The organism is Variovorax sp. GW821-FHT10D07, assembly GCF_059415325.1.
This window is the reverse complement of record NZ_JBWKMZ010000001.1, coordinates 1-57,671: the sequence shown is the minus strand read 5'-3', so window position 1 is coordinate 57,671 and position 57,671 is coordinate 1. Positions and strand designations below refer to the sequence as shown.

At 69.4% G+C, this 57,671-nt stretch carries 48 protein-coding genes (1 of these 48 running past the window's edge); 22 read left to right on the top strand and 26 right to left on the bottom strand.

The features are described 5' to 3' along the window. Positions 1-91: the 5' portion of an ankyrin repeat domain-containing protein gene (locus AC07PU_RS00240; RefSeq protein ID WP_495314210.1), read on the bottom strand. The gene continues 542 nt to the left of window position 1, outside the view; the window shows 91 of its 633 coding nt (coding positions 1-91); its start codon is at positions 89-91; its stop codon lies beyond the left edge, outside the window. A gap of 111 nt (positions 92-202) precedes the next feature. Here AC07PU_RS00240 and AC07PU_RS00235 point away from each other — a divergent pair, with 111 nt between their 5' ends. Next, entirely contained in the window at positions 203-1,861 is a 1,659-nt protein-coding gene (locus AC07PU_RS00235) for an AAA family ATPase (protein WP_208508615.1), read from the top strand. Beyond that, the gene (locus tag AC07PU_RS00230) at positions 1,858-2,574 is read left to right on the top strand and encodes an alpha/beta hydrolase (protein WP_495314207.1); all 717 of its coding nucleotides are present in this window, start codon (positions 1,858-1,860) and stop codon (positions 2,572-2,574) included. The genes AC07PU_RS00235 and AC07PU_RS00230 overlap by 4 nt, the downstream gene beginning before the upstream one ends. Before the next feature lie 27 nt (positions 2,575-2,601). Here the strand turns inward: AC07PU_RS00230 and AC07PU_RS00225 are convergent, their stop codons facing one another. The 4 genes from AC07PU_RS00225 to AC07PU_RS00210 form a co-directional block, all read right to left on the bottom strand. Further along, the gene (locus AC07PU_RS00225; RefSeq protein WP_256222710.1) at positions 2,602-2,853 is read right to left on the bottom strand and encodes a type II toxin-antitoxin system RelE/ParE family toxin; all 252 of its coding nucleotides are present in this window, start codon (positions 2,851-2,853) and stop codon (positions 2,602-2,604) included. Positions 2,854-2,894: 41 nt separating this feature from the next. Continuing rightward, positions 2,895-3,179, bottom strand: a complete 285-nt coding sequence (locus AC07PU_RS00220) for a ribbon-helix-helix domain-containing protein (protein WP_218159399.1) — start codon at positions 3,177-3,179, stop codon at positions 2,895-2,897. Between the two features lie 107 nt (positions 3,180-3,286). Then, on the bottom strand, positions 3,287-4,330 hold the full coding sequence (locus tag AC07PU_RS00215) for an RNA methyltransferase (protein ID WP_495314205.1): 1,044 nt from the start codon (positions 4,328-4,330) through the stop codon (positions 3,287-3,289). 73 nt (positions 4,331-4,403) lie between these two features. Then, positions 4,404-6,932, bottom strand: coding sequence for an excinuclease ABC subunit UvrA (locus AC07PU_RS00210; RefSeq protein ID WP_495314203.1), 2,529 nt, complete (start codon positions 6,930-6,932; stop codon positions 4,404-4,406). Positions 6,933-7,047: 115 nt separating this feature from the next. On the opposite strand from AC07PU_RS00210, the gene AC07PU_RS00205 reads away from it, so the two are divergent. Then, entirely contained in the window at positions 7,048-8,337 is a 1,290-nt protein-coding gene (locus AC07PU_RS00205; RefSeq protein ID WP_495314202.1) for a phospholipase D-like domain-containing protein, read from the top strand. Between the two features lie 10 nt (positions 8,338-8,347). Here the strand turns inward: AC07PU_RS00205 and AC07PU_RS00200 are convergent, their stop codons facing one another. The 5 genes from AC07PU_RS00200 to AC07PU_RS00180 all read right to left on the bottom strand — a co-directional run bounded on the left by AC07PU_RS00200 (position 8,348) and on the right by AC07PU_RS00180 (position 14,201). Beyond that, on the bottom strand, positions 8,348-9,676 hold the full coding sequence (locus tag AC07PU_RS00200; RefSeq protein ID WP_495314200.1) for an aminotransferase class III-fold pyridoxal phosphate-dependent enzyme: 1,329 nt from the start codon (positions 9,674-9,676) through the stop codon (positions 8,348-8,350). Continuing rightward, positions 9,676-10,587, bottom strand: a complete 912-nt coding sequence (locus AC07PU_RS00195) for an alpha/beta fold hydrolase (protein ID WP_495314199.1) — start codon at positions 10,585-10,587, stop codon at positions 9,676-9,678. The genes AC07PU_RS00200 and AC07PU_RS00195 overlap by 1 nt, the downstream gene beginning before the upstream one ends. A gap of 140 nt (positions 10,588-10,727) precedes the next feature. Next, positions 10,728-11,696 carry a LysR family transcriptional regulator gene (locus AC07PU_RS00190; RefSeq protein ID WP_495314197.1) on the bottom strand — a complete coding sequence of 323 codons (969 nt, stop codon included), beginning with the start codon at positions 11,694-11,696 and terminating at the stop codon, positions 10,728-10,730. A 32-nt stretch (positions 11,697-11,728) separates the two neighbouring features. Next, positions 11,729-13,393: an MFS transporter gene (locus AC07PU_RS00185; protein WP_495314195.1), complete on the bottom strand. Its 1,665-nt coding sequence runs from the start codon at positions 13,391-13,393 to the stop codon at positions 11,729-11,731. Between the two features lie 52 nt (positions 13,394-13,445). Then, positions 13,446-14,201, bottom strand: coding sequence for an SDR family oxidoreductase (locus AC07PU_RS00180; protein ID WP_495314193.1), 756 nt, complete (start codon positions 14,199-14,201; stop codon positions 13,446-13,448). A 255-nt stretch (positions 14,202-14,456) separates the two neighbouring features. Between AC07PU_RS00180 and AC07PU_RS00175 the strand changes: the two genes are divergently transcribed. After that, positions 14,457-15,692 carry an amidohydrolase gene (locus AC07PU_RS00175; RefSeq protein ID WP_495314191.1) on the top strand — a complete coding sequence of 412 codons (1,236 nt, stop codon included), beginning with the start codon at positions 14,457-14,459 and terminating at the stop codon, positions 15,690-15,692. Positions 15,693-15,710: 18 nt separating this feature from the next. On the opposite strand, the gene AC07PU_RS00170 is transcribed toward AC07PU_RS00175, so the two are convergent. Then, positions 15,711-17,069: an epoxide hydrolase family protein gene (locus tag AC07PU_RS00170; RefSeq protein WP_495314189.1), complete on the bottom strand. Its 1,359-nt coding sequence runs from the start codon at positions 17,067-17,069 to the stop codon at positions 15,711-15,713. 243 nt (positions 17,070-17,312) lie between these two features. Here AC07PU_RS00170 and AC07PU_RS00165 point away from each other — a divergent pair, with 243 nt between their 5' ends. Next, positions 17,313-18,791, top strand: a complete 1,479-nt coding sequence (locus AC07PU_RS00165) for an amidase (RefSeq protein ID WP_495314187.1) — start codon at positions 17,313-17,315, stop codon at positions 18,789-18,791. A gap of 9 nt (positions 18,792-18,800) precedes the next feature. On the opposite strand, the gene AC07PU_RS00160 is transcribed toward AC07PU_RS00165, so the two are convergent. Next, positions 18,801-19,472: an HD domain-containing protein gene (locus tag AC07PU_RS00160; protein ID WP_495314185.1), complete on the bottom strand. Its 672-nt coding sequence runs from the start codon at positions 19,470-19,472 to the stop codon at positions 18,801-18,803. Between the two features lie 346 nt (positions 19,473-19,818). Here AC07PU_RS00160 and AC07PU_RS00155 point away from each other — a divergent pair, with 346 nt between their 5' ends. Continuing rightward, on the top strand, positions 19,819-20,526 hold the full coding sequence (locus AC07PU_RS00155) for an alpha/beta fold hydrolase (protein ID WP_495314183.1): 708 nt from the start codon (positions 19,819-19,821) through the stop codon (positions 20,524-20,526). Between the two features lie 89 nt (positions 20,527-20,615). Here AC07PU_RS00155 and AC07PU_RS00150 read toward each other — a convergent pair whose 3' ends face one another. Together AC07PU_RS00150 and AC07PU_RS00145 are read right to left on the bottom strand one after the other, a co-directional pair. After that, entirely contained in the window at positions 20,616-21,386 is a 771-nt protein-coding gene (locus AC07PU_RS00150) for an SDR family oxidoreductase (RefSeq protein ID WP_093346430.1), read from the bottom strand. A 72-nt stretch (positions 21,387-21,458) separates the two neighbouring features. Then, positions 21,459-22,229, bottom strand: a complete 771-nt coding sequence (locus tag AC07PU_RS00145) for an SDR family oxidoreductase (RefSeq protein ID WP_495314180.1) — start codon at positions 22,227-22,229, stop codon at positions 21,459-21,461. A gap of 381 nt (positions 22,230-22,610) precedes the next feature. Here AC07PU_RS00145 and AC07PU_RS00140 point away from each other — a divergent pair, with 381 nt between their 5' ends. From AC07PU_RS00140 to AC07PU_RS00115, 6 genes are all read left to right on the top strand, one after another. Beyond that, positions 22,611-23,255, top strand: coding sequence for a CGNR zinc finger domain-containing protein (locus AC07PU_RS00140; RefSeq protein ID WP_495314178.1), 645 nt, complete (start codon positions 22,611-22,613; stop codon positions 23,253-23,255). Between the two features lie 188 nt (positions 23,256-23,443). Beyond that, entirely contained in the window at positions 23,444-24,061 is a 618-nt protein-coding gene (locus AC07PU_RS00135) for an amino acid synthesis family protein (RefSeq protein ID WP_093346426.1), read from the top strand. Between the two features lie 92 nt (positions 24,062-24,153). Continuing rightward, positions 24,154-25,830 (top strand): MFS transporter, encoded by a 1,677-nt coding sequence (locus tag AC07PU_RS00130; RefSeq protein ID WP_431514602.1) that lies wholly within the window; start codon positions 24,154-24,156, stop codon positions 25,828-25,830. Between the two features lie 76 nt (positions 25,831-25,906). Beyond that, positions 25,907-26,830, top strand: coding sequence for a LysR family transcriptional regulator (locus AC07PU_RS00125; RefSeq protein ID WP_296740905.1), 924 nt, complete (start codon positions 25,907-25,909; stop codon positions 26,828-26,830). A 43-nt stretch (positions 26,831-26,873) separates the two neighbouring features. Next, the gene (locus tag AC07PU_RS00120) at positions 26,874-27,773 is read left to right on the top strand and encodes a dihydrodipicolinate synthase family protein (protein ID WP_495314174.1); all 900 of its coding nucleotides are present in this window, start codon (positions 26,874-26,876) and stop codon (positions 27,771-27,773) included. Positions 27,774-27,854: 81 nt separating this feature from the next. Further along, positions 27,855-28,418: a DUF6891 domain-containing protein gene (locus AC07PU_RS00115; RefSeq protein WP_495314172.1), complete on the top strand. Its 564-nt coding sequence runs from the start codon at positions 27,855-27,857 to the stop codon at positions 28,416-28,418. Here AC07PU_RS00115 and AC07PU_RS00110 read toward each other — a convergent pair. From AC07PU_RS00110 to AC07PU_RS00095, 4 genes are all read right to left on the bottom strand, one after another. After that, positions 28,389-28,880, bottom strand: coding sequence for a GNAT family N-acetyltransferase (locus AC07PU_RS00110; RefSeq protein WP_495314170.1), 492 nt, complete (start codon positions 28,878-28,880; stop codon positions 28,389-28,391). The genes AC07PU_RS00115 and AC07PU_RS00110 overlap by 30 nt on opposite strands. A gap of 24 nt (positions 28,881-28,904) precedes the next feature. Then, positions 28,905-29,585, bottom strand: coding sequence for a class I SAM-dependent methyltransferase (locus AC07PU_RS00105; protein WP_495314168.1), 681 nt, complete (start codon positions 29,583-29,585; stop codon positions 28,905-28,907). A 34-nt stretch (positions 29,586-29,619) separates the two neighbouring features. Further along, entirely contained in the window at positions 29,620-30,375 is a 756-nt protein-coding gene (locus AC07PU_RS00100) for an SDR family oxidoreductase (protein WP_093346414.1), read from the bottom strand. Between the two features lie 292 nt (positions 30,376-30,667). Continuing rightward, a complete protein-coding gene (locus tag AC07PU_RS00095; RefSeq protein ID WP_495314165.1) occupies positions 30,668-31,654 on the bottom strand; it encodes a GlxA family transcriptional regulator in 987 nt (328 codons plus the stop codon). Between the two features lie 227 nt (positions 31,655-31,881). Between AC07PU_RS00095 and AC07PU_RS00090 the strand changes: the two genes are divergently transcribed. The 8 genes from AC07PU_RS00090 to AC07PU_RS00055 all read left to right on the top strand — a co-directional run bounded on the left by AC07PU_RS00090 (position 31,882) and on the right by AC07PU_RS00055 (position 44,767). After that, the gene (locus tag AC07PU_RS00090) at positions 31,882-34,776 is read left to right on the top strand and encodes an ATP-binding protein (protein ID WP_495314162.1); all 2,895 of its coding nucleotides are present in this window, start codon (positions 31,882-31,884) and stop codon (positions 34,774-34,776) included. A 176-nt stretch (positions 34,777-34,952) separates the two neighbouring features. Then, the gene (locus tag AC07PU_RS00085) at positions 34,953-35,900 is read left to right on the top strand and encodes an amidohydrolase family protein (RefSeq protein ID WP_495314160.1); all 948 of its coding nucleotides are present in this window, start codon (positions 34,953-34,955) and stop codon (positions 35,898-35,900) included. Between the two features lie 110 nt (positions 35,901-36,010). Continuing rightward, positions 36,011-38,953: a type VI secretion system Vgr family protein gene (locus AC07PU_RS00080; RefSeq protein ID WP_495314158.1), complete on the top strand. Its 2,943-nt coding sequence runs from the start codon at positions 36,011-36,013 to the stop codon at positions 38,951-38,953. Between the two features lie 5 nt (positions 38,954-38,958). After that, a complete protein-coding gene (locus tag AC07PU_RS00075; protein WP_495314156.1) occupies positions 38,959-41,559 on the top strand; it encodes a DUF2169 family type VI secretion system accessory protein in 2,601 nt (866 codons plus the stop codon). Next, entirely contained in the window at positions 41,556-42,626 is a 1,071-nt protein-coding gene (locus tag AC07PU_RS00070; RefSeq protein WP_495314154.1) for a pentapeptide repeat-containing protein, read from the top strand. The genes AC07PU_RS00075 and AC07PU_RS00070 overlap by 4 nt, the downstream gene beginning before the upstream one ends. Continuing rightward, the gene (locus AC07PU_RS00065) at positions 42,623-43,306 is read left to right on the top strand and encodes a DUF3540 domain-containing protein (RefSeq protein ID WP_495314152.1); all 684 of its coding nucleotides are present in this window, start codon (positions 42,623-42,625) and stop codon (positions 43,304-43,306) included. The genes AC07PU_RS00070 and AC07PU_RS00065 overlap by 4 nt, the downstream gene beginning before the upstream one ends. A gap of 6 nt (positions 43,307-43,312) precedes the next feature. Next, positions 43,313-43,708: a DUF4150 domain-containing protein gene (locus tag AC07PU_RS00060; RefSeq protein ID WP_296786753.1), complete on the top strand. Its 396-nt coding sequence runs from the start codon at positions 43,313-43,315 to the stop codon at positions 43,706-43,708. A gap of 108 nt (positions 43,709-43,816) precedes the next feature. After that, positions 43,817-44,767, top strand: a complete 951-nt coding sequence (locus AC07PU_RS00055) for a helix-turn-helix transcriptional regulator (RefSeq protein WP_296786756.1) — start codon at positions 43,817-43,819, stop codon at positions 44,765-44,767. A gap of 15 nt (positions 44,768-44,782) precedes the next feature. Here AC07PU_RS00055 and AC07PU_RS00050 read toward each other — a convergent pair whose 3' ends face one another. From AC07PU_RS00050 to AC07PU_RS00020, 7 genes are read right to left on the bottom strand one after another with little or no spacing between them, the layout of a single operon-like run. Further along, on the bottom strand, positions 44,783-45,913 hold the full coding sequence (locus AC07PU_RS00050) for an SMP-30/gluconolactonase/LRE family protein (RefSeq protein ID WP_495314149.1): 1,131 nt from the start codon (positions 45,911-45,913) through the stop codon (positions 44,783-44,785). A gap of 36 nt (positions 45,914-45,949) precedes the next feature. After that, positions 45,950-46,840 (bottom strand): alpha/beta fold hydrolase, encoded by an 891-nt coding sequence (locus tag AC07PU_RS00045; RefSeq protein WP_495314147.1) that lies wholly within the window; start codon positions 46,838-46,840, stop codon positions 45,950-45,952. After that, entirely contained in the window at positions 46,837-47,652 is an 816-nt protein-coding gene (locus tag AC07PU_RS00040; RefSeq protein ID WP_495314145.1) for a shikimate dehydrogenase family protein, read from the bottom strand. The genes AC07PU_RS00045 and AC07PU_RS00040 overlap by 4 nt, the downstream gene beginning before the upstream one ends. Further along, positions 47,645-48,463 carry a sugar phosphate isomerase/epimerase family protein gene (locus AC07PU_RS00035; protein ID WP_495314143.1) on the bottom strand — a complete coding sequence of 273 codons (819 nt, stop codon included), beginning with the start codon at positions 48,461-48,463 and terminating at the stop codon, positions 47,645-47,647. Before AC07PU_RS00035 ends, AC07PU_RS00040 begins: the two co-directional genes overlap by 8 nt. After that, positions 48,460-49,902, bottom strand: a complete 1,443-nt coding sequence (locus AC07PU_RS00030; RefSeq protein ID WP_495314141.1) for an FAD-dependent oxidoreductase — start codon at positions 49,900-49,902, stop codon at positions 48,460-48,462. The genes AC07PU_RS00035 and AC07PU_RS00030 overlap by 4 nt, the downstream gene beginning before the upstream one ends. 14 nt (positions 49,903-49,916) lie before the next feature. Continuing rightward, positions 49,917-50,744, bottom strand: a complete 828-nt coding sequence (locus AC07PU_RS00025; RefSeq protein WP_495314138.1) for an alpha/beta fold hydrolase — start codon at positions 50,742-50,744, stop codon at positions 49,917-49,919. Between the two features lie 10 nt (positions 50,745-50,754). Continuing rightward, complete coding sequence (locus AC07PU_RS00020) at positions 50,755-51,762, bottom strand: Bug family tripartite tricarboxylate transporter substrate binding protein (protein ID WP_495314136.1); 1,008 nt, start codon at positions 51,760-51,762, stop codon at positions 50,755-50,757. A 122-nt stretch (positions 51,763-51,884) separates the two neighbouring features. Here AC07PU_RS00020 and AC07PU_RS00015 point away from each other — a divergent pair, with 122 nt between their 5' ends. Next, positions 51,885-52,772, top strand: a complete 888-nt coding sequence (locus tag AC07PU_RS00015) for a LysR substrate-binding domain-containing protein (protein WP_495314134.1) — start codon at positions 51,885-51,887, stop codon at positions 52,770-52,772. A gap of 161 nt (positions 52,773-52,933) precedes the next feature. After that, positions 52,934-56,086, top strand: a complete 3,153-nt coding sequence (locus AC07PU_RS00010) for a PAS domain-containing protein (RefSeq protein ID WP_495314132.1) — start codon at positions 52,934-52,936, stop codon at positions 56,084-56,086. A 53-nt stretch (positions 56,087-56,139) separates the two neighbouring features. Here the strand turns inward: AC07PU_RS00010 and AC07PU_RS00005 are convergent. After that, positions 56,140-57,671, bottom strand: a 1,532-nt coding sequence (locus tag AC07PU_RS00005; RefSeq protein ID WP_495314130.1) for a calcium-binding protein, incomplete at its 5' end; no start/stop codon positions are given.

Sequence of the window (57,671 nt, the reverse complement as noted above, 5' to 3'; positions counted from 1 at the left end):
GCGCCGGCGCCTGGGCCAGCTGGGCCTGAACCGAGGCCGCGTCCCAGGCCTTCGCGGCGGCGAACAGCGAGGTCTTCGAGGGCGGGGGCATGGGCGCTTTCCTTCCTTGTCTGCGTCGGGCCATCTTCCCACGGGCTTGACCCAGGTCAATCGCCGGGCGCCCGCGCCGGGCTAGCATGGACAGGCGACACGAGGAGACGCCGTGGAACTCGAGATACCGGAGATGCTGGCCGCCGTCCTGCGCAGCCAGGTCGGCGCGCAGTCGCCGCTGGGCCTCCAGCTGGGCGGCCAGGGGGCCTGCAGCGGCATACGCGTCGTGTCGAGCCGCCACTTCGACGGCCGCTCGCTCAACCTGCTCTACCAGCTGAGCCTCGGCAAGGGCGCGCGCGACCTGGTGTTCCAGCTGCTCGCGCTCGACAACCTCAACGGCGAATCGCAGTTGCAGCCGATCGCGAACCTCGAGGCGATGGTGCCGGCGCTGACCGAATGGCTGGCGCGCGACGCGATCGACGGCTGGCTCTACCAGCGCGGCAAGGACGGCGTGCTGCTGCCCTGGCTGGTCCACACGGTGCGGCTGGTGAAGCCCACCGAGGGCAATGCCTACGTGCTCGTGGGCCTGCTCGCCAACACGCTGCAGGCGGCCGGCCGCGAGCCGCCCTCCGAGCCCCGGCTGCGCTTCGCGGGCATGACCTGGGGCCTGAGCTTCTACGAGGAGCAGTTGCCGCAGCGCACGCTGGCCGACCTGTTCGCCGACCACGGCTTTCACAAGGAGTGCGCGGAGTTCAAGCGCGAGTACGAGATGCAGCTCGAGCGCTTCGGCAAGCTGCAACCGCAGCACGGCGCGCAGTTCACCGTCGGCGGCAGCGTGTGGACCGCGGGCGAGGGCCCGCGCGCGGCGCTCGAGTGCCACCGGCTGCCCGAGGCCGCCGCGGTGCGCTGCGTGAACGACGAGGAGCTGCTGCGCCGCCGCTTCGACCTGGCCGCCGATCCGCACCACTGGCGCGAGAGCGGCATCGCCCAGGGCTTCGACCGCATTCCCCAGCACTGCTACCTGCACCTGTTCCACCTCGACTGGCACCGCAACATCTGGGTCCATGCGCAGCATGTGCAGGAGTACCGGTACCAGCCCGGCCTGCGCGAGCGACTGGTGCTGCCGCAGGCGCACCGCGACCTGATCGACATTCTCACGGCCGACCGCAACTTCCTGGTCGAGGACGTGGTGCCCGGCAAGTCGGGCGGCACCACCATCCTGTGCAAAGGCGCGCCCGGCCTGGGCAAGACGCTGACCGCCGAGGTCTATGCGGAGGTGGTCGGCAAGCCGCTGTACCGCGTGCATTCGGGCCAGCTCGGCGTGACGGCGAGCTCGGTGGAGACCAGCCTCACGCGCATCCTGCAGCGCGCCGCGCGCTGGGGTTGCGTGCTGCTGCTCGACGAGGCCGACGTCTACATCCGGCGCCGCGACAACGACCTGCAGCACAACGCCATCGTGGCCGAGTTCCTGCGCACGCTCGAGTACTTCAGCGGCCTGCTGTTCATGACCACCAACCGCGTCGGCGACATCGACGAGGCCATCCTCTCGCGCTGCATCGCGGTGATCGACTACCAGCCGCCCGGGCCCGAGGATGCGCGGCGCCTGTGGGCCACGCTGTCGGCCCAGCTCGGCGTGGAACTGCCCGCCGCCGTGATCGACCGGCTGGTGGTCGACTACGCGGGCGCCAGCGGCCGCGACATCAAGGAGCTGCTCAAGCTCACGAGCAAGTACTGCCGGCGCAAGGAACTGCCGCTGTCCACGCAGTCCTTCGCGCAGTGCGCCGTGTTCCGCGGCATCGCGCCCGCCGCATCGCCCGGAGGCACCGCATGATCGACCCCACCCTGTTCGGCGGCGCGCTCACGGGCCGCATGGCCTTCCGGCCCGGTGCCGCGCCCTTGTACGAACCGTTGCCGCCCGGCCGTCACGACCTGGGCTTCGACGAAGGCCGCGACGCGGTGCTGGTCGTGCCCGAAGGCCTGCCCGCCGATGCGCCGCTGCCCCTGCTCGTGATGTTCCATGGCGCGGGCGGCGAGGCCAACCGCGTGCTGCCGCACTTCGTCGCCCATGCGCGCTCGCGCGGCTTCCTGCTGCTGGCGCCGCAGTCGATGTACGCCACCTGGGACATCGTGGTCGGCGGCCATGGCCCCGACCTCGAGCGGCTCGACAACGCGCTGGCCACCGTGTCGCGGCATTTCCGGATCGACCCCGCGCGGCTCGCGCTCGCGGGTTTCTCCGACGGCGGCAGCTACGCGCTGTCGCTGGGCCTCACCAACGGCGACGTGGCGAGCCACGTGATCGGCCTGTCGGCCGGCTTCATGAACAGCTTCGCGCAGGCCGGCACGCCGCGCTTCTTTCTCGCGCACGGCCGCTCGGACAGCCAGCTGCCGATCGAGACCAGCGCCCATCCGCACGCTCGGCGGCTGCTCGAGAGCGGGCACGACCTCACGCTGCAGCCCTTCGATGGGGACCATGTGATCGTGCCCTGGGTGGTGGGGCGGGCGGTGGCGTTCTTCCTGGGGGATGAGGCGGCGAGGGCCGCTTGAGCGCTGGGGCTTGAAGGATTCGGCCCGTCAGGCGTCGAACCCGCCTTGATCGGCGATCGCGCCCAGATCACGCGCACCGTGCAGGACGCGAACGATCGTCACCACCCCTTCGTCCGGTCGATAGTAGATCGCATAGGCGCCATGAAAGACGACGCGCAGCTCAGGTGCGAGTTGTCGACGCTCGGGGTGCGCCATCGGGAATGCCAGCAGCCCCTGGCAGGTGGAGTGCAACTTTCCCAGGAAACGGGTGGCAACGGCCTCCGAGGCTCCCTCGGCGATGTATGACCAGATTTCCGCCAGATCCTGCTCGGCACTCTCGGTCAGCTGGAGCGTGCGGCCAATAGCTGTCTCCCGCGTTCGATGATGCGATCGGCATCGAAGTCCTTGACGCGGCCTGCAGCCACATCCGCCAGCCCTCGATCGATATCGGCCTTGAGGACGGACAGCTCGGCGAGCATCAACTGGCGCCGCGTCTTCCATTCACGCAGGGCTTCGCGCACCACTTCGCTGGTCGAGGCGTACTCGCCCTCGTCCACCGCCTGTTTGATGGTCGCAGCCATTTCTACAGGCATGGTCACGGTCAGTCGTTCCAGGGTGCTGGGCAAGGGTCACGCTCCTTCAGGTCTGCGTGGATCATACTTTGTCATACTCTCTCGAGTACGTCCAACACAGAAGACCCTGATGGCGGCTGCCCGTGCGAGGTCCCGGATCGTCATGCAGGGCCAGGAGCCTGCGCGGTTCGCTGGATCATCACCCGCGTGCCGACAGCCCGCGCCCGCAACTGCCCACACCCCCCATCCACGTCCTGCCCCGCCGAATTGCGCAACTTGGTCAGGATGCCGCGCTCGTGCAGGGTGCGCGCGATCTGCTGGCAGCGCGCCCAGGCCGGGCGCTGGAAGTCCACGCCGTCGACCGCGTTGAACGGGATCATGTTGAGCACGCCGTACTTGCCCGACAGCAGCCGCACCAGCCCCTCGATCTCTTCCTCGCTGTCGTTGATGCCTTCGAGCAGCGTCCACTGGTACTGGATCGGATAGCCGGTGGTGCGCGCATAGCGTTCGCCGGCCGCGACCAGTTCCTCGGGCGTGAGCCGCGGCGCGCGCGGCAGCAGCTTGCGGCGCAGTTCGTCGCGCGTGGTGTGCAGCGACAGCGCGAGCGCGGGCCGCACGCGTTCCTGCAGCAGCCGCTCGAACACGCGCGGATCGCCGACGGTGGAGAACACCAGGTTCTTGTGGCCGATGTTGCCGACCGTGCCGAGCAGCTCGATCGCCTCCATCACGTTGTCGAGGTTGTGGGCCGGCTCGCCCATGCCCATGAACACCACCTTGCGCACCGGCCGGCGCATGCGCGCGAGCGCCACCTGGGCAATGATCTCGGCGCTGCCGACCTGGCGCAGCAGGCCTTCGCGCCCGGTCATGCAGAACTGGCAGCCGACCGCGCAGCCCACTTGCGAGGACACGCACAGGCCGTCGCGCGGCAGCAGCACGCTCTCGACGGTCTGGCCGTCGGCAAGCGCCACCAGCAACCGTTCCGAACCATCGGCGCCCGGATGCACCGCATCCACGCGCGCAAGGCCCGCGAGCTCGGCCTCGATGGCCGGCAGCTCGGCCATCAACCCGGCCGGAAAGAAGCTGTGCGGCAGCCGCCGGCCGCTGTCGCGCGGCAGCGCATGGGACCACAGCCGCAGCACGCGCTGCTCATGGCTGGGGCCCGCGCCTGCTTCGCGCAGTCGGCGTCGGATGTCGTGGATTCGCATGGGGTTGAAACGGAAGGCGACGCACGGCGGCGCGGATCGGGGGCCCAGATTGTGCACCCGGGCCACGCCCGGCTCAGCCCCACTGGCGCGCGAGGTACTTCGCCGTGGGCGTGCCGGCCTTCGCGACCTCGCGCGGCGTGCCCGCCGCCACCACGCGCCCGCCCTCGCCGCCCGCGCCAGGGCCCATGTCGATGACCCAGTCGCAGCGCGCCACCACGCGCATCTCGTGCTCGACCAGCACCACCGTGTTGCCGGCGTCGACCAGTTCGTCGAGCTGCGCCATCAGCCGGTCCACGTCCGACGGATGCAGCCCGGTGGTCGGCTCGTCGAGCACGTAGAGCGCGTCGCCGCGCTGCGCGCGCTGCAGCTCGGTCGCGAGCTTGATGCGCTGGGCCTCGCCGCCCGACAGCTCGGTGGCCGGCTGCCCCAGGCGCAGGTAGCCCAGGCCGATCGCCGCGAGCAGACGCAGCGGCCGCTCGATGGGTGCGTCGTCCTTGAAGAAGGCATGCGCCTCGTCCACCGTCATCGCGAGCACGTCGGCGATGCTCTTGTCGCGCAGCCGCACCTTCAGCGTCGCCGCGTCGAAGCGCGAGCCGCCGCACTGCGGGCACGGCGCGTAGACGCTCGGCATGAACAGCAGCTCGACGCTGACGAAGCCCTCGCCCTCGCAGGTCGGGCAGCGGCCCTTGGCGACGTTGAACGAGAACTGGCCGGCATCGAAGCGGCGCGCCTTCGCGGCACGGGTCTGCGCGAACAGCTTGCGCACGTGGTCGAACAGCCCGGTGTAGGTCGCGAGGTTGGAACGCGGCGTGCGGCCGATCGGCTTCTGGTCGACCCGCACCAGCCGCCGGATCCGGTCCAGGCCCTCGACGATGCGGCCGTGCGTCTCCTGGGCGAGCGAGGGCTCGCCCTCGCCCGGCTCGTCGTCGGCCGGCGCCTCGTGGCCCAGGTGGGCCGCCACCAGCTGCACCAGCGCCTGGCTCACGAGGCTGGACTTGCCCGATCCCGAGACGCCGGTGACCGCGGTCATCGCGCCGATCGGAAATGCCGCATCGACCGCCTCGAGGTTGTTGCGCGTGACGCCTTCGAGCCGCAGCCAGCCCTGCGCCGAACGCGGCGGCCGGCCCGCATCGCCAGCGGCCTCGGGCGCGAACAGGTAGGCGGCCGTGCGGGAAGCCGCCACTTCGCGCAACCCGGCGGGCGGCCCGCTGTAGAGCACCTCGCCGCCCTTCTCGCCCGCGCCGGGTCCGACATCGACCAGCCAGTCGGCGCGGCGCATCAGGTCCAGGTCGTGCTCGACCACGAACAGCGAGTTGCCCGCGCGCTTGAGTGCATCGAGCGCGTCGACCAGTGCCTCGGCGTCGGCCGGGTGCAGGCCGGCCGAGGGCTCGTCGAGCACGTAGACCACGCCGAACAGCTTGGAGCGGATCTGCGTCGCGAGCCGCAACCGCTGCAGCTCGCCCGGCGACAGCGTGGGCGTTGCGCGATCGAGCGAGAGATAGCCCAGCCCGAGGCCCAGCAGCGTCTCGAGCCGCGCCAGCGCGTCCTGCGCGATGCGCTGCGCCACGATGCGTTTCTCGGCCGACGGTGCCACCTTGCCATGCGCCTCGCCGCGCGCCGCCGGCCGCAGCACCTGTGCCAGCGCGCCCAGCGTGAGGTGCGAGATCTGCCCGATGTCGAGCCCCGCGAAACGTACCGACAATGCCTCGGCCTTGAGCCGCTTGCCCTGGCAGGCCGGACACCACGCGCCCGACATGAAGCGCGATACGCGGTTCTTCATCAGCGCGCTCTGCGTGGTGGCGAAGGTGTGGAGCACGTACTTGCGCGCGCCCATGAAGGTGCCCTGGTAGCTGGGCTCGAGCTTGCGGCGCAGCGCGGCGCGCGTCTCGGCCGGCGTGAAGCCCGCATAGACCGGCACCGTCGGCTGCTCCTCGGTGAACAGGATCCAGTCGCGCGTCTTCTTCGGCAGCGCGCGCCACGGCGTGTCGACGTCGATGCCCAGCGTGACGAGGATGTCGCGCAGGTTCTGCCCCTGCCAGGCCGAGGGCCAGGCGGCCACCGCGCGCTCGCGGATCGTGAGGCTGTCGTCGGGCACCATCGCGCGCTCGGTCACCTCGAACACCCGGCCCAGCCCGTGGCAGACGGGACAGGCACCCTGCGGCGTGTTGGGCGAGAAGTCCTCCGCGTGCAGCATGGCCTGGCGCGCCGGGTAGTCGCCCGCGCGCGAATAGAGCATGCGCAACAGGTTCGACAGCGTGGTCACGCTGCCCACCGAGGAGCGCGTGCCCGGCGTGCCGCGCTGCTGCTGCAAGGCCACGGCCGGCGGCAGCCCGTCGATGGCATCGACCGCCGGCACGCCGACCTGGTCGATCAGCCGCCGCGCATAGGGCGCCACCGATTCGAGGTAGCGCCGCTGCGCCTCGGCATACAGCGTGCCGAAGGCCAGCGAGGACTTGCCGGAACCCGAGATCCCGCTGAAGACCACGAGGGCATCGCGCGGGATGTCGACGTCGACGTTGCGCAGGTTGTGCTCGCGCGCGCCGCGCACGGAGACGAAGCGGTGGGAGGTCGGGTCGGGCAAGGTTTTGGGTTGTTGGGGCATGGTGTTCGCGGGGGCTGGGCCGCAGGCCGATATTGATGGCAGACATCGCAGCGGCGCCTTGCAGGACAAGGGCGCGACCTCGATTCGGCGCGGGCAAAGGCCGGCACGATAAGGCATGCCCGTACCCGCCCCCCGCAAGCCCTGGAAAGCCATCGCCTGGACCTTCGTCCTGACGCTGGCCGCCACCCTGCTCGTGCTCAACCTCACGAGCGGCGAGAAGAAGCTCGACGAACAGGTGCGGCGCGAATACGCGCTGCACGATCCCCAGTACCAGCGCGCGCTCGGCGCCATGCTCGGCCCGCCGATCACCGACGGCAACCGCTTCGAGGCCTTCCAGAACGGCGACAAGATTTTTCCGCCGATGCTCGCGGCGATTCGCGCCGCGAAGCACAGCATCACCTTCGAGACCTACATCTACTGGTCGGGCGACATCGGCCGCGCCTTTGCCGATGCGCTGTCGGAACGTGCGCGCGCCGGCGTCAAGGTGCATGTGCTGCTCGACTGGGTCGGCAGCGCGAAGGTCGATGCGGACTTCATCCGCGAGATGGAGACATCGGGCGTGGAGATCCGCAAGTTCCACAAGCCGAGCTGGTACGACATCGCGCGCATGAACAACCGCACCCACCGCAAGCTGCTGGTGGTCGACGGTCGCATCGGCTTCACGGGTGGCGTCGGCATCGCGCCCGAATGGACCGGCGACGCACAGGACCCCGCGCACTGGCGCGACTCGCACTACAAGGTCGAGGGCCCGGTGGTGGCGCAGATGCAGGCCGTCTTCATGGACAATTGGATCAAGGTCTCGGGCGACGTGCTCCATGGCGAGCGCTACTTCCCGCCGCTGCCGCCGGTGGGCACGGGCCGCGCGCAGATGTTCAGCAGCTCGCCTTCGGGCGGCAGCGAGAGCATGCACCTGATGTACCTGCTCTCGATCGCCGCGGCCACGAAGACCATCGACCTCTCGAGCGCCTACTTCGTGCCCGACGACCTCACCGTGGGCGCGCTGGTCGCGGCGCTGCATCGCGGCGTGCGGGTGCGCATCGTCACGCCGGGACCGATCATCGATTCGCAGACCGTGCGCCGCGCCTCGCGCGCCGCCTGGGGCCCGCTGCTCGAGGCCGGCGCCCAGATCAGCGAGTACCAGCCGACCATGTACCACTGCAAGGTCTTCCTGGTCGACGGCCTGCTGGTGTCGGTGGGCTCGACCAACTTCGACAACCGCTCGTTCCGGCTCAACGACGAGGCCAACCTCAACATCTACGACGAGGCTTTCGCCGCGGCGCAGACCGTGCAGTTCGAGGCCGACCTCGCGCAGTCGAAGCGGTTGAGCTACGAGGGCTGGAAGGAGCGGCCGCTGCTCGAGAAGGCGTGGGAGCACCTGGCTGCGGTGCTGTCGCCGCAGCTCTGAGCGGCCGGCCCTATGCCGACACCCTGGCCTCGAGGGCCTGCAACGCCTCCGAGACGATGGCGAGCCCGTGTGCCAGATCGGCCTGGGAGATGGTCAGCGGCGGCGCCACCACGCACAAGTTGTACTTGACGTACAGCCACACGCCGCGCGCCAGCAGGTCGGACTGGAAGTCGTGCATCAGCCGCTGGTCGGCGCCCTGCCATGCGACCAGCGGCTCGCGCGTCTTGCGGTCGCGCACGAGCTCGATGCCAAAGAAGGCACCGATGCCGCGCACGTCGCCCACGATGGCGCTGCGTTCGCGAATGTCGTCCAGTCCTTGCCGGAGCCAGCCTTCGATCTCGCGGCCCCGCGTGAAGAGGCCTTCGGTCTCGTAGGCGCGCAGCGCACCGAGCCCCGCCGCCATGCAGACTGGGTGGCCCGAATAGGTGTGGCCGAACGGAAAGGGCCGGTGGTCGAAGGCTTCGGCGATCTCCTCGCGCATCAGCACGCCGCCCAGCGGCATGCAGGCGCCCGTGACACCCTTGGCGAAGCTCAGCATGTCGGGCGCGACGCCGACGCGGCGCGAGGCGAACATCTCGCCGACGCGGCCGAAGCCGCACATGACCTCGTCGTGGATCAGCAGCGCGCCGCAGCGGCGTGCGAGTTCGCGCACGCCGGCCAGATAGCCCTCCTCGTACGCGACCAGGCCGTCCGAACCGAGCACCGGCTCGATCAGGATCGCCGCGATGTTGGCGGGGTTCTCCTGCTCGATCACGCGCTCGAGATGCGCCAGCGCGCGTCGCACCTCCTCGGCCCTGTCGTCGGTGTGGAAGGGACTGCGGTAGGGATGCGGCGCGAAGAAGCGCGCGATGCCGCCCGGCGCCGCCTGCTCGCTGGCCCAGCGGCGGCTGCCGCCCGTGAGCGCGGCCGCGCCGGCGCTGGTGCCGTGGTAGGAGCGGTAGGCGCTCAGCACCTTCAGCCGGCCGGTGACGAGGCGCGCGATCTTCACCGCATCGTCGTTGGCCTCGCCGCCGCCGGTGGTGAAGTGCACGCGCGCGCCGCCGCGCCAGGGCGCCCGCGCGCACAGGCGCTCGGAGAAGGCCTCGCGGATGTCGCTGCGCAAGGTGGGCGACACGAAGCACAGCGACTCGGCCTGGCGTCGTATCGCCTCGATCACCATCGGATGCCCATGGCCCAGGTTGGCGCACATGAGGCCGCTCGACAGGTCCAGGCAGCGCGCGCCATCGGCCGTGTGCAGGTGGACGCCGGCCCCACCGACGAAGACGGGACCGGGCCGCTGCCCCTGGCGCGACCACGGCGTCATGAAGCGCGCGGCCGCCTCGCCCGACATGGCGGCCATCACCGGCCCTCGAAGAAGGCCTTGATCTCGCGCGCGCAGACCGCGGGCGCCTCGCGGTGCACGAAGTGCCCGGCATCGGCGAAGTCGATGCTGAAGTCGGCGAAGTAGTCGCCCAGGCGGTCCGACCACTCGGGGCGGATCAAGGGATCGCGGCGGCCCCAGAGGAAGCGCGAGGGCACCGTGATGCGAGGCGGTGGCGGCAGGGTCCCTTCGAGCCACTTGCGGCGGTTGGCGGCCGAGCTCAGGTACCAGTCGAAGCCGCCCTGGATGTTGTCGTTGCGCATGAACATGTCGACGTAGATCTCGATCATGTCGGCGAACACCTCGGGGTTGTCGCCCGACCAGTGATCGAGGAAGTGCGACATGTAGAGCCTGCAGCTCTCGCGCGATGCGCCGACCAGCTTCGCGGCCCATGGCAGCTGCTGGAAGTACTGGTACCAGACCTCGATCAGGTGGTCGGGCTGCCCGTAGCGCGAACCGATGCCGGGATACGGGGTACAGAAATAGAACGCGCCCCTGAGGCGATCGCCGTGCGCCAGGCTGAAGGCCTGCAGCACGTAGGCGCCGAGGTCGCCGCCCACCATGCCGAAGCGGTCGAGGCCGAGGCGCCGCGTGAATTCGGCGATGTCCTCGGCGTGCGTCGCGGCGTTGGCGTTGGCATCGGGGCCGGGTGTGGGCTTGCCGGTGAAGCCGCTGCCGCGCAGGTCGGGAACGAAGAGTTCGAAATCGTTCTTCAGCAGGTCCATGAGCGGCCGGTACACCATCCAGAACTCGGGCCAGCCGTGCAGCAGCACGAGCGGCGCGCCCTGGCCGACGCGCGCATAGTGCATGTTCAGGCCGTTGGCCGGTACGTGATCGAATCGGATGCCGGAAGCGGCGGCGTCGCGCATGGCGTCATCTAGTGCAGACATGGTGTTCCTGTGGTTCATCGGTGAAAAGGCACCGCTTCGAAGCGGTGCGATGAACTTTAGGAATGGCCCCGCGCAGCGTCCAATACCGACGCGATACGCTGGCAGAGGCGCGGCGTCTGGCGCACCCCGCGCACCTCGGCTCAGCCGTGCGCCGGGCCCACCGTCTCGACGATCTGCAGGAAGTTCTTCAGCGCGACCGAGACGTGGTCCTTGCGCCAGACCACGGTCATCGGCGAGGTCAGCACCTGCGGCTCGATGCCCACGAAGCGCACGCCGCTGCGTCCGTGCCCGCAGACGCTGGCGGGCACGAAGCTGATGCCGGCGCCAGCCGCGACCAGGCCCAGCGCGGTCTGCATGTTGCGCGCGCCCTCCTTGAGCTCGAGCACGATGCCGCGCTCGCCGAGCGCATCGAGGATCAGGTCGGTCAGGCTGGGCCGCGGATGGCGCGGATAGAGCACGGCGGCCTGGCCATGCAGCTCCTCCACGGGAATGGTGGCCCGCGCGGCCAACGGATGCCGCGTCGGCACGGCGGCCATCAGCGGTTCGGTGATCAGCAGCCGCTGCTCGATCGATGGCTCGGGCGGCAGTCCCGGGCGCGAGAAGCCGACGTCGATGGAACGCCGCGACAGCGCCTCGGCGATCTCGGCCGCCAGCAGCTCGCTGAAGGACAGCTCGACCTCGGGATAGCGGTCGCGAAAGGCGTTGAGCACATCGGGCAGCACGCTGTACATGGCCGAACCCGCGAAGCCGATCGCCAGCTTGCCGCTGTGGCCGCGGCCGATGCGCCGCACGTCGTCCACGGCGGCATCGAACTGCGACATGATCGCGACCGCGCGCTCCAGCAGCAGCGTGCCCGCCTCGGTGAGCCGCACCGGCCGGTTGTCGCGGTCGATGAGCTGCACGCCCAGCTCTTCCTCGAGCTGGCGGATCTGCTGGCTCAGCGGTGGCTGCGCGATGTGCAGCCGGTCCGCCGCGCGCGTGAAGCTCAGCTCCTCGGCCACCGCCCGGAAGTAGCGCAGGTGCCGGATCTCCAGGCGCGCGGCCGGCCCGCCCGAATGCGCGGGTCGCGAATCGTCGTCGTTCGATGGGCCAAGCGGGTGGTCGCGCATTCCGTTCTCCTGCGCGGTGCGCCTTCGGCGGTTCAGCTGTCGAGCGCCCGGTCCCGGGTCTCCGGAACGAACAGCCAGCACAGCACGAACCCCGCGCCCGCGATCAGCACAGGGTACCAAAGCCCGTCGAAGATGCTGCCCGTGGCGGCCTGGATGGCGACGACCGTCGCCGGCAGCAGGCCGCCGATCCAGCCGTTGCCGATGTGATAGGGCAAGGACATCGAGGTGTAGCGGATGCGCGCCGGGAACATCTCGACCAGCATCGCGGCCATGGGGCCGAAGGCCATCCCGGTGAGCAATTGCAGGTAGACGATGATCAGCACGATCATGAGGTGGTTGATCTGCGAGGGATCGGCGCTGGCGCGGTAGCCGGCGTCCTCCAGCGCGCTGCCCAGTGCCAGGTCGAATGCGGCCGCGCGCTCCTTCGCATCGGCGGCGGCGCCGTCGTAGGCCGGCAGCGACAGCGCGCCGATGCGCACCACCGCCGCCGCTCCCGGCGCCGCGGCCTCGTTGCTGTAGGGAATGCCGCGCCGCACCAGCGCGCTCTTCGCCACGTCGCAGCTCGAGGTGAACTTCGAGGTGCCGACCGGATTGAACTGGAACGAGCAGCGCGCCGGATCGGCCGCCACCACCACGGGCGAGCGCGCCTGCGCGGCCTCGAGCGCCGGGTTGGCGAAGTGCGTGAACCCGTGATAGACCGGGAACAGCGACACGGCCCCGAGCACCAGCGACGCGAGCACGATCGGCTTGCGCCCGATGCGGTCGCTCAGGTAGCCGAAGATCACGTAGAAGGGCGCGCCCAGCAGCAAGCCGATGGTCGACAGCGTGGTCGCGGTGATGGGATCGACGCGCAGCGTGTTCACCAGGAACAGCGACGAGTAGATCGGCCCCGCATTGGTGACCACCGCCTGCCCCGCCTGCAACCCGAACAGCACGATGAGCACCAGCTTGAGGTTGCGCCAGTTGCCGAAGCTCTCGCGGATCGGCGCGCGCGACAGCGCACCGGCCGACTTCATCTCGGCGAACACCGGCGACTCGTGCAGCTTCATGCGGATCCACACGGAGATCGCCAGCAGCACCATCGAGAGCAGGAAGGGAACGCGCCAGCCCCAGGTCTCGAAGGCCTCGGGCGACATCGCGAGCCGGCAGCCCAGGATGACGCCGAGCGCCAGGCACAGGCCGACGATGAACGCGGTCTGCAGCCACGAGGTGTAGGCACCGCGCCGTCCCGGTGGTGCGTGCTCGGCGATGTAGACCGCCGCGCCGCCGTACTCGCCGCCGATCGCCAGCCCCTGCAGCATGCGCAGCCCGATCAGGATCGCCGGCGCGAAGCTGCCGATCGACGAATAGGTGGGCAGCAGGCCGACCGCGAAGGTCGCGAGGCCCATGATCAGGATGGTCGCGAGGAAGGTGTACTTGCGCCCGATCATGTCGCCGAGCCGCCCGAACACCAGCGCGCCGAAAGGCCGCACCACGAAGCCGGTGCCGAAGGCCAGCAGGCCGAAGATGTAGGCCTCCAGCGGCGTGGCGCTGGCGAAGAAGTTCTTGCCGATGATCACGGCCAGCGCGCCATAGAGATAGAAGTCGTACCACTCGAAGACGGTACCCAGGGTGGAGGCGATCACCACGTGCCTGGCCTTGGAAGGACTGGGCGCCGCGGTGCCTGTCGCGGATGCGCTCTGTGCGGATGCGTGCATTGCTTTGTCTCCGGTTCTCGTTCGTTCTGCGGAAATGAATTGGGTGCCGGGATCAGCGGCCGCCGGCCACCGCCACGATGGCGGCGGTCACGTAGCCGGCCGAGGGCGACACCAGCCAGGCGACGCTCTGCGCAACCTCCTCGGGCAGGCCCGCGCGGCCCATCGGAATGCCCGGCGCCATGCGCGCGGCGCGGTCGGGCTTGCCGGCGGCCGCATGGAGTTCGGTCTCGATCAGGCCCGCGGCCACGGCGTTGACGCGGATGCCCTCGAGCGCGACTTCGCGCGCGAGGCCGGTGGTCAGCGTGTTCAGCGCGCCCTTGGTCGCCGCGTAGTGCACCCACTCGCCGCCGCCGCCGATCTCCGCGGCGCGCGAGGACACGTTGACGATCGCGCCGCCGCGCCCGCCGTGGCGGATCGACATGCGCCGCACCGCCTCGCGGCAGCACAGGAACGCGCCCACGACGTTGACGCCGAACACCTGCGCGAGCATCCGCGCGTCCGCCTCGTCCACGCGCGAGAAGCCGCCGGTGATGCCGCCGTTGTTGACGAGCACCGTCGGCGCGCCGAGCTGCGCATCGGTCTCGCGGAACAGCCGCAGCACGTCCTCTTCCTTCGAGACGTCGGCCTGCAGCGCGATGGCGCGGCCGCCGCGCGATTCGATGTCGGCGACCACGGCGCGGGCGCTCGCGGCATCGCCGGCGTAGTTGACGACGACCGCGTGGCCGTCCTTTGCAAGCTGTCGTGCGATCGCCGCGCCGATACCGCGGCTGCCGCCGGTCACGATGGCGACCTTGTGGGTTGAAGGCATGTCTTCTCCATTCCTGTGTTGCGTGGGTGAAAACAGCAGGCGTGGTGCCTGCTGCGAACTGCCGCGGAATGAGAAGGCTTTTGCCGAAATGCGTCCAATAGCGTTGGCGTCAGAAACTATATGCAGCGCCTACATGCGCACACCCGCACCGTCGCCTTCATAGGCTGCGCATCTGGAAGCGGACGTGGGCGGTCTTGGACGCGGGTGCCCGCCGTTCCTACGATGGGACGCATCGCAATCCAGGAGCGCCACCCGATGAGCCTCGTTCTTCCCACGCCCGGCGGCAACACCGACGACGGCACCTTGCGCGCCATCTCGGACTTCCACCCCTTCCTCTCGGCCTTCCGCCGCGATCTGCATGCGCACCCCGAGCTGGGCTTCGAGGAACGGCGCACCGCGGCGCGCGTGGCCGAGGCGCTGCAAGACTTCGGCTTCGACGAGGTGCACACCGGCGTCGGCCGCACCGGTGTGGTCGGGGTGCTGCGCGGCCGGCGGGCCGGTTCTTCCTCGAAGTCCGTCGGCCTGCGCGCCGACATGGACGCCTTGCCGGTGCAGGAGGAAGGAATGTGCGCGCACCGCTCCGTGCATGCGGGGCGGATGCACGGCTGCGGCCACGACGGGCACGTGACGATGCTGCTGGGCGCCGCGCGCCACCTGGCGCACACGCGCGATTTCGGCGGCACCGTGCATTTCATCTTCCAGCCCGGCGAAGAGGGGCATGCGGGCGCGCGCGTGATGATCGAGGACGGCCTGTTCGAACGCTTCCCCTGCGATGCGGTCTATGCGCTCCACAACTGGCCCTCGCTGCCGGCGGGCACGGTGGCCGTCAACCCCGGCGCGATGATGGCGGCGCGCGACGACTTCTGGCTCCGCATCGAGGGCGTCGGCGGACATGGCGCGATGCCGCATCGCACGGCCGACCCGGTCGTGGCCGCCTGCGCCGTGGTCGCGGCGCTGCAGACCGTGGTGAGCCGCAACCTCGATCCCGCGCTGAGCGCGGTCCTCACCGTGCATTCGCTGCAGGCCGGCGGCGCCATCGCGCACGGCGTTCCCACCCAGAGCGTGACCGTGCCGCCGCAGGCGGACATCGCCGGGATCGCGAAATGGTTCGATGCCTCCGCGGGCGAGGTCCTGCGGCGGCGTGTCGCCGAGATCGCGAGGGACTGCGCCAGCGCGCTCGGCACCCGGGCGGACGTGCGCTATCTGCCGTTCCTGCCGCCGACGGTGAACGCCCCGCCCTGCGCCGAGCTCGTGCGGCGAGCCGCGACCGGCCTGCTGGGCGCCGCGCGCGTCTTCACGGGCGTGCTGCCCAGCATGGCTTCGGAAGATTTCTCCTTCATGCTGAACGAGCGCCCCGGTGCCTATTTCTGGCTCGGCGTCGGCGAGGACGTGCCGGGCCTGCACCATCCGCACTACGACTTCAACGACGCGGTGCTGCCGATCGGCGCGGCGCTGCTGGCGACGATCGCACGCGAAGCGCTCGCGGCCTGAAGCCGCGAGACGCCTCCTTCAACCGCGCAGCGACCGGAACGCCGCGCGCAGCTCCGCGCTGAACAGCGCCGGCTGCTCCCAGGCGGCGAAGTGCCCGCCCTTGTCGACCTCGTTGAAATAGATGAGGTTGTGGTACGCCGCCTCGACCCATTGGCGCGGCGCCCGGTAGATCTCGCCAGGGAACACCGTCACCGCGGCCGGGATCGAGATGTCGACCGCGTTGAAGTTGTTGGCGTTGTTCTCCCAGTAGAGCTGCGCGCCCGAGGTGGCGGTCTTGGTCACCCAATAGAGCGTGATGTCGTCGAGCATCTCGTCGCGCGTGAGCGACTTCTCGGCGTCGCCGCCGCTGTGGGTCCACTCGGTGAACTTGTCGTAGAAGAAGGCGGCCAGGCCCGCGGGCGAATCCTCGAGCGCATAGCCCAGGGTCTGCGGCCGCGTCACCATCAGCGCGGCATAGCCGCCGCCCTTTTTGTAGAGAAAGTTCAGCGCATCGAAGGCCGCCTTCTCCTTGTCGTCGAGGCCGGCGGGCGCGGGGTCGCCGTTGTTGAGTGCCCGCGCCACCTGCGGCGGCACGCTGGCCGGCATGTTGACGTGGATGCCGAGCAGGCCCGGCAGCTTCTGGCGCGCCATGCTGTCCGAGATGACCGAGCCCCAGTCGCCGCCCTGCGACACGTAGCGCGGGTAGCCCAGCCGCTTCATCAGCACGTCCCAGGCGCGGCCGATGCGGTCGGGGCCCCAGCCGGTGCTGCGCGGCTTGGCCGAGAAGCCGTAGCCGGGCATCGAGGGCAGCACGAGGTGGAAGGCATCCTCCGCGCGGCCGCCATGGGCGGTGGGGTTGACGAGCGGGTCGATGGTCTTGAGCAGCTCCATCACCGAGCCGGGCCAGCCATGGGTCATGACCAGTGGCAGCGCATCGGGATGGCGCGACTTCACGTGGATGAAGTGGATGTCGAGGCCGTCGATCTCGGTGATGAACTGCGGCAGGGCATTGAGCCGCGCCTCGGCCTTGCGCCAGTCGTAGCCGCTGCCCCAGTACCGCACCAGCGGCTGCAGCTTCTCGAGACGCACGCCCTGCGACAGGTCGCTCACGGTCTCGCGGTCGGGCCAGCGCGTGGCCTTCACGCGGCGGCGCAGGTCGGCCAGCACGGCCTCGGGCACGTGGACGCGGAACGGGCGCACGGCCGTGTCGCCCGTGGGCGCGCGCGGCTTCGGCGGATAGGCCGCGGCCGCTTGCGCATCGGCCTCGGGACTGCCGGCCGCCTGTGCGAGCTCGGTGCCCGAGAGCAGGCTGAAGCCCGCGGCGCCGGCCACGGCGGAGGTGGCGAAGAAGCCGCGGCGGGTGGCCCGGCTCGCGGTCTTGTCGGTGGTCTTGTGCATGGGATGTTCCTCTGGATTGGATGAAGTCGCGTGGCCCCTGTCCCGGGGCCGGAGCGCATTCTTCGAGCGCCATGCCGCCACGCCGCGGATCGCGTATGCCCGTGTATCCGCGCGAAAAATCCACACACTACGTTGCACGCGCGGCCCAATACACGACTGGCGCGCGGGCACACCGCGTCTTCGCTAGAGTGGGCGCACACGGGGCCCACGCCCCCTTTTTTCTTTTCTCGACAGGAGCGACGGATGACTTTGGCAATGAGCTGGCAGGCATGGAGCGAACAGGACGGCGTGGGGCTCGCCGCGCTGGTGCGCAGCGGGCAGGTCACGCCGGCCGAGCTCGCGGCCCAGGCCAGCGCCGCCATCGCGCTCACCAACCCCGCGCTGAGCGCGGTGGTCGAGGTCTTCGACGACGTGGTGGCCGATCCGCTGGCCGACGGCATGAACCCCGCGGGCGCGTTCGCGGGCGTGCCCTACCTGATGAAGGACCTGGGCCCGACCATGAAGGGCCGGCTGCAGGAGATGGGCTCGCTGCTGATGAAGGGCCAGCGCGCGGCCGCCGACACCCACCTGACGCAGCAGATCCGCAAGGCCGGGCTCAACATCATCGGGCGCACCACCACGCCCGAGTTCGGCGTCTGCAGTTCGGCCGAGAACCCGGCCGTCTACGTCACGCGCAATCCCTGGAACCTCGACTACACGACCTGCGGCTCCTCGGCCGGCACGGGCGCGGCGGTGGCGGCCGGCGTGCTGCCGCTGTCGCACGCCACCGACGGCGGCGGCTCGATCCGCATTCCCGCGGGCGTGAACGGCAACATCGGCCTCAAGCCCTCGCGCGGCGTGTTCTCGATCGCACCGGCGCTGTCGGACCTCACGGGCCTGGTGTCGATCCAGGGCTGCCACAGCCGCACGGTGCGCGACACCGCGGCCTTCGTCGACCACTGCCGCGGCGGCGCGCCCGGCGAGTTCATGCCCTACTGGAAGGCCGACGAGCCCTACACGCAGCTGATCGAGCGCGACCCGAAGCCGCTGCGCATCGCGATGTCGCACGAGTGGGGCGACTTCCGCGCCACGCCGCACATCGTGGCCGAGCTCGAGCGCGTGGGGCGCTTCCTCGAGGGCCTGGGCCACCACGTCGAATGGGCGTTGCCCGCGGTCGACATCCGCGCCGCCTTCGCGGCCCAGACCACCTGCTACATCAGCAACTTCGCGCAGACCATCGAGGGCTTCCTCGCGCGTTTCGGCCTCGAGCAGCCGCCGGCCGACCTGATCGAGCCGATCAACATCAAGATCTGGGAGGCTGGGCGCGACATCTCCTATGCCGAGCGCTTCAGGATGCAGACGGTGTTCAACACCACCGCGCGCGGCTTCGGCGCCTTCTTCGAGGAGTGGGACCTCATCCTCACCCCGATCACCGCGCTGCCCACGCCGCGCGTGGGCACCACCGAATACCTCACGCTCAGCGACAACCCCTCGGTGCTCGACTGGTTCGACAACCTCTGGCAGAACTTCGCCTACACGCCGCTGGCCAACCTGTGCGGCATTCCGGGCATCTCGCTGCCGCTGGCCTTCAACGAACATGGCCTGCCGCTTGGCATGCAGCTGCAGGCAAAGCAGGCCGACGACGGCCTGCTGCTGCAGCTCAGCGCGCAGATCGAGCGCGCGATCGGCGGCCGCTGGAACGATGGCCGCCGGCCCGGCGTGCACGTGACCACGGCTGCCTAGATAACGCGATCAGTGCCGGCAGCCCGGCACGCCGCAGGCACCGTCGTTCCACGACGAGCCGAGGATCATTCCGCAGAAGTTGAGCCGCTTGTACGTGGGGTCCTTGAGCGCCAGCACGTCGGCCTTGACGTTGCCGAAGGTGGTCTCGGGCTTGAAGCGCGTGCCCTTGGCGAAGGCATCGATGATGCCCTCCTTGAAGTCGGCCTCGCGCGGATGCGCGCGCACCACCGCTTCGCGCTGCTCGGTCGGAAAGGCGTCGTAGGCCAGGCCCAGCACGTCCATCTCCACGCCCGCGGTGACCAGCGCCACCACCGGCTTCTTGTGCTGCGGAATGCCCGGCGTGGTGTGCAGCGCGATCGCATCCCACACCTGCTCGACCTCGGGCTCGGCGATGCCGTGGCGCACGAGGAAATCGCGCGCGGCATTGGCGCCGTCGACCTCGAAGCGCTCGGTCCTGCTGCTGTAGGGCGCCACCAGGCCCATGTCGTGGAACATCGCGCCGATGTAGAGCAGCTCGGCGTCGCAGGCCAGGCCGCAGCGCTCGCCGGTCAGTGCGCCGAACAGGAACACGCGCCGCGAGTGGTTGAACAGCAGCGCGGTCTCGGTGTCGCGCACCAGCTCGGTGGCCTCGCGCGCCATCTGGCTGTCGGGGATGCGGATGCCGGCTATGGATTCGTTCATGGGTTCTCCGGGAATCGGGGTTGGCGAAAGTGCGAACCCAGTGTCCGGCGCGCCGACGCCCCGTGCGCGCGGCCGAGGGGGCAGGGACTGCCAGATCGGGTGCGCTTCCTGCCAAAAGCATGGGGCAGGTCCCGAAGAGGGGGCCGCGCCGCGGGCACATCCGACACCCGCCCCACCTTCGCCATCTGTCTATCGAAAGCGATGCCGAGTCATTCGACACCCAACAAAGTAACCATTCAAATAAATTTGAATAGGTTACTTGAAAGGCATAATTGGTGGAGCGAAGAGACCGTACAGCGGTCCGGACCGGGAGCACTGGAGCGGGAGTCGAACGAAGGAGCACAAGATGAATGATCGCGGTATGACCGCCGTGCTGGTCCATGGCGCCTGGGCCGACGGATACAGCTGGGCAAGGGTGATTGCGGGCCTGGAGCAGGCGGGCATCGAGGCCGTCGCGGCCCCGCTGCCGCTGACGAGCCTTGCCGACGACGTGGCCGCGTTGAAGCGCAGCCTCGCACGCATCGAAGGGCCGTTGATCCTGGTCGGGCATGCCTATGCGGGCGCGGTGATCGCGCAGATCACCGAGCAGCGCGTGGCGGGCCTGGTGTACGTGGCGGCGCTTGCGCCCGACGAAGGGGAAACGGTGCTGGAGGTCTTCGGACGCGCCGAGCCGCACGAGAAAGCGCCACGGCTGGCGCCCGATGGCGATGGATGGATCTGGCTTCCCGACGAAGCCTTTGCCGACGCATTCGCACAGAACGCCTCGCGCGAAGACCAACGCGTATTGGCGGCCGTGCAGCGGCCGATCTCCGTGTCATGCATCACGGTGCCCGTCGGGCCGCCGCTGTGGAAGACCCGGCCCGCGTGGTACCTCGTGGCGCAGGACGATCGGATGATCGCGGCCTCGACACAGCGCTTCATGGCGCAGCGGATGCAGGCGGTCGAACGCTCGATCTCGGCCGATCACGCGCCGAGCGTTTCGGCGCCGGGCGAGGTCATCGGATTCATCGCCGACGCGGCCCGCGCGTTCGGCAGCGAAGCGGCGCGCCACTGAGCGCGTGGACCGACGCGGCGGGCATGCCGCCGCGGCCCGATGTCCGCGGTGGCCGGCCGCACCGGCTCGGGGATATCGGGCTGCCCCGATCAGATCGACTTGATCTCGCCGCCGTCCATGCGCAGCACCGTGCCGGTCATCCAGCGTGCTGCCGGCGACACGGCGAAGGCGATCAGATCCGCGATCTCCTCCGGCTCGCCGAAACGCGCGATGCCCGAACTCGCGAGAACCGCGGCCTTGGCAGCGTCCAGGTCGAGATGGCGCGCGCTCGCGAGCTTCTCGATCATTCCCATGCGCCGGCCCGTCATGACCGCGCCCGGCGAAACGCTGTTCACTTGAACGCCATCGGCAATGCCACGATCGGCGAAAGCCTTTGCCAGCGCCTCGATCGCCGCGTTGATCGTGCCCACGGCGGCAGACGCCGCCTTCGGCGCTTCCGCGGCAGTGCCCGAGATGAAGACGACGGCGCCTTTCGACGACTTCAGCGCCTCCCACGCGCGCAAGGTGAGCCTGCGGGCGCCATGGAATTTCAGTGCCAGGCCGCTGTCCCATTGCGCGTCGGTCATCTCGAACAGGTCCAGTCCCGGGACCGCGCCGGCCACGTTCACCAGCGCATCGATTCTTCCGAACTGCGAGAGGGTCCGCGCCACGACCGTCTCGGCGGCCTGGGGATCGCCAAGATCGCCTTCGACGACGAGCGCCTGCGCGCCCAGTGCGCGCACCTGCGCCGCCACCTGCTCCAGTTGTTCCCCGCTGCGCGCGGCGAGCACGACGCACGAGAAGTTCCTGGCGAGCCGCAGGGCCGTGGCCTTGCCGATCCCCGAGCTCGCGCCCGTCACTATCACGACTGATTCCGACATTGGATGATTCCGGTTGTTGATAAAAACTTCGACCTGGGTGCCGCCGCGGCGACGCCGCCAGACGGCCCCGAATCAGACGGCCTTGACCTCGCCGCCGTCCATGCGGATGGCCGTGCCGGTCAGCCAGCGCGCCGCCGGCGACACGAGGAAGGCCATCAGCTCGGCGATCTCCCGCGGCTCTCCGTAGCGGGCGATCCCCGCCTCCTTCGGGAAGCTCTCGAGCGCCTCGTCGAAGCTCATGCCGTGCGCTGGCGCCCAGTGCGCGAGGTACGAACGACGGCGCTCGGTCATGACGGGCCCGGGCAGCACGCTGTTGACGCGCACGCCGTCGCGGATCCCGAGGTCGGCGAATGCCTTGGCCAGCGCGACGATCGCGGCGTTCACCGTTCCCACGGCCGCATAGGAAGCCTTCGGGAACAGCGCCGAGTTCCCGGAGGTCATCACCACCGCCCCGTTCGTCGCGCAAAGATGTTTCCACGCATGCACCGTCAGCCTGCGCGCGCCGTGCAGCTTCAGGCCGAGGCCCGCGTCCCATTGCGCGTCGGTCATCTCCAGCAGGTCCACCTGCGGCACCGCACCCGCGATGTTGACCACTGCATCGATCCGGCCGAATTCGCCGATCGTGCGCTCGACGACTTCGGCGGCAGCGGACGGCTCGCCCAGGTCCGCGACGATGACCAGGCTGGGCGCCCCCGCGGCCTCGACCCGTTGTGCCGTCTCCTTCAACTTCTCTTCGCTCCGGGCGACGAGCACCAGCCGGCCGAAATCACTGGCCAGGCGGATGGCGGTCTCGCGCCCGATCCCCTGGCTGGCGCCCGACACGATGGCCACTGTGTTCTTCATGCGTTCCTCGCGTTCCTTGGATGGCTCCCTCCTCGCTTTGGGAGCTCCCGCGCCGGCCCGGCGCTCGATGGCCAACCACCGTTCGAAACCCGATGCCTGTCATCTTTTCGGCGCCGAGATTAGAGCCTTCCGAATAACCTGTCAAACTATATTGACTAGGTTATCTAGAATCCACTCTGCGCGCTGCCCGCGGTGCCGCGCCGGAACCGTGGCGGGGGAAAATGCCAGGAACTTCGCTGTACCGGCATCCACCGATGTGCGCATTGCGACTGCAAGGAGCTCCGATCCCATGACCCATCGATACCCAATGAAATGCTCGATCGCGTGCGCCCACGCGCAACCGCGCCGAGGACTTCGCTGCCCGCGACCAGGAGATCGCGAATGAGCGAGGTCCGGCCCCCGCCGATGTTCCTGGCGGATTCGCCCGCACTCGACTTCCTGAATTCGGTGGCCGTCCCGACCGACACGCAGGTGGAGTGGCTCGGCTCGGGCGAGGACCTGTTGAACTGGCTGCGAGAGGCCGGCATGGTCGATCCGCAAGTGCTGCGAGAACTGGGCGAGGCGGCCGGTCCGGGCGAGCTGGATGCGGTGGCCGCGCAGGCGCGCGCATTGCGCGAGTGGTTCAGGGCCTTCGTCCAGCAGCACCAGGGCGCGCGGCTCACGCGCAAATCCTTCAAGGAGCTGGAGGCGCTGAACCGGCTGCTGGCGCGCGACGAGGCGTTCGAGCAGGTCGAGATCCGCGACAAGGCGTCGGCCTCTGGGGACGAGCCCTCCGAGCTGGTATGGGTGCGCCGCCGTCGCTGGCGCTCCGCCGATTCGCTGCTGCTGCCGATCGCCCAATCCATGGCCGAGCTCTTGGCGACCGCCGACCTCACCCACGTGAAGGCATGCGAGGGTCCGGCCTGCACGTTGATGTTTCTCGACACGACGCGTGGACGCATTCGCCGCTGGTGCAGCATGGCCGTCTGCGGCAATCGCGCCAAGCAGGCGGCGCATCGTTCGAAGCTGAGTTCGGAAAAGCGCTAGCGGCCTGCCCCAGTCATTCTTCCCTGCCAGCGCGCATCGACGTCCACCGCCAGGCCCAAAAAACGCAAGCCCGCTTGCGTTCTTGCAAACTGACAGAAGGGCCTCGCGAACCTAATCTCCGTCCGCCACTTCAGCCCCTGCGACGCAGGGACCAGGCGATTCAGCCATATCCACAGGACGGAGACCCCATGAGCCCATCAACGCTCGAGACCATTCGACAGATCTTCGTGTTCGAGAGGAACACGCTCGCCGAGGGCGGCCGCGCCGCCGCCGCGCCTTCGCGCCACGTGGTCGCCGCCGCGATCTTCAAGAACCCCTGCGCCGGACGCGGCGCCGCGACCGACGCCGAACTGGCCGACCTCGCGCAGCGCTCGGTCGAGATCGGCACGCTGCTGACCGAACGCGCGCTCTCGCACTTCGCGGGCGAGGAGAAGCCCCGCGCCTACGGCAAGGCCGCGCTGGTGGGCACGGCCGGCGAGTCGGAACACGGCGCGGCGCTGATCCATCCGCGCCTGGGCCTGGCCATGCGCACCGGCCTGGGCGCGGGCCCCGCGCTGATTCCGGGCAATGCCAAGGTGTCGACGGCCGGCGGCTCGGTCGACCTGCTGTTCGGCGGCGCCGACGACGCCTGGGACTACGACGCCATGGACGGCATCACCCTCGCGATTCCGGGCGCGCCCGGCCCCGACGAGCTCGTGCTGTTCGTCGGCTTCGGCACCGTGCGCATCAATGCGCGCGTGAAGGGCGCCAGCGCCGAGCAGGTCGCCAAGGTGGTGGCCGACATCCGGGCACGCCGCCAGGCCTGAAGCGCCCACCGCCGGCCACGCCACGTGGCCGGCCAGGGAGGAGCCCCACCGGGCGGCCTCCTCCCTTCAGAACCACAAGACAGGAGACAAGCATGGACATCCCCGCAACCCTGACGGGTGCGACGCATCGCGCGGAAGGCAGGAAGGTCATCGTGGCCTCTTCCGTGGGCGCCGTCATCGAGTACTACGACTTCTTCCTCTACGGCTCGCTCGCGACCATCATCGCGAAGCAGTTCTTCTCGGCGCTCGACCCCTCGGCCGCCTTCATCTTCGCGCTGCTCGCCTTCGCGGCGGGCTTCATCGTGCGGCCGCTCGGCGCCGTGCTGTTCGGGCGCCTGGGCGACATGATCGGGCGCAAGTACACCTTCATGATCACGCTGCTGCTGATCGGCATCTCGACCTTCTCGGTCGGCTTCCTGCCCAACTACGCCACCATCGGCGTGGCCGCGCCGATCATCCTGATCGTGCTGCGGCTGTGCCAGGGCCTGGCACTCGGCGGCGAGTACGGCGGTGCCGCCACCTACGTGGCCGAGCATTCGCCGCCGCACAAGCGCGGGGCCAGCACCGCATGGATCCAGACCACCGCGACGCTGGGCTTTCTGCTGTCGCTGGTCGTCATCCTCGGCGTGCGCAGCACCATGTCGCCCGAGCAGTTCGATGCGTGGGGCTGGCGCATCCCCTTCATCATCTCGCTGGGCCTGCTCGTGCTCTCGGTCTACATCCGGGTCTCGATGAAGGAGTCGCCGGTGTTCCTCAAGCTCAAGGCCGGCAACGGCATCAGCAAGGCGCCGGTGCGCGAGGCCTTCGGCGAATGGAAGAACCTGCGCATCGTGCTGATCTGCCTGTTCGGCCTGTGCGCCGGGCAGTCGATCGTCTGGTACACCTCGCAGTTCTACGCGCTGTTCTTCCTCACGCAGATCCTCAAGGTGGATCCGATCTACGCGAACACGCTGTTCGCCACCTCGCTGGTGCTGAGCATGCCGCTGTTCATCTTCTTCGGCGCGCTGTCGGACCGCATCGGCCGCAAGTGGCTGATCATGATCGGCATCCTGGTGGCTGCCCTGTCCTACGGTCCTCTGTTCAAGGCACTCACGCACTACGCGAATCCGGCGCTGGAACGGGCCCAGCAGAGCGCCTCGATCGTGCTGACGGCCGACCCGCGCGAATGCTCGTTCCAGGGCAACCCGATCGCGCGCGACGTCGACTTCCGGACCTCCTGCGACATCGCCAAGCGCGTGCTGGCGCAAAGCGCGGCCAGCTACGAGGTCAAGGACGCGGCCGCCGGCGAGCTGGCGACCGTGACCGTCGGCGACCGGGCCATCGCCTCGGTGCAGGGACGGCTGGTCGCGAACGGCAATGCCTTCGAACCCGCCAGCAAGGCCGAGATCGACGGCTTCCGCGCGCGGATCGGCGCCGCGCTCCAGGGCGCGGGCTATCCCACGACGGCCGACCGCGCGGGCATCGACTCGCCGATGGTGGTGCTGATCCTGCTGGTCTTCATGGGCTTCGTGGCCATCACCTACGGGCCGCTCGCGGCGCTGCTGGTGGAGATGTTCCCCGCGCGCATCCGCTACACCTCGATGTCGCTGCCCTATCACATCGGCGCCGGCTGGTTCGGCGGATTGCTGCCGACCATCTCGTTCGCGCTCGTGGCCGAGCACGGGAACATCTACGCCGGCCTCGCCTATCCGGTCGCGGGTGCGCTCATGACCTTCGTGATCGGCGCGATCTGGCTGCGCGACACCAAGGAGACCCGGGCCGCGGCCTGAACCGCAAGCTTGCACCGATGGCGCCCGGGCCCCCGCTGGACTAATGTCTTCGCTCCCTCGTTCAGCCTTCAACGCCATGGCCACCAAGCACCTGCCCCTGGATCAACTCGGATGGGACCACCTGCGCGCATTGCTCGAAGTCGCGCGCGGCGGTGCGCTCGCGCCCGCCGCGCGCAAGCTCGGCGTCGACCAGTCGACCATCAGCCGCCGCCTCGCGCAGGTGGAGTACAGCTCGGGCGGCACGCTGTTCCGGCGCGACCGCAAGGGCATCGTCCTGACCCCGTTCGGGCGGGAAGTGTTCACGAGGGTGGAGAAGATGGAAACGGCCTTGCACGAAATCCAGGGACTGACCGCCGACCGCTTCGGGCAGAACGCCGGCACCGTCTCCATCGCAACGATGGAGGGCGTGGGCGCGATGCTGATCTCGCGCGCGGTCAGGAAGCTGCACGAACGCTTCGCGGCGATCGAGATCCAGCTCGCCACCACCTCGAACTACGTGGACATCGCGCGCCGCGAGTCCGACATCTTCGTGAGCTTCTTCGAGCCCCCGCCGAAGTCGCTGCACACGCAGAAGGTGGCCGACGTGCATTTCCATCTCTATGCCAGCGCCTCCTATCTGGCGGGCCGCGAGATCGCGCGGCCCGAGGATCTGGCGCAGGACTTCTTCATCGGCTACATCGACGACCCGATCTACCTGCCCTCGGCGCGCTGGCTCGAGGAGTTCGTCGATGCGCCGCGCATCGGCTTCCGCGCGACCAGCATGTTCTCGCAGCTGTTCGCGGCGCAGGAGGGCCTGGGCGTGGTGCTGCTGCCTTCGTACGCCGAGGCCGAGTCCTTCGGGCTGATCCGGTTGCTGCCCGATCGCTCCGCGCGCGTGCCACTGTTCATCAGCGTGCAGTACGACCTGCAGTACTTGCCCCATATCCGGGCCGTCTTCGACCTGCTCGCGCAACTCATGGCCGAGAAGCTCGCGGCGCAGCAGCCGGCGGCTTCGGCCTGACACCTATCGCTTTCTTCCATCCACCCTTTGCTCATTCAATCTCATGAACAAGAAAATCCTCGGCATCGTTTCCTATCCCATCACGGCCTTCGACGAGCGCAGCGGCGCCGTCGACATCGAGACCAGCCGCCGCGTGGTCGAGCGGCTGGTGCTCTCGGGCTCGCATGCCATCGCACCGCTCGGCAGCACCGGCGAAAGCGCCTACCTGTCCGACGAGGAGTGGGATGCCGTGGCCGAGGCGTCGATCGCGCAGGTCGCGAAGCGCCTGCCGGTGATCGTCGGCATCTCGGACCTCACGACCCGCAACGCGGTGCGCAAGGCCAGGTTCGCCGAAGCGGCTGGCGCCGACGCGGTCATGGTGCTGCCCGTGTCCTACTGGAAGCTCGGCGAGGCCGAGATCTTCCGCCACTACCAGAGCATCGCCGACGCGATCGGCCTGCCGGTCATGCTCTACAACAACCCCGCGACCAGCGGCGTCGACATGCAGCCCGAGCTGATCGTGCGGATCGTGCGGGACATCGCGAACGTCACCATGGTCAAGGAGAGCACGGGCGATATCCAGCGCATGCACCGGATCCGGCAACTGTCGAACGGCGAGATCCCGTTCTTCAACGGCAGCAATCCGCTCGCGCTCGAGGCTTTCGCCGCCGGTGCCGTGGGCTGGTGCACGGCGGCGCCCAACATCATTCCGAGCTGGCCCGTCGCGCTCCACGACGCCTGCCTGTCGGGCGACATGGAGGCGGCGCGCACGATCTTCTACGGGCAGCTCGAGGTGCTGCAGTTCATCCTCAAGGGCGGGCTGCCGACGACCGTGAAGGCGGGGCTGCGGCTACGGGGGGTCGAGGCGGGGGTGCCGCGGCTGCCGCTGCACGGGCTGGACGAGGCATCGACCGGGCAGCTGCAGCGGCTGCTCAGGGAGCTGGATTCGCGGTCGGTGGTCTGAGATCGGTTGCTCGGCTCCCTGCTCGCGTGGGCAGCTGGCTCATCGACGATGCGCTCCGGGACTTGCGCCAGAATGCGCTCCATGCAACTGAGCCCGAACGTCCTGGCCGAGATCGGCTACCTGGTTCGCCGCAGCGACCTCGGCCGCGACCGGATCGCCGAGATCGTCTGCGAGGAAATGCACGAACCCGGAACCATTGATCCGGAACTCGTCGACACCGAAGTGGCGCGGGCTTTCGCGAGCCTGCGCGAGGAAAAGAAGTCGTGGCCCGCGCGCACCGACTGCGACAAGCTCGACGCGGTGTTCGAGGCACTGAAAACCCAGGGCATCGTCACGCGCCAGATCGCGGGCTACACGCAAAGCGATGGCTACTCGGACGTGATGGAAGACGCACGACGGCGCCCCGCAACGGATCCCGCGATCGGCTATTGCTTCTTTCACGAGCAGGACCTGGAGCGTGCCGTGCAAGGACTGGGCTTGTTCCTGGCCTTCGGTCCGGTGGATCCGAAGCAGGAGGAAGCCGAGGGCGTTCGCGTCGGTGAGCTGATTGCCCAATCGCTGAGATCACAAGGGTTCGAAGTCCGTTGGGACGGGACCTTTGCCGAGCGAATTCTTCTACCGCAATTCGACTGGAAGAGGCGGTAGCCCCCGCGGCCTCTTGACGACGAACCCGCGCTCCGCGTCGCCATCGAACCCGAGCTTCTCGTAGAGCCGATGCGCTTCGGGCCTCAGGGCACCGGACAGCAGCACGACCTTGCAGCAGCCCCGTCGCCAAGCTTCGTCGAGCGCGAACTTCAGGCATGCCTCGCCCAACCCCTGGCGCCGGAATGCCGCGCCGGTGATCACATGCTCGATGAATCCGATCGGCCGCCCGCCGCTCGCGAGATTGGCAATCAACGCGAGCATGCAGGTGGCGCCGATCCGATCCTCGTGCTCGGCAACGACGATCAGCGACGGGTCCGTGTCGCAGACCTTCGCCCAGAGCGCCGCGGCTTCGGTGGCCGAAAGTGCCGGGTCATCGGGACGCAGCTCGCGGTATAGCGCGAGCACGGCATCCAGGTCTTCCGGGCGCGCCCGGCGAGCGTTCGTCTTCTTTTCCGATTCCATGCGCACCCTCCGGCAAGAGATCTCTCAGGCGTAAGCCACCCACCCCCTGAACGTGAACCCCACGTAGAAGAGCTGCACCCCACTGAACCCCGCCTCGCGCAGGATCGCCTCGTCCTGCGCCGGCGACAAAATCGCCAGCTCCTTCTGCACCTTCTCGCTCGTGGCTGCCGCCTGCTTCGGGTCGGAGCCCGATGACACGAGGAAGGCCGCGTAGCGTTTCATCCATATCTCGCGCTGGCCCTCGCCGTCCTCCACGCTGAGATGCGCGACCACGAAGGGCGCGCCCGGCTTCAGGCGGCGATGGATCTCTCGCGCCGTCGGCAGGCGCTGGTCGGGCGGCACGAAATGGAAGGTCAGCAGGCAGGTCGCGCCGTCGAAGGGGCCTTCGGGCGCGTCCTGCACATAGCCTTCGTGCAGGGCCACGCGCGACGTCAGCGGGCCGAGCCGCTGGGCCGCGAGATCGAGCATCGGCGCGCTCGGGTCGACACCGTGGATGCGCCATCCGGGGTGGGCGAGCGCGAGGTCCTCGAGCTCGAGGCCGCCACCGGCGCCGACCACCAGCACGCGGCCTTCGGCCGGCACGCGCTCGGCCAGCAGGATGCGCGTCATCGGCAGCAGGCCGCTGTGGCCGGGCACGTTGCGCTTCGGGCCCTCGGCGTACCTGGCGACCGCATCGGAACTGTTGAATGCACTGTGAGAGTTCATCCAACGATGATGGCATGGCGCCTGGGGGTGCGCTTCAGCAGGGGTTCAGCGACGCGAAGACCGCTTCATAGCGGCCATCGCGCTCGGCCCAGCGCCGCGCGTGGTCGCGCTCGAGCATCAGCTCGCCATGCGGATGATCGCCGCGCTCCAGCAGCCGCATCACCTCCGCCACGTAGGCGCCCACGGGCATGGCGCGCGGGTCCGAGGCCTGCGCGCTGCCCGTGAGTTCGGTCTGCACATAGGGCGGCGCGAGTTCGAGCACCTCGACCGGCACCGCGCGAAGCTGGTGGCGCAGCGACTGCAGCCACGAGTGCAGGAAGGCCTTGCTCGCGCAGTAGACCGGGAAGTCGGCGCGCGGCACGAAGGCCAGGGCCGAGCCGGTCGCGATGAAGCTCGCGTCGGGTTGGCCCTTCAATAGCGGCAGGAACGCGGCCGCGGTGCGCAGCACGCCGAGGATGTTGGTCTGCACCATCGCTTCGGCATCGGTGGCGCTCCAGGCATCGGCGCGCATGTCTTCCGCGCGCGAGATGCCGGCATTGGCGATCAGCACGTTGAGCTCGGGAAAGCGTTCGCGCACCTCCCGCGTGACGCCTGGCAGCGAGGCGGGATCGTCGAGGTCGAGCCGCAGGCCGAACAGGCCGGCTCGGCCGGCCGTGACCTCGTCGAGCAGGGCCTGGCGCCTGCCGGTGACGATGACGCGGTTGCCGCGCCGGTGCAAGGCCTCGGCGAGCGCGCGGCCGATGCCGCTGGTGCCGCCCGTCACGAGGATGGTGTTGCCGGTGGTTTTCATGATGGCTGTCTTTCGATGGGTTGAGGTCATGGAGAAAGCCATGGCAACCCTCGCAACGCTCTTCGCGAACGGGCGCGAAAAGACCCTGTGCCGGCCGCGCGATGCAATGCAGCGCAGGAAGGCGAACAGGACGAACGAAAGGAAGAGGGAGGGCATACCGTGGCGTCTTTGCATCGAGATCTCCCTGCTGGGAACCACTCGACAAAGGACGCGTTGGATGACGGTAACGCCTACGGCAGCGCGCCGCTAAGGCGACTGCGGGCCGGATTGTCTACGCGCCGGCGCGCCGCCGTCAACCCCCGGGCTGCGTCGCGAGCCGCGTGCTGCCGAAGTTCGCGCGGTACTGCTGCGGCGTGACGCCCAGGCGGCGCAGGAACACCGCGCGCATGCGATGCGCGTCGTGGAAGCCGCAGGCGAAGGCCACGGTCTTCATCGGCGCCTGGCCGTTCTCGAGCATCACGCGCGCCGCATCGAGCCGCGCGCTCTCGACGAATTCGGCCGGCGTGAGCTTCGCGTCGCGCGCGAAGGTGCGCGCGAAGCTGCGCTCGCTCATGTGCGCGACCCGCGCCAGCACCGCCACCGTGAGCTCGTCGCCCAGGTGCGCCATCACGTACTGCTGCACCTGAGCGACCGGCGAGGCCGGCTCGAGCTGCGGCGTGAGGAAGGGACTGAACTGCGACTGCCCGCCCGCGCGCTGCGTGAACACCACGAGCCGCCGGGCCACGTGCAGCGCCACCTCGTTGCCGTGGTGCTGCGCGAGCAGGTAGAGCGACAGGTCGATGCCGGCCGTGACGCCGGCCGAGGTGTAGAGCTTGCCGTCCTGGTTGAAGAGCCGGTTCGATTCGACGCGCGCGCTCGGGCACAGGCTGGCCAGCGCCGCCGCGTCGTTCCAGTGCGTGGTGACGGTGCGGCCATTGAGCAGGCCGGCACGCGCGAGGATGAAGGCGCCGCTGCAGATCGAACCGAAGCTCGCGGCCCGCGCGCTCGCGGCCTCGAGCCAGCGGTACAGCGCCGGATCGAAATGCTGCCGCACCAGCGCCGGGCCGCCGGCCACCAGCAGCAGGTCGAAGGCATCGTCGACCTCGGCATAGTGGCGATGCGCCTGCAGCGAGAGGCCGTTCGAGCATGGCATGGTGCCGTGCTCCACGCCGATGGTCTCGAGCCGGTAGTGGTCCTCGTCCGGCAGGAAGCGGTTGGCTTCCGAGAACACGTCCATCGGGCCGCTGACGTCGAGCGACTGGACGCCGGAGAAAACGAGCAGGGCGACGGTGCGGTGCATGGGGCAGGAGGTCGAGCGGGATCGGTCCGGGATTCTGGCGCACCCCGAGATCCGCGGCTTGAAAAACGCCGTGCCTCGTTCGTCTGGAAGACTTCGAGTGCCGCGGGCGGCATGCATTCACCCCGACGGCATCGGTACATCCCACCCAGCGAGCCCCTGCCCCATGACAATCGCCCGATGCGCATCGCCCCGCCGCCTCGCAACCGACGCCCCGCGATGAACCGATGGTGAGTGCCCCGCTTCCACCCCTGCGCTTCGGTCCCTTCGTGCTCGACGCGGCCGCCGGCCGCCTGCTGCGCGACGACGCGCCCGTCGCGCTGCAACCCAAGGTCTTCGCGCTGCTCTGCGCGCTCGCGGGCCACCCCGGCCGGCTGATCGCCAAGGCCACGCTGTTGCAACAGGTCTGGCCCGCGCAGGTGGTCAGCGACGCCGTCGTGAAGACCGCGATCAACCAGCTGCGCATCGCGCTCGGCGAAGATCCTTCGCAGCCGCGCTACGTCGAGACCGTGCCGCGCCGCGGCTATCGCTTCATCGCCGCCATCGAAGGCGCCACGGCGGCGCCGCCCGCCTGGGTGCAGCCGGCCGGCGACCGGCTGGTCGGTCGCCAGGCCGCGCTCGATGCGCTCCATGCGGCCTGGCAGCAGGCGCGCGAAGGCACGGCGCAGCTGGTGTTCGTGATCGGCGAGGCCGGCATCGGCAAGACCACGCTGATCGACCACTTCGCGCGGCATGCGGGCGCGGCGCTGGTGGCACGCGGCCAGTGCGTCGAGCAGGGCGGCCAGGACGAGCCGCACATGCCGATCCTCGAGGCGCTCAACGGCCTGTGCCGCAGCCACCCGGGCGCGGTGCCTCAGATACGGCGCATCGCGCCCACCTGGCTGGCCCAGATGCCCTGGCATGCGAGCGAGGCCGAGCGGCTCACGCTGCGGCAGGAGATCGACGGCGTGGGTCCGGGGCGCGTGCTGCGCGAGTTCCGCGAGATGCTGGACCGGCTGGCCGAGCCCCAGCCCATCCTCCTGGTCCTCGAGGACCTGCAGTGGAGCGACCTGCCCTCGCTGCAACTGATCGAGCACCTGGCCAGCCGGCGCGAACGCGCGCGCTGGATGCTGGTGGCGAGCCTGCGCCCCGCCGATGCGCAGGGCCGGCCGACCGCCGTGGCCGACCTGCATGCGCGGCTGCGGCTGCGCGGCCTGGCGCGCGGCCTCGAGCTGGCCGCGTTCTCCGCGAGTGAGGTGGCCGAGTACCTCGCGGGCCGCTATGCACGGCAGCCCCCATCGACCCACCTGGCGCAGCGGCTGCATGCGCAGACCGGCGGCCTGCCGCTGTACCTCGCGACCTGGCTCGACGCCGCCGACCGCGAGCACGCGGACACGCGGGACGGCCCGGGCGGGCCTCCGCCCGACGCCTTCGCCGAGCCGCCGGCACGACTGGCGCAAGGGCTCGCGCACCTGATCGAGCGGCAGCTCGAGCTGCTCGAGCCCGAGGACCAGTCGCTGCTCGAAGCGGCCTCGGTGCTCGGCGTGGAGTTCTGGAGCCAGCCGCTGGCCTCGATGCTCGAACGCTCGCGGCTGTCGGTGCGCGCGCAGATCGACCGGCTCGCCAGGCAGGGCCAGTGGCTGGTGCCGCTCGCGGTCGAGCGGCTGGCCGACGACAGCTTCGACGCCCGCCATGCCTTTCGCCATGCGCTGCATCGCCACGTGCTCTATCAGCGCCTGGGCGCGGCGCGACGCGCCGAGCTGCACCGCCGCGCGGCGCAGGGCCTCGAGGCCATGGCGCCGCTCGGCCTGCCGGTGGCGGCCGCGGAGCTGGCCGAGCACCACGAGCGCAGCCACGACGCGACCGCCGCGATCCGCCACAGCGCGGAGGCGACGCGGCTCGCGGTCGCGCGCTTCGCGCCGCAGGAAGCGGTGCGGCTCGCGCGCCGGGCGCTGGCGCTGCTCGGCCGCAGCGATGCGCTGCCGCCACCCGAGCGCGATGCGCTCGAACTCGGGCTGCATGCCCACCAGGCCGTGGCCTTCGCGCAGTACCTGGGCTTCGCGGCGCCCGAGCGCGAGGTCTCGCTGGCCCGCGCGCTCGAGCTCTGCGAACGCCGGCCGGCGGCCGCCGCGCATGGCTGGATCCATGGCGGCCTCGGATGGATCCACATGGCGCGCGCCGACTACCGGCAAGCGCTGCGAATGGCCGAGCGCGTCGAGGCCCTGGGCCGGCGCTTCGACGATCCCGCGGTGGTGGTCTGCGCCCTGAACCTGCGCGGCACCACGCTGTCGTTCCGGGGCGACTACGCGGCGGCGGCGAACTGCCTGCGCGAAGGGCTCGCGATCTGCGCGCGCGAGGAGTCGCGCATCGCGGGCGCGCCGTTCCCGATCGATCCGGTGGTGTCGATGCTCGCCAATTCCGCGCTGCCGCTGGTGATGGTCGGCGAGATCGACACCGCCTTGCAGCATCTCGCGCGGGCACGCGAACGCGCCCTGCGGCTCGGCGCGCCGATGGCCAGCATGCTGGCCGCCTGGGGTGCATCGACCGCGGGCGCCGCGCTCGGCGAAGCCGCGCTGGTGGCCGAGATGCTGCCCACCCTGCAGGCCGCGGCCGGTGCCGACGACATCGGCCAGGCCGAGGGCCCGGCCCTGTGGTTCGACGGCTGGATCGCCGGGCATGGAGCGCGCCGGCCCGCGCAGAGCGCGACGCAGCGCATCCGCGCGGCGCTCGAGCGGCACCGCCAGCGCGGCATGTTCGCGGGCGCGAGCCAGGTCCACCTGTATGCGGCCGAGGTGGCGCTGCGCGCCGGCCAGCTCGACGAGGCCCGCGCCGAGATCGACGCCGGGCTGCATAGCGCGGGGCAGTTCGGCGAAGCCGGCCATCTCAGCGACATCCACCGGCTCGATGCCCGCTGGCACGCCGCGCAGCACGACGATGCCGAATCGCGGCGCGCGCTCGAGCGCGCGTTGCACCACGGTGCGGCGCAGCAATCGGCCTGGGCCGCGCTCGCGGCGTGGATCGAACTCTGCGAACGACCCGACGCCGGCGGGGCGGAGCGCGCGGGACTGTCGCGGGCGCTCACGCAGGTGCGCGGTGGCGAGAGCCTCGCGCGCGTGCAGCGCGCCAGGTCCCTGCTGCAGCGCTGAGGCCTTTCTCCCTCCCCCTCTGGGGGAGGGCCGGGGTGGGGGCAAGCGACGTCTCCACGGCCAATCCCTATCTCTTTCGACAGACGCTTACCAATCGCTGACCGTCTTTCCTTCTCCCCGCGTTTAACGTGCATCTCCCCCAGGGCGAAGGCCCTCCCGCCGCACGAGGACACGCCATGCACTGGACCGATCGACGACGACTGCAACGCCTGGCGCGCACGCTCTGCCTGCGCGCGGGCCTGCTGTGGGCCGCGGCCCTGCCGGCCTGGTCGCAGACCGCGCCGCTGCCCGATGCGCGCTCCGCCGCGCCGATGATCCCCTTCGCCGACGCGCACGTGCATCTCAACGACCTCGCGATGCAGCTCGCGCTGATGGACCGCTGGGGCGCCACGCATGCCGTGGTGTTCTGGGGCGGGCGCAGCAGCAACGATTCGGTGGCCGAGGCCGCGAAGCGCCATCCCGACCGGCTGATTCCCTTCGCCTCGATCTCGCCCGAGCGCAGCATCTACCGCCCGGGCTGGAGCGCCGACGATCCGACCCTGCTCGCGCAACTCGACGCGCTGCTGGCCACCGGGCTCTACAAGGGCATCGGCGAGATCTCGGCCGCGCACTTCCCGGCATCGGGCTTCGCTGAGACCGACTACAGCCCCACCGGCGCGACCATGACCGGCATCATGGCGCTCGCGCGCAAGTATCGGCTGCCGGTGATGGTGCATGTGGAATCCACGCGCATGGCCGAGCTGCAACAGATGCTCGAGCGCTTTCCCGACGTGCCGGTGATCTGGGCCCATGGCGGCTACACGCCGCTGTTCCTCGCGCGGCGGCTGCTCGATCGGCATCCGAACCTGCACTACGAACTCAGCGCGCGCACCTGGCCGCGCCATCCGCGCTCGCCCGACTACACCGTGCTGCGCGACGGCCAGAACGTCTGGCCCGAATGGCTCGCGCTGATCGAGGCGCAGCCGCACCGCTTCCTGATCGGCACCGATGCGAGCCACCGCTCGGCCGACGCCGAGGCCATGAAGTTCGCGAGCGTGCAGAACTTCCTGGGCCAGCTCGCTCCCGAGGCGCGAGAACTCGTGGCGCGCGGCAATCTCCTGCGGCTCGTGGGGATGAAACCTTGAAACGAACGGCTGCGGGCGAGGAATTCGCGGCCATTGCAGGACGCACGGCCATCCATTCGAGCGGAACGACCATCGCGCCGCGCCCGCCGATTTCGAACAATCGATGACCCATGCACACGCACGACATCCGTATCGACACCGACTCCCCCGTCGCCAATGACCTCATGTTCTGGAGCCTCATCGGCCACGAGGGCCTGTCGCGCGCCGCGGTCTACGAACTCACGGTGCTGTCGAAGAACGGGCATGTGCAACCCAAGGACATCCTGGGCCGCGCCTTCGACATCGGCATCGACTTCATCGATGCCCATGAGCTCCCGCATACCCGCCACTGCCACGGACACGCCGTGCGCTTCCTGCGCGAAGGCCGCACCGGGCGCTACCACCGCTACCGCATCACGCTGCGCTCCTGGTTCTGGCTGCTGACCAAGCGGCGCAACTCGCGCATCTTCCAGGACAAGCCGGTGCTCGATGTGCTCAACGGCGTGTTCGAGGACAGCCCGGCGCGGCGCATCCGCAAGACCAATGCCGACGGTGTGATTGGCGCGCACGAACCGCACCGCTACTGCGTGCAGTTCCAGGAGAGCGACCACGATTTCCTCTCGCGGCTGCTCGAGGCCGAAGGCATCTACTACTGGTTCGACGCGCACGACGAGCCGGGCCGGCTGCAGCTCGCCGACACCAGCTTCGTCGCGCACAAGCGCCTGCCGGCCACGCCGGTGCTGCACTACACCGACGTCGCGGGCGAGGCGCGCTTCAACGAGATCACGCGCTGGATCTCCACGCAGCGCCTGGACACCGGCAAGCACGCGGCGCGCGACAGCGACTTCAAGGCCATCCGCAAGAACATCGGCGCCACCATCGACGCCGCCGACGAACACGAGCTCGCCGAGTTCGAGGACTTCGAATACCCGGGCGACTACTTCAGCGTCGAGCACGCCGAGGCCACGGCCAGGATCCGCGGCGAGGAACTGATCGCGCGCCGAGACCGCCATTGGGCCGTGACGACCTGGCCCGACGTGGGCGTAGGCCGCAGCTTCGTGCTCGAGGGCGATGCGCCCGAGCTGGCGCGCGGCGAACACCTGATCGGCGCCTGCAGCTTCGTCATCACCCATCCGGGCTATGAAGGCGCCGACGACGAGCGCACGCGCAAATGGCATGCCGAGCGGCTGTGCGGCCTGATCGCGGGCGATGCGGTCAACGACGGCGCGGACGGGGTGCTCGACGAACTGATCCGCACCGAGCGCAGGCTGCACGACGCCCAGCGCGGCGTCTGCGTGTTCTTTCTCACCGTGCTGCCGATGCAGCTGCCGTTTCGCCCGCCGCGCCTCACGCCGCGCGTGACCATGCCCGGCCCGCAGACCGCGATCGTGGTCGGCCCCGAAGGCGACGAGCTGCACGTGGACGAGCACGGCCGCGTGAAGGTGCACTTCCACTGGGACCGCTACGACGAGAGCAACGAGAAGTCGACCTGCTGGGTGCGCGTGTCGCAACCCTGGGCCGGCAAAGGCTGGGGCGGCTACTTCGCGCCGCGCATCGGGCAGGAGGTGATCGTCGATTTTCTCAACGGCGACCCCGACCGGCCCGTGATCGTGGGACGGGTCTACAACGACGACCAGCCCATTCCCTACAAGTCGCCCACGCAGAGCGGCTTCCGCACGCGCTCCACGCCCGGGGGCGATGCGAGCAACTACAACGAGATCCAGTTCGAGGATCGCAAGGGGGAGGAGCTGTTGTCGGTGCATGCGGAGCGGGACATGCGGCGGGTGGTGGAGCGCGACGATGCGACCTACGTCGGCCGCGACCAGACCCTGACCGTCGACCACGACCAGACGCAGCAGGTGGGCCACGACCGCATGGTGCACGTTGCGAACAACGACCGCTCGATCGTCGACGGCATGCAGAAGCAGACGATCAAGAAGGACCAGTTGCACCACGTGGTGGGCAAGCAGGATGCCTTCGTGGACGCCGACCGCAATCTCACGGTGCAGAAGAATTCGAAGGTCGACGTCGGCGGGCAACGCGTGGACATCACGCGGGCCGACGAGACGCGCGACGTGCTCGGGAACAAGACGGTCACCGTCGGCGGGGACTACTCGTTCAAGGCGCGGAACATTCGCTTCGAGGCGGCGCATTACGACTTCGTCGTGACTGGATCCAACTCCACCGTGGTCAGCAGCCCAACGGGGCCCTATACGCTCCTCGCCAATCAGGTAAAGGTCGTTAGCAACACCAATGTAGAGACCTTCGCCGTCGGAGACATTAACGAGACCTCGATCGGATCGAATCAAACTGTGCTCGGCAGCAACTCCAGCGGCTATATGGGCCTCAACAGCGAGGCAAACATGGGTATCGCCAGAACATCGTTCGGGGGACTCTGTCTAGAAACCACGCTGGGGATGAGCTTCTCGAATTTCTTCGGCCTCAGGCTGGAGAACACCGCTGGGTTCAAACAAGACGCCGTTGCGGGCCTCAGCCTCGAGAGAGCCAACGTTCTCAAGAAAAGCTGCACGCTCTTCACGATCACGCCACCCGAAGGTGCGGGCGAATCCGACGAGAAGACGTTCCACATGCCCAAATACGGTGGTCATGCGGCGCTTCTTGGAATGGTCACAACGGCCATTGGCGGCTTGTACTACCACTTCGCAGACGGTGCGGCCACCTTGACTCAGTACAAGAACGCGGTGAAAGAACTGCACGACGCTGCGGAAGAAGCCTGGAAGAACGATCTCCCCGGCCTCGCGGATCGACTGCACAGGCTATCCGATGCCGTCGACGAGCGCTTGAGAGGCGGAAAACTCTTGCTGACTCCAGGCTTGAGCATGGGCACCGGCATCGATGTGTTCTCCGATCACGGCGGGGTCAACAAGCTCAAGGTCGAGAACCCGAATGATGTCGATGCTCGCAAGGCACCTCCCCCGGGCCATCTCTATGGTGCAGCCTATCACGGCTCGTTCGCCGACAAGCACACGCATGAACCGAAGCCTGATCAACCTCCTCCATCGGCGGCGCCGCAGGACGAGCCGCCAACCCCGGATGATCTGCCCAAGAACTGATGCCAATGCAAGTCGTCAAGCCCGGGCAGATCAGCCTGAACACGCGTCCCTTGACGTTCCGAAAGACGCATGCGCTTTCGATCGGCGCGATGCTTCACGTACCTTTTGACCAGGGGGAGCGGGGACGTCTTTGGGGCGAGCAGTCGATGTGGAACTTCCTCGCACGCGAAATGGAAACGCCTCTGATCGACGAGGGCATCGCCAAACTGACACCCGAATTTCTCGTACACGGACATGCCTATCCGCCCGCCGGTGGCAGCCATGCCCGAGCCGTGCGCGCCCGACTCGGCGCGCGCGAGAAAACCCTGCTCGTCTTCGGCGATCGGCACTGGCATGGAGACACGCCGAGCGCACCCGAGGCCTTCGACAAGCTGCCGCTGTCTTGGTCCCGGTCTTTCGGTGGACCGGATGTACCGGCCAATCCGGGCGGCATCGGTGCTCAAACCATCGAGGGTTTGCATCGCCTGCCGAACATCGAGAGCCCGAACGAGCGCATCGTCTCGCCCAGGCAGCGTCCAGCACCCGTCGGCTTCGGCGCAATCGATCCCCTGCACCCCGACCGGGCCCGGCTGCGGGGCACGTATGGCGATGACTATCTGCGCGAACATGCTCCCGGCTTCGCGCCAGACACCGATTGGTGCCATTTCAACCTGGCACCGGCGGATCAATGGATGGAGGGTCCTCTCGAGGGCGACGAGATTTTCCGGCTGGAGGGCATGCATCCGACCAAGGAATGCATCGAAGGCCGACTCCCGGGCCTGCGTGCGCGTGTCTTCGCGCGCAAGCGCTCCGATGCCGGCAACGGCCACGATCTCGTCGAGGTTCCCCTGCGCCTCACCACCGTCTGGTTCTTCCCGCACGCAGAACGCGCGATCCTGATCTTTCAAGGATTGACGCCGGTGCGAGAGGACGACGCCGTGGACGTCGTGGAGTTGCTCGCCGCGGTGGAACGCATCGGCGCCGCCCGCGATGACGCGCACTACTTCGACGTATTGGCCAAGCGCGCCGACCCGGAACTCGGCGCGCTCCACGCCTTGAACGATGCGGACCTTCTTCCCGAGGGCCTCGACGGCTCCGATCCCGAGACCGAGACGATGAAAGCCGCACTCGCCAGCGACGGACTCCAAGCGGAATCGGAAAGGCGCCGGGCCACTGTCGACATGGAACTGGCGCGCGAGGAAGTCCGCAAGCTCGGCAAGGACCCCGATGCCATGGGCCTGCGCGTTCCCGAACCTGATCCGGTTCCCGCCGGGCCGGAACTGACCGCCTACGTGGAACGCAAGCTCCTCGAATCCCGCGAGCAGCAAGTGGCCGCCATCGAGGACATGATCTCCTTGGTCGAGAAGGCCCTCGAACTCGAGAAAACCCAGGGCATTCGACTGTTCTCGGACGGCCACCGTGGGCCCCCGCGCTATCGCGCCGCACAGCACCGCGACGAACTCAAGCAGCTGTTCGCCGCCACAGGCAAGCCCTTCGACGAGGCCGCGATGTTCCCGAAGCTCCTGCAGAAAGAGGACGCGGAGCGGCAAGGCTATCTGCAATCGGCCCATGTCCAGCCGAGGGCGCTGGCGATGAATGCAGAGGAAGCACAGTCGCTGCGTTCGGAAATGACACGAGCTCACGCACTGGGCCTCCGAAGCTTCATGCTGCAGGACTTTACGGGCGCGAACTTCGCCAACATGGACTTGAGTGGCATCGACTTCAGCGGTGCCCATCTCGAGAGCGTCGACTTCTCGCACAGCAACCTTTCGGGCGCCAATTTCGCCGATGCCGTGCTGGCCCATGCCCGGCTGGACGGTGCCATTGCCATCAACACCTCGTTTCGAGGCGCCAATCTTGGCCGCGCCGGCCTCGTGGGTGCCGTGTTCGACGGCGCCGACCTGCAGGACGCCATCCTCGCGCACTGCCACTTCGAGCGCTGCCAACTGCGCGGCGCGAAGCTCGCCGGCGCGCAGTGGATGGACACGACATGGAACGCCGCCGACGGCCGCGCGCTCGAAGCCAGCGGCCAGACCTTCTACAAGCTCGACCTGCGCTCGTTGCGGCTGGAAGAGGCCGACCTCCGAGGCTGCACCTTCATCGAATGCGATCTCTCGAGCGCACGGCTGAACGGCGCCCGACTCGGCGGGAGCTCGTTCGTCGACTGCAAGCTCGAAGGCGCCCAGTTGGTGGCCGTGCAGGCACCCAACGCCTCCTTCGTGAAAGGCACGCGATTGCGCGGCGCCAACCTGGCCCAGTCCGTCCTGCGCGATGCCAATCTCGGCGGCATGGATCTCGAAGGTGCATCCCTGGTCAGGGCGGATCTGAAGGGAGCCAATCTCGCCGGTGCGATCCTGGCGGATTGCGACGCCCGCGCCGCGGACGCACGCGGCGCACTGATGAATCGCGCAACGCTTCGCGGCGGCAACTGGCAAAGCGCCAATCTGCGCGATTGCCTTCTGCAGAAAGCGGATCTGCGCAACCTCGACCTCCGGGACAGCAATCTCTTCGGCGCGGATCTCTCCAACATCCTGATCGACGGCTCGGTGCAATTGCAAGGCGCCTTGCTGGCGCGCGCCAGGACGTGGCCTCGGCGTGAAGCGCCCGAAACGGAGGTTTCGCAGTGAGCCCGGAGACGCTCGTGCTCGCGGCGGCGATGAGCGAAGCGGTCTCGGAACGCGATCTGCGAGGCAAGAGCTACGCGGGCGCATCCCTGTGCGCGATCGTGTTCACGCAGGTAAGGCTGGCTCAGGTCGACTTTCGCGGCGCGGACCTGCGCGAAGCCGTGTTCGATCGATGCGATCTGAGCGGTGCCATTTTCACGGGAGCGCGACTGCGACACGCAGTGTTCGATCGATGCACCATGACGCACGTGGATCTTCGACAAGCCTCGCTTCAAGGGGCCACCTTCTCGTCATGCGACCTGAAACACGGCCAACTGGGCCAGGCCTCGCTGTCGATGGCGACCCTGTCGCGCTGCGACCTCTCCGGAAGCTCCCTGCGCGACGCCAGGCTCGTATCCGCCGTGTTCGGCGAATGCCGGTTGCACGACGTATCGCTCGACGGCGCCGACCTCGAACACGCGAGCATTCAGGAGAGCGAACTGACCAGTCCTTCCTGGGAAGCAGCGCGGTTGCGCCACACAGTGTTCTTCAAATCGCGGCTTGCAGGCCTGCGCTTCTCGGGCATGCGCCTCGAAGGCTGTCAGTTTGCCGGAACCGACCTGTCGGGTTTCGATTTCTCCGATGCGGTGCTCAAGCAATGCAACTTCCAGGACGCCAGGATCGAGAACGCATCCTTCCGCCGAGTCCAGGCGGCCATGAGCATCTTCTGCAATGCGCACGGAAGCCATCCCGACTTCGCCTGGGCCCAGCTTCCCCGAAGCCTCTTCAGCGCAGCAAATCTGCCGGCCGCGATCTTCGACGGAGCGAATCTCCAGCAAGCGCATTTCGCGCAGGCGCAGCTGCCCCAGAGCCGGTGGGTCGGAGCCGATCTGAGCCACGCGGACCTGAGTCACGCCCAGCTTATGCAAGCCGATTTCTCACAAGCCGTTCTTCACCGATCCACGTTGCACCGAGTCCAATGGGGAGGTGCGATCGGCGTCGAGAGTGCGCAAGCCGCGCCCCACGATGCCGAGCTGCAGCGCGCGGACGAATGGAAACCAGCACTGTTCACAGCCCACTCAACCGCATGACCATGTTCAATCGCTCCACCGCAACGCTCCGCCGCACGCCTCGCCCGCCCCGGGCAGGAAGGTCTCACCGCGCCAATGGCCACTGGCATGCCGGCGTGGTCGTCGACAGCCAGGATGGTTCGTTCCAGGTGCTCGATGGCCACCGCTCGCTGAAGGCGCGCGCATCGTTCAGTTGCCTGGTGCTGCCTGAACCGGGAGATACGGTGTCCTGCCTCGATGCCGGAGCCTCGGGTGTCTGGATCACCTCGATCCTCTCACGCGCGTCGGCACCGGCAAACGGAGAAGCGGCCCCATTGCGACTGTCCAGCGGGCCCGTGCGATGGACGGTACGCGGAGGGGGTTTCTCCGTCGAGGCTCCGAAGTTCTCCATCGATGCCGACGATGTCCACGTGGCGAGTCAATCGCTCGAGCTGACGACGGATCGCGCCCACGTCGTCGTCGAAGGACTGCGCTTCATCGCCGGCACCATCAAGCTCGTAGCCTCCACGCTATCGAGCGCCATGACACGGGTGCAGCATTTCAGCGAGACCTATACCCGGTCGACGACGGGTCTCGATCGGGTGAGCGCTGCCCACGTCGAACTGGAAGCCGACACGGTCATGCATCTCAGATCGCAACATACGCTGGTCGATGGCAGCAGCCTGGTGAAGGCGCGCGGCGGACAGATCCATCTGGGGTGAGGACGCATGTTCGCGAACTGCCAGCTCATGGGAACCGACATGGCTTTTCCCGACGTCTGCATGACGCCGGCCGCGCCATCGCCGATCCCGGTGCCGTACCCGAACACGGCCCTCGGACCCACCGCCATTCCCAACTGTCCGACGATCCTTCTGATGGGAGGACCGGCACACAACCTCGGCACCACCACGCCGATGACCAACGGCGACAACGCCGGCGTCCTGCTCGGCGTGGCCTCCGGCACCGTGATGGGCCCGAGCCGGCACACGACCGGTGCCAACACTGTGCTGTTCAACGGCATGCCCGCCACCCGCCTCACCAGCACCACCATGCAGAACAGCACCAACGCCATGGGCGCGCGCATCGCGCCGAGCCAGACGCTGGTGCTGATCCTCGCACCCTAAGGCCTATCGCCAATGGCCAACGCGGCAAGGGGCACCCTAGGACCTCCGGCGGAGTGTCAAGCAGGCGCGCGATCACTAGCATCCGCTGTTTTCCGATTTCTTCCTCGCATGTCGAAGACCTTCAAGCGCGGGCGCCACCACGCAGCCCCGCACGAGACCGCACCCGACACCGAACGGCTCATCGCACGCCTCTGGTTCGAGCCGGTGCTGAGCTTCCAGTACCGCTGCGCGGCGAACGACGCGGTCGAGGTCCGCAGCCGCTCGCATGCGCCGCTGTACGTGTTCTGCGACGACGGCTGGCGCGTGCGGATGGCCGACGGGGTTCATCTCGCGAACAAGGGCGACATCCTGTTCCTGCCGCGTGGCGGCGTGCACCTCGTCTTTCGCGACGAACAGGTCGTGCCGCGCGGCATCGAGGATCTGGTGCGCGCGGGCTTTCGCAACCGCCACGGTGTCTATGCGGTGGGCTCCGAGCACGACGCGCTCGTCGCGGGCAGCTTCTTCGAGACCAGCGCCCTGATGGAACACCCGCTGATGGCGCTGTTGCCCGAGGTGGTGCACTGCAAGGCCGGCGAAGGCGCGGGGGATGCGCGCGTGGTCGACTGGGTGCGCTGGATCTCCGACCTCGACGCCGGCAATGCGATGGCGATGGGGCCTTCGATCAACGGCATCCTGCGCATGCTGCTGTCGCGCCACTTCGCCGACCCGGCCCATGCGGTGGGACTGGAGGCCGCGCCCGGACGCCGCGATCGCCAGCTCTCGACGGCCGTGCTCGCGATGCACGAGCATCCGGCGCGCAACTGGACCGTCGATGCGCTGGCGGCGCTGTGCCACCTGAGCCGCAGCGCCTTCGCTTCGCGCTTCAGCCAGCAGTTCGGCCTGCCGCCGCTGCGCTACCTCTTCCACACGCGCATGCGCATCGCCGCGCGCCTGCTGAAGGAGCAGCGGCTCACGCTCGACCAGGTGGCGCAGCAGGTGGGCTACTCGAACGGGCTCGCGCTCTCGCGTTCCTTCAAGCGCGCCACCGGCATGCGGCCGCGCGGCCAGGCGCAGCCCTGACGAGAGCCCTCGACCTCAGGGCGCGGGTGCAGCTCCGCTCTTGCCCACGCGCAGCCGGTACACCTTGCCCACGCCCACGGTCGCCACGTAAAGCATGTTCGCCTCGGCGCCGCGGCCGAAGCCCACGTTCACCGGGCTCTCGCGGTTCGGCAGCACGAGCCGCGCCACGAGCTGGCCCGCAGGCGTGAGCACGTAGAGGCCCGGCCCGCCGGGCGAGGACGGCAGCGCGAGGTAGACATTGCCCTCGGTGTCGGTGGCCATGCCGTCGACGCAGCCGGCCTTCTCGAGATCGAGCAGCACGCGCGGCGCGCCAGGATTGCCCGCGGCATCGAGTGCATAGGCGAGCAGCCCGCCCGAGCCGGTGCGGTCGAGCGGGGCCGGGCCCTGCTCGCCGAGCGCGTTGCTGCCGGGGTCGCACAGGCCCGCATAGAGCGTGCGCCCGTCGGGCGAGAGTTCGACGCCGTTGACCTTGGCGTTGTCGCCGAGGATGCGGGCGATGGGCCACAGGCCCTTGGCACCGCTGCCCGCGGCCGGCGGGTCGAGCCGGTAGACGGCATGGATGCGCTGCTCGATGGTCTCGGGGCCGAACAGCCGCAGGTCGGAGAAATAGATGCGGCCCGCGCGGTCGATGGCCACGTCGTTGGGCGCATTGAGCTGCCGGTTGTCGTGGAAGTAGGCGACCACGCGGTATTCGCCGCTGCGCAGATCGGTGACCGACACGCGGCGACCGCCGAAGTCGGCACCCTCGGCCGCCACCAGGCGGTCCTGCGCATCGATGGCCAGGCCCGCCGCCATGTTGCTGGGCTCGCGGAACACGCGCGGCCGGCCGCCCGGCGGAATCACCCAGATGCGGCCGCCCTGCACGCCCTTGGCATCGCTGCAGCCGACCGAGCGCGTGATCTCGGTGAAATAGACGCTGCCGTCCGATGCGGTGGCGATGCCCTCCATCACGCCGCAGCCACCCGCATGCACGGTCTCGAACGCGGTCGATGGAAAGAACTCCTGCTGGCGAGTCAGCGCCGCGTCCTGCAGGCCGCTCAGGCGCACGGGTGGCTGGGATTGCGCGTACGTCAGGGTGGACTGCAGCAGCGCCAGCGCGATGCACAGCGGCGCCAGCAGGCGCGAACGCAGGGTCCTGTCTCTCATGGTCTTCTTCTCCTTCGTGAATCCGGGTACGGCCATTCAGGCGTGGCGCCGCAGGAACGGCAGCACGTGTGCCAGCACCTCGTCGGGCGCCTCCTCGGCCATCAGGTGGCCGCAGTCGACGGTGCCGCCCTCCACGGTGTCGGCCCAGGTCTTCCAGACTTCGGCCGGGTCGGGCCGCGCGGTGTTCGACGCGCTCCACAGCACCTGCACCGGGCAGGCCAGGCGGCGGCCGGCCGCGAGGTCCTCGCGGTCGTGCTGCAGGTCGATCGAGGCGGCGGCGCGGTAGTCCTCGAGCATGGCGTGGCGCACCGATTCCTTCGCGAAGGCGCGGTGGTATTCGGCCAGCGCTTCGGGCGTGACGGCGTCGACCTTCTGCACCATGTTGCGCAGGGTCCAGTCGAGGTAGTAGGCGGGATCGGCGCGCAGCATGCGCTCGGGCAGGTCGAAGGGCTGCGCGAACAGGTACCAGTGGAAGGCCTTGAGCCCGAAGGCCATGCCGGCGCGCTTCCACATCTCCTCGGTGGGAATCACGGTGAGCGAGACGAAGCAGCGCACGGCCTCGGGCGCGTCGAGCGCCAGGCGGTAGCCCACGCGCGCGCCGCGGTCGTGGGCCATGACGGCGAAGCGCTCGAAGCCCAGCGCGCGCATCAGCGCGAGCTGGTCGGCGGCCAGCGTGCGCTTGCAGTGGTTCAGATGCAGTGGATCGCCGGCGGGCCCGGTGCTGTCGCCATAGCCGCGCAGGTCGGGCGCGACCACGGTGAAATGCCGTGCGAGCACGGGTGCGACGCGGTGCCAGGCCACATGCGTCTGCGGGTAGCCATGCAAGAGCAGCAGCGGTGGTCCGCTGCCGCCGACTTCGACGTGGATCCGCGCATCGCCGAGTTCGATGCCGCGCGCCTCGAAGCCGGGGAAGAAAGGCGCGCTCATCGCAGCACCTCGGCGAAGAAGTCGACCATGGCCTCGAGCTGCTCGTCCATCATGTGGCGGCCATGCACGATGCGCGCGCCCATGGATTCGGCGAGCGCGAGCAGCGCGGTGGTAGGCGGCTCCATGATCACGTCGGCCACCGTGTGGCCCGCGCGGATCGCCGAGGGCGCGATCGGCAGCGGATCGTCCGCGCGCATGCCGGCGGGCGTGGCGTTGACGAGCAGGTCGCGCGGGCTCTCGCCATCCCATGCGCCGGCGTTGCAGCCCGATGCGCGCAGCCGCGCGACGAGATCGGAGCGCTTCGCGTCGTCGGCATCGCGGATGTCGATGGAGGCGGCACCCGCGGCGGCGAGCGCGAAGGCGATCGCATTGCCCGCGCCACCGGCGCCCGCGAGACCGACGCTGCGGCCCCGCACCTCGAAGCCATGGCGCACCAGGCCCGCGAGAAAGCCGGCGCCATCGAGCAGCTCGCCCTGCCAGCCCTGGCCATGGCGGCGCAGCACGTTCACGGCGCGGGCCTCGCGCGCCGCACGCAGCAGTTCGATCGGCAATGCCGCCACCTGCTGCTTGTGCGGCACGGTGACGACGATGCCCGCGAGGTTGCGCACCGCCTGCAGACTCTGCAGCAGCGGCGCCACGTCGTCGGCGCGCACATGCAGCGGCACCAGCACGGCGTTGAGGCCGCGCCGCTGCAGGCGCTGCGTCAGCGGCAGCGGCGCCTTCACCTGCGCGATCGGGTCGCCGATGATGCCGAGCACGGCGGTGCTGCCGTCGAGCGTGAGGCCGTTCCAGTCGAGGGAGGTGTCAGGCATGGGCGAAGCCGTTTCGTTGCAGGAAGGAGGTGGTCGCGCGATAGGCGGCCGCGGCGCGCGCCTGCGGATCCATCGTGGCCATGCGGATGGCGCTGGGTGCCTCGACCGACAGCAGCGCATCGCCGGCCAGGGAGGCGAGCAGCGCGGCCAGTGGCAGCGCGCCCTCGCCCGGAAACAGCCGGTGGGCCCGGCCTTCCTCGGCGGGCGAGAGGCCCGGGTGGCGCTGCGCGGGCGCGTCGTTGATCTGCATGAAGCCGTGCTCGATGCGCTCGGCATGCAGGTCCGACAGCTGGCAGCCGGCACGGCAGAAGTGCAAGGCGTCGACCACGATGCGCGCATCGGACGCCGGCACCGCGGCCACCAGCCGCTGCGCATCGGCCAGGCTGCGCGCGGCGGTGTAGACCATGAACTCGACGCCGAGCGACAGCCCGTGCGGCCGCGCCCGTTCGGCCAGCGCGGCGATGCCGTCGGCGGCGCGCGCGAGATCGGCATCGTCGACATTGACCATGAGGCAGCGCGCGCCCAGCGCCTGCGCCGACTCGAGCACGCCGGCCAGTGCCGCGGCATCGAAGCCCGGCTTGATGCGCGCGATCTCGATGTCGTGCACCGCCATGCCCAGGTCGCTCAGCCGCGCCAGCGTTTCGCGCAGCATCGCGCCGCCCACGGCCATCGGGAACGGCGCCTCGCCGAGGCGCGCGGGCAGCAAGCGGATGCCGACACCCGCGAAGCCCGCCGCATGCGCGGCCTCGACCAGCCGCGGCGGCGCCGCATCGAGCATGCCGAGATGGGCCAGTGCGAGCCGGAAGCTCATGCGGTCGCCTGCGCTTCCGCGGCCACCGGCGCGGTCTGGCGCAGCGGCACGCCCTGCGCGATCAGCAGCGCCTGCAGCCGGCCCACGTCGACCTCGCGCGGCAGCACGCCCGCATCGGCCGCCAGCGCGGCCGCGGTGCCGGCCGCCTGGCCCGTGAGCCAGCATTGCGGGATCTCGCGCATGAAGCCGTGCGAGTTGGTGTCGCACGAGATGTGCTTGCCCGCGGCAAGCACGCCGTCGAGCCGCTCGGGCACCAGCGCGCCGTAGGGCACCGAGATGTTCGGAAACTTCGGCGAGGGGCTGGGGCTGATGCCGATCTCGTCGGCCTCGACCGCGCCCGCGTCCCAGTCCGCGCGCCGCACGCTCTTCACGCCCGCGAGGCGTCGGCCATGCCGGGTGCCGATCTGCGGCGCCATCAGCATCGGCCAGGCCTGCTCGAAGCCCGGCGCATGCGCGCGGTAGAAGGCCAGGTGCTCGGCCATGCTGCGGCGCGACTCCCATTCGACCTGCGTCATCTCGTCGACGTCGAGCGCGCTGAAGCCCGACTTGCGCGGACCGAGGAAGGTGGCGACGTCGTCGCGCCAGGAGACGATGGGCTTCTCGAAGCTGCCCAGCGTCTCGCGCCCCTGCGCCAGCAGCGCTGAGTAGGCCTGCGGCTGGTGCGCGCGGAAGTCGAGCCAGCGCCGCATGTCGACGCCCGCGAACAGCCACGAGGTGTTGATGCAGTGGTGGATGTCGTGCGCGTCGATGTCGGACGAGAAGGCCGCGCCCGCGGCGGCGTAGAGGTCGCCCTCGCCCGTGGTGTCGACCACCACGCGCGCGAGGATGGCGCGCCGGCCCTGCTTGCTCTCGAACACGGCGCCGGTCACGCGCCCGGCCTCGGCGATCGGCGCGACCATCCAGCCGTGCAGGATCAGGTCGACGCCGGCCTCGCGCACCATCTGGTGGTAGACGCCCTTGAGCATCTCGGGATCGATGGTCGGCGAATGGGTCACCACGCCATGGAAGGCCGCGGTGCGCAGCGACCAGTGCTCGGCCTTGGCCGCGTCGCGCGAACCCCAGTCCTCGCGCGGCGGGCCCGCGACGGCCTCGCGACCCAGGCGGTCCATGAACTCGGCCGCCAGGCCCTGGATCACGTGCCGGCCCGACCAGTCGCTCATGCGGTCGATCCAGATCACGAGGCCGCCGGTCGACAGGCCGCCCAGGTGGTTGTAGCGCTCGAGCAGCACGGTGCGCGCACCGCTGCGCGCCGCGGCCACGGCCGCCGCCACGCCCGACGGGCCGCCGCCGAGCACCAGCACGTCGCAACGCTCGTGCACCGGCACCTGTCGCGCCGGTTCGGTGATGTGGCCGTGCGGCTGGCGCGTGCGGCGCTCGCCCTGGCGCGCATGCACGTCGGAGCGGAAAAAATGGCGTTCTTCGGGGGTCAGGGTTCCCATCGCGAGGCTTTCATTCAGGAAGAAGAAGCGGCCGGGGCCGCGAGATCGGTCAGCAGTTCGGTCAGCGCGGCGGGCGCGGTGACCATGGCGTCGTGCCCGGTGGCCAGCGTGCGCAGTTGCCAGCCGGCATCGGCGCGCACGCGCGCCTTGGTGGGTTCGAGCGTGGCGATCGGGTCGCCCGTGCACTCGATGTAGGTCTTGGGCAGGCCGTTGCCCAGCGGCGCCTTCAGCAGCAGCGGCTGCAGGTAGGTGCCCACGGGCTGCGGCGTGAGGTGGCGCGCGACCCAGGCCGCGTCGACCGGGTCCTTCACGCCGAAGGCCGAGGGTGGCAGCGCGGCGGCCGCGCCCACGCCGCCGCCCGTCTCGCGGATGGCCTTGAGGCGCTGCTCGACCACGGCCGGCGGGAAGTCCGAGAACAGGCTCTTGCCGGGCTCGAGCAACAAGGCATCGAGGTAGACGAGCTGGCGCAGCCGCTGCGGCACGCGGTCGGCCACGCCCGAGATCACGATGCCCGCGTAGCTGTGGCCCACCAGCACCACGCGCTCGAGCTCCTCGAACTGCAGCAGGTTGACGACGTCCTCGACGTGGGTGTCGAGGTTGACCTGCGGCGAGATCAGGTGGCGCCGCTCGCCGAGGCCGGTGAGCGTGGGCGTGTACACCGCATGGCCGCGTTCGCGCAGCCGTGCCGCCACGCGCGACCAGCACCAGCCGCCATGCCAGGCGCCGTGCACGAGCACGAAGGTCGAGGGCTGTGCCGCGCGCGCCGGTTGCGCGAGAGCGGCCGATGCGAGCCCGGCGCCGGCGATGCCGGCCGCGCCCGAGAGGAGGTGTCGGCGTTTCATGCGCGGTCCCTCATTCGCTGCGCACGCCGGTGCGCTGGATCACGCCGCCCCACATCGCCGTGTCCTGGGCGATGGTGCGCGTCAGCGCCTCGGGCGCGGTGCCCAGCGCCTGCCAGCCCTGGTCGAACAGGCGCTGCCGCACCTCGGGCGCCTTGAGGATGCGCGCGATCTCTTCCGACAGCCGCTGCACCACCGGCGCCGGCAGGCTCGCGGGGCCGAAGATCGCGTTCCACGAGGCCACGTCGAAGGACTGGCCGGCCGCCAGCGCCGACTGCAGCGGCGGCAGGTCCGCGAAGGCCGGGAACGGCGCCGCGGTGCTGACGCCATAGAGCCGCAGCCGCCCGTTGCGCGCCTGCGGCACCGCGATCGACGGGATCATGAACGACAGGTCGATCTGCTGCCCCATCAGCGCGGTCGCCACCTGCGGAAAGCCCGGAAACGGCACGTGCACCGCCTGGATGCCGCTCAGCGTCTTGAGCAGTTCCATCGCCAGGTGCGAGCCCGAGCCAGGCCCGACCGAGCCATAGCTGAGCCGGTCGCCACGCGACCTGGCATGGGCCAGCAGGCCGCGCAGGTCGGTGGCGGGCATGTCGGTGCTGCCGGCCAGCACGAAGGGGCTGCTGCCCACCAGCGAGATCGGCCGCAGGTCGCGCGCCACGTCGTAGGGCACGGCGGGGTTCAGCAGCTTGGCGGTGGTCAGCGGGCCGTTGCCGGTCAGGCCGATGGTGTGGCCATCGGTGGCCCGGGCCACCGCGGTCACGCCGATGGTGCCCGCGGCGCCGACCTTGTTCTCGACGATCACCGCCTGGCCCAGCGCCTGCGCCAGCGGATCGGCGACGGTGCGCGCCAGGGCGTCGGGCGAGGAACCCGGCGGAAAGCCGACGACCAGGCGCACGGGCTTCTGCGGCCAGGGCGCCGCGGCCCGCGCCGGCCGCACCCAGGCGGGCACGACCGAGGCCGCGAGCGCGCCCTGCAGCAGGCGCCGCCGCGGCGGCGAGAAGGACGAGGGGTGAGGCATGGATGCGGTCTCCTGTTCGGGCTCATGGGTCCCGTGAGGCTTCATTCTTGACCCGCGATCCAGCTTGGAACGTGATGTTTGATGATCGCTTCCATCACGTTCCGTGATTGAATCGAGGCCCCATGCCCACCCCGAACACCCCCGCCCCGCGCAGCCACACGGCCGACCTCGACCTGCTGCGCGTGTTCGACACGCTGGTGCGCATCGGCAGCTTCACCACCGCGGCCAAGGCGCTGTCGCGCACGCAGTCGGCGGTCAGCATGCAGATGCGCCGGCTCGAGGAGCAGCTCGGCGTGCAGCTTGTGGAGCGCGGCAGCCGCAAGCTGGTGCCCACGGCCGAGGGCCTGCAGCTGCTGCCGCTGGCGCGCCAGATGCTGCGGCTCAACGACCAGCTGTTTCGCGACGTCGATGCGCAGGAGGTCTCGGGCAGCGTGCGCCTGGGCTCGATCGAGCACTACGCCACGCGCGTGCTGCCGGCGCTGATCGCCGAGTTCTGCCGGCTGCATCCGCGCATCCACGTCGAGCTGCAGCATGGCGTGTCGTCGCTGATGCACGCGGAGCTGGGCGCGCGCTACGACATGGTCATCGGCATCGGCCCGGTCGGCTCGGGCGAGGGACTGCCGCTGTCGAAGTCGCGCATCGTCTGGGCCGCCGCGCCGGGCTCGTCGACGCACCTGCAGCGGCCGCTGCCGCTGGCGCTCAATCCCGAGGGCGCGATGCTGCGCGACTGGGCCACCCACGCGCTCGACCGCGCCGGCATCCCCTGGCGCATCGCCTACACCAGCACCACCGTCACCGGGCTCGAAGCGGCGGTACGCGCGGGCATCGCGGTGGGCGTGTTCCGCGAGGCCACGATCTCCAAGCGGCTGCGCATCCTCGGCGCCAAGGAAGGCCTGCCCGCGCTGCCCGAGTCCGAGGCCTGGCTGGCCACCGCGCCGCTGCCGGGGCGCAAGGCGGCCGAGCTGCTCGAGGCGTTCCTGATCCACCGATTGCGCAAGTCGAAGCGCTGAACGGCGCGCGCGGCGCGCAGCCTCCCGTCCTTCCGGCCTGTCAGCGCCCGCCCCTCGGCCGGGGTTGAAACCCGCTGACTTCCCGCCGGCACCGCGCCCCTCTATATTTGCCGGCATTTCCGCCCGGCGAGGCGGCGGCTCGCCCACGAAAGGCACAGGCAATGATGGACGGTTCCGGCAACACGCAGCGAACGGACGACGAAGGAGAACGCACGCACCTGGCCTTCCTCGAGGGCGGCGGCGAACTGGGCCGCCTGGTGCGCGACTTCCCCTGGGAGCGCACCTCGCTCGGGCCGATCGCCGCCTGGCCGCAGAGCCTGCGGACCGCGACCAGCCTGCTGCTGCGCTCGCCGGTGCCGATCGTGATGCTGTGGGGCGAGCCCGGCTTCATGATCTACAACGACGCCTACTCGGTGTTCGCGGGCGGCCGTCATCCGCAGCTGCTGGGCTCCGAGGTGCGCCAGGGCTGGCCCGAGGTGGCCGACTTCAACGACCACGTGATGAAGGTCGGCCTGGCCGGCGGCACCCTGGCCTTCAAGGACCAGGAGCTGGTGCTGCACCGCCACGGCAAACCCGAGCCGGTGTGGATGAACCTCGACTACTCCCCGGTGCTCGACGAGAGCGGCCGCCCCGCCGGCGTGCTGGCGATCGTCATCGAGACCACCGAGCGCGTGCATGCCGAGGCCGCGCTGCGCGAGAGCGAGGCGCGCGCCAGCGGCGTGCTCGAGGGCATGGCCGAGGGCTTCGTGCTGGTCGATGCCGGCTACCGCGTGCTGGCCATCAACGCCGAGGGCATGCGGCTGGAGACGCGCTCGCGCGAGGAGATCCTCGGCCGCACCCTGTGGGACGCCTGGCCGGGCACGCTCGACAGCGCCTTCGGCCGGCTCTACCGCCAGGCGATGAGCGAGCGCCGGCGCGTCGAGATCGAGCACTTCTACACCTGGCCCAGCGGCCGCAGCGCCTGGATCGAGATGCGCGCCTATCCCTCGGGTGACGGGCTCGCGATCTTCTACCGCGACATCTCGGAGCGCAAATCGGTGGAGGAGCGCGAGCGCTTCCTGCTCAAGCTCAGCGACACGGTGCGCGACCTCGCCGACCCGGTGGCCGTGACCCGCGCCGCCGCCGAACTGCTGGGCCGCCATCTCGCGGTGGGGCGCGCGGGCTATGGCGTGGTCGATGCCACGCAGAAGCACGTGACCGTGGCGCGCGACTGGAGCGCCGGTGCCATGCCCAGCCTCGCGGGCGAATCGCGCGTGCTCGACGGCTTCGGCCCCGAGGTGGTGGCCGAGCTCAAGGCCGGTCGCACGCTGGTCATCGCGGACTTCCGCGCCGATGCGCGCGCGGGCGGCGCGTATGCCGACACCTGGGAGAGCATCGGCACGCGCGCGCTGGTCGTGGTGCCGCTGCTGCGCGCGGGCGCGCTGCGGGCCGTCTTCTACCTGCACCAGGCCGCGCCCAGGACGTGGACACCGCACGAGATCGAGCTGGCCGAGCTGACCGCCGAGCGCACCTGGGACGCGGCCGAACGCGCACGCATCGAGGCGCGGCTGCGCGACAGCCGCGACCGGCTCGCGATGGAAACGCAGACGCTGGAGATCATCAACGGCACCGGCGCGCAGATCGCCGCCGAGCTCGACCTGCAGAAGCTGGTGCAGCACGTGGTCGATGCCGGCGTGGAACTCACGGGCGCGAGCTTCGGCGCCTTCTTCTACAACGTGCTCGACGATGCCGGCGAGCGCTACATGCTCTATTCGCTCTCGGGCGCCGACCGCGCCGCCTTCGAGAACTTCGGCATGCCGCGCGCCACCGCGGTCTTCGCGCCCACCTTCCGCGGCGAGGGCGTGATCCGCTCGGACGACATCCTCGCGGATCCGCGCTATGCGCAGAACCCGCCGCACAAGGGCATGCCCCGCGGCCACCTGCCGGTGCGCAGCTACCTCGCCGTGCCCGTGGCGTCGCGCTCAGGCGAGGTCATCGGCGGCCTGTTCTTCGGCCATGTGCGCACCGGCATGTTCAGCGAGCGCTCGGAGCGCGTGATGGTCGGACTGGCCGCGCAGGCCGCGATCGCGATCGACAACGCGCGGCTGTTCGATGCTGTACAGCATGCCAACACCCAGCTCGAGGAGCGCGTGAAGGCGCGCACCGCCGAGCTCGAGCTCGCGCACGAGCGGTTGCACCAGTCGCAGAAGATGGAGGCCGTGGGCCAGCTCACCGGCGGCATCGCGCACGACTTCAACAACATGCTGGCCGTGGTCATGGGCTCGCTCGAGCTGCTCAAGCGCCGCATGGGCGACAGCGATCCGCGCGCCCAGCGCTACACCGAATCGGCCATGGACGGCGCGCGCCGCGCCGCCGTGCTGACCCAGCGGCTGCTCGCCTTCTCGCGCCAGCAGCCGCTGCGGCCCGAGGCCATCGACGCCAACAAGCTGGTGGCCGGCATGTCCGACCTGCTGCGCCGCGCGCTCGGTGCCGAGGTGCAGCTCGAAACCGTGCTGGCCGGCGGCCTGTGGCGCGCGCACGCCGACCCGAACCAGCTCGAGAACGTCATCCTCAACCTCGCGGTGAATGCGCGCGACGCCATGCCCGAGGGCGGCCGCCTCACCATCGAGACCCAGAACGCCCACCTCGACGGCCATTACGCCAGCACCCACCTGGGCGTGCCCTCGGGGCAGTACGTGATGATCGCCGTGACCGACACCGGCATGGGCATGAGCGAGGAGGTCATCGCCAAGGCCTTCGACCCCTTCTTCACCACCAAGGGCGTCGGCAAGGGCACCGGCCTCGGCCTGAGCCAGGTCTACGGCTTCGTCAAGCAGACCGGCGGCCACGTGAAGATCTATTCGGAAGTCGGCCACGGCACCACCGTCAAGGTCTACCTGCCGCGCTTCGCCGGCGCTGGCGAGGACGGCCCCGATGCCGAGCGCGCCGACGAGGTGCCGCTCGGCGAGATGCAGGAGGTGGTGCTGGTGGTGGAGGACGAACCGGCCGTGCGCCAGTTCAGCGTCGACGCGCTGACCGAGCTCGGCTACCGCGTGCTCGAGGCCGACGGCGCCGCCGCCGCCCTGCGCCAGCTCGAGGCCCATCCCGAGATCGCGCTGCTGTTCACCGACGTCGTCATGCCCGAGGTCAACGGCGCCAAACTCGCCGAGGAAGTGCGCCGCCGCTGGCCCACGGTGAAGATCCTGTTCACCACCGGCTACACGCGCAACGCGGTGGTGCACAACGGGGTGCTCGATGCGGGGGTGGAGCTGATCGGGAAGCCGTTCACGCTGGAGGCGTTGGCGGTGAAGGTGAGGGAGGTGTTGGAGAGTTGAGGCGGAATGCGCGGAACGAATCGGATCGTTCCGCGCGATTCACGCTGTTGCGGCTACTGCCAGTTGGCCGCGATCGTCGGGGTCAGGCTGCCTTGATAGTCGGCTGGCAACGTGGTCTGGCCCGCCGCTGGCGGTGCAAATCCGGCCATGGCCTGCACCAGGTTCTGCACCTGGCTATCGAGCAGCGTCTTGCCGTCGCCGGTCTTGAACTGCTCGACGCGGTACTGCCCCCCCGAATACCAGTTGCTCACCGTGAAGCGATCGCTGGTTCCGATGATGCTGACCTCGAGATTGCTGCCCACCTGACGGAACCACAGCTGGTCGGCCGCGACGTCATCGCCAAACAGGACCGTATCGATGTTGCCGGCGGTGGCATCGCTCTCATTGATGAGATCGGCGCCGCTACCGCGAGTGAGCCAGTAGTTGTCGTTGCCCGAACCGCCATTGAGGGTATCGGCGCCCGCGCCACCGATCAGGGTGTCGTTGCCGGCGCCGCCGTAGAGCGCATCGTCGCCAGCGCCGCCGTCGATACGGTCGTCCTTGCTGCCGCCGGTGATGCTGTCGTTGCCTGCCAGGCCGTTGAGGTTGTTGCTTGCAAGGTTCGACCCCGAGATGCTGTCGTTGCCTGCACTCAGATCGGTGGCGGCCGAGAGCAGATCGTTGCGACTCCACTCCACATCCGAGAACACCATCTTGTCGATCTTGTACTCGTTCAGGTTGTCTCCGTAGTAGAAACCCGCCAGCTTCAAGCTGTCGCCGTTGCTGAACCTGAGCATCGCATCGATCCCCGTGCGCGTCACGCTGACCAGGTCCGTGCTGCGCACGTCGACGAACTTCACGGTGTCGGTGCGCGTGGTGCTCGTGTCGTACTGAATGATGGTGTCCTGACCAAAGCCAGCATGGAACACATAGGTGTCATTGCCAGCTCCGCCATCGAGCACATCGTCGCCCGTGCCACCAGTCAACGTGTCGTTGCCCACTCCGCCGTACAGCTTGTCGTTGCCAGCGCCACCGATGAGCACATCATCACCGTTGTTGCCGGTCAACGTGTCGTGGCCCTCTCCACCGTCGAGCCGATCGCTGAAGCTGCCGCCGTTGACCGTGTCGTTGCCCGCCAGCGCGTTGTAGTTGTTGCTGGCGAAGTTGGTCCCCGTGATGTTGTCGTCTCCGGCCGTGAGGCTGGTCACCGCCGAGAGCAGATCGTTGCGACTCCACTCCACATCCGAGAACACCATCTTGTCGATCTTGTACTCGTTCAGGTTGTCTCCGTAGTAGAAACCCGCCAGCTTCAGACTGTCGCCGTTGCTGAACCTGAGCATCGCATCGATCCCCGTGCGCGTCACGCTGACCAGGTCCGTGCTGCGCACATCGACGAACTGCACGGTGTCGGTGCGCGTGGTGCTCGTGTCGTACTGAATGATGGTGTCCTGACCAAAGCCAGCATGGAACACATAGGTGTCATTGCCAGCTCCGCCATCGATCACATCGTCGCCCGTGCCACCAGTCAGCGTGTCGTTGCCCGCTCCGCCGTACAGCTTGTCGTTGCCAGCGCCACCGATGAGCACATCATCACCGTTGTTGCCGG

Coding starts and splice junctions, on each gene's coding strand:
- AC07PU_RS00165 (WP_495314187.1), top strand. CDS start 17,313: ATGACTTTGGCAATGAGCTGGCAGGCATGGAGCGAACAGGACGGCGTG.
- AC07PU_RS00210 (WP_495314203.1), bottom strand. CDS start 6,932: ATGCCCCAACAACCCAAAACCTTGCCCGACCCGACCTCCCACCGCTTC.
- AC07PU_RS00215 (WP_495314205.1), bottom strand. CDS start 4,330: ATGCGAATCCACGACATCCGACGCCGACTGCGCGAAGCAGGCGCGGGC.
- AC07PU_RS00095 (WP_495314165.1), bottom strand. CDS start 31,654: ATGCACCGCACCGTCGCCCTGCTCGTTTTCTCCGGCGTCCAGTCGCTC.
- AC07PU_RS00055 (WP_296786756.1), top strand. CDS start 43,817: ATGTCGAAGACCTTCAAGCGCGGGCGCCACCACGCAGCCCCGCACGAG.
- AC07PU_RS00050 (WP_495314149.1), bottom strand. CDS start 45,913: ATGAGAGACAGGACCCTGCGTTCGCGCCTGCTGGCGCCGCTGTGCATC.
- AC07PU_RS00045 (WP_495314147.1), bottom strand. CDS start 46,840: ATGAGCGCGCCTTTCTTCCCCGGCTTCGAGGCGCGCGGCATCGAACTC.
- AC07PU_RS00075 (WP_495314156.1), top strand. CDS start 38,959: ATGCAAGTCGTCAAGCCCGGGCAGATCAGCCTGAACACGCGTCCCTTG.
- AC07PU_RS00130 (WP_431514602.1), top strand. CDS start 24,154: ATGGACATCCCCGCAACCCTGACGGGTGCGACGCATCGCGCGGAAGGC.
- AC07PU_RS00015 (WP_495314134.1), top strand. CDS start 51,885: ATGCCCACCCCGAACACCCCCGCCCCGCGCAGCCACACGGCCGACCTC.
- AC07PU_RS00150 (WP_093346430.1), bottom strand. CDS start 21,386: ATGTCGGAATCAGTCGTGATAGTGACGGGCGCGAGCTCGGGGATCGGC.
- AC07PU_RS00065 (WP_495314152.1), top strand. CDS start 42,623: ATGACCATGTTCAATCGCTCCACCGCAACGCTCCGCCGCACGCCTCGC.
- AC07PU_RS00125 (WP_296740905.1), top strand. CDS start 25,907: ATGGCCACCAAGCACCTGCCCCTGGATCAACTCGGATGGGACCACCTG.
- AC07PU_RS00155 (WP_495314183.1), top strand. CDS start 19,819: ATGAATGATCGCGGTATGACCGCCGTGCTGGTCCATGGCGCCTGGGCC.
- AC07PU_RS00010 (WP_495314132.1), top strand. CDS start 52,934: ATGATGGACGGTTCCGGCAACACGCAGCGAACGGACGACGAAGGAGAA.
- AC07PU_RS00085 (WP_495314160.1), top strand. CDS start 34,953: ATGCACTGGACCGATCGACGACGACTGCAACGCCTGGCGCGCACGCTC.
- AC07PU_RS00020 (WP_495314136.1), bottom strand. CDS start 51,762: ATGCCTCACCCCTCGTCCTTCTCGCCGCCGCGGCGGCGCCTGCTGCAG.
- AC07PU_RS00120 (WP_495314174.1), top strand. CDS start 26,874: ATGAACAAGAAAATCCTCGGCATCGTTTCCTATCCCATCACGGCCTTC.
- AC07PU_RS00135 (WP_093346426.1), top strand. CDS start 23,444: ATGAGCCCATCAACGCTCGAGACCATTCGACAGATCTTCGTGTTCGAG.
- AC07PU_RS00105 (WP_495314168.1), bottom strand. CDS start 29,585: ATGAACTCTCACAGTGCATTCAACAGTTCCGATGCGGTCGCCAGGTAC.
- AC07PU_RS00110 (WP_495314170.1), bottom strand. CDS start 28,880: ATGGAATCGGAAAAGAAGACGAACGCTCGCCGGGCGCGCCCGGAAGAC.
- AC07PU_RS00025 (WP_495314138.1), bottom strand. CDS start 50,744: ATGAAACGCCGACACCTCCTCTCGGGCGCGGCCGGCATCGCCGGCGCC.
- AC07PU_RS00140 (WP_495314178.1), top strand. CDS start 22,611: ATGAGCGAGGTCCGGCCCCCGCCGATGTTCCTGGCGGATTCGCCCGCA.
- AC07PU_RS00145 (WP_495314180.1), bottom strand. CDS start 22,229: ATGAAGAACACAGTGGCCATCGTGTCGGGCGCCAGCCAGGGGATCGGG.
- AC07PU_RS00175 (WP_495314191.1), top strand. CDS start 14,457: ATGAGCCTCGTTCTTCCCACGCCCGGCGGCAACACCGACGACGGCACC.
- AC07PU_RS00115 (WP_495314172.1), top strand. CDS start 27,855: ATGCAACTGAGCCCGAACGTCCTGGCCGAGATCGGCTACCTGGTTCGC.
- AC07PU_RS00200 (WP_495314200.1), bottom strand. CDS start 9,676: ATGGCCGCCATGTCGGGCGAGGCGGCCGCGCGCTTCATGACGCCGTGG.
- AC07PU_RS00195 (WP_495314199.1), bottom strand. CDS start 10,587: ATGTCTGCACTAGATGACGCCATGCGCGACGCCGCCGCTTCCGGCATC.
- AC07PU_RS00190 (WP_495314197.1), bottom strand. CDS start 11,696: ATGCGCGACCACCCGCTTGGCCCATCGAACGACGACGATTCGCGACCC.
- AC07PU_RS00040 (WP_495314145.1), bottom strand. CDS start 47,652: ATGCCTGACACCTCCCTCGACTGGAACGGCCTCACGCTCGACGGCAGC.
- AC07PU_RS00060 (WP_296786753.1), top strand. CDS start 43,313: ATGTTCGCGAACTGCCAGCTCATGGGAACCGACATGGCTTTTCCCGAC.
- AC07PU_RS00170 (WP_495314189.1), bottom strand. CDS start 17,069: ATGCACAAGACCACCGACAAGACCGCGAGCCGGGCCACCCGCCGCGGC.
- AC07PU_RS00230 (WP_495314207.1), top strand. CDS start 1,858: ATGATCGACCCCACCCTGTTCGGCGGCGCGCTCACGGGCCGCATGGCC.
- AC07PU_RS00205 (WP_495314202.1), top strand. CDS start 7,048: ATGCCCGTACCCGCCCCCCGCAAGCCCTGGAAAGCCATCGCCTGGACC.
- AC07PU_RS00080 (WP_495314158.1), top strand. CDS start 36,011: ATGCACACGCACGACATCCGTATCGACACCGACTCCCCCGTCGCCAAT.
- AC07PU_RS00035 (WP_495314143.1), bottom strand. CDS start 48,463: ATGAGCTTCCGGCTCGCACTGGCCCATCTCGGCATGCTCGATGCGGCG.
- AC07PU_RS00180 (WP_495314193.1), bottom strand. CDS start 14,201: ATGCCTTCAACCCACAAGGTCGCCATCGTGACCGGCGGCAGCCGCGGT.
- AC07PU_RS00030 (WP_495314141.1), bottom strand. CDS start 49,902: ATGGGAACCCTGACCCCCGAAGAACGCCATTTTTTCCGCTCCGACGTG.
- AC07PU_RS00100 (WP_093346414.1), bottom strand. CDS start 30,375: ATGAAAACCACCGGCAACACCATCCTCGTGACGGGCGGCACCAGCGGC.
- AC07PU_RS00185 (WP_495314195.1), bottom strand. CDS start 13,393: ATGCACGCATCCGCACAGAGCGCATCCGCGACAGGCACCGCGGCGCCC.
- AC07PU_RS00160 (WP_495314185.1), bottom strand. CDS start 19,472: ATGAACGAATCCATAGCCGGCATCCGCATCCCCGACAGCCAGATGGCG.